Origin of the sequence: Ignavibacterium sp. (genome assembly GCA_032027145.1) — a bacterium.
Lineage (GTDB): Bacteria > Bacteroidota > Ignavibacteria > Ignavibacteriales > Ignavibacteriaceae > IGN3.
Window position 1 is genome coordinate 2512486 of the sequence record JAVSMP010000001.1, and the last position, 57671, is coordinate 2570156.

38 protein-coding genes (1 of these 38 running past the window's edge) are annotated in these 57671 nt (G+C 33.9%); 34 read left to right on the forward strand and 4 right to left on the reverse strand.

The window, feature by feature from the left end:
• The first annotated feature begins 24 nt into the window (after positions 1-24).
• On the forward strand, positions 25-867 hold the full coding sequence (locus ROY99_10580; protein ID MDT3696824.1) for an EamA family transporter: 843 nt from the start codon (positions 25-27) through the stop codon (positions 865-867).
• Positions 868-1247: 380 nt separating this feature from the next.
• Here ROY99_10580 and ROY99_10585 read toward each other — a convergent pair whose 3' ends face one another.
• Positions 1248-2750, reverse strand: a complete 1503-nt coding sequence (locus tag ROY99_10585; GenBank protein MDT3696825.1) for an MFS transporter — start codon at positions 2748-2750, stop codon at positions 1248-1250.
• 174 nt (positions 2751-2924) lie between these two features.
• Between ROY99_10585 and fni the strand changes: the two genes are divergently transcribed.
• The 19 genes from fni to ROY99_10680 all read left to right on the forward strand — a co-directional run bounded on the left by fni (position 2925) and on the right by ROY99_10680 (position 29541).
• Complete coding sequence (gene fni / locus ROY99_10590) at positions 2925-3968, forward strand: type 2 isopentenyl-diphosphate Delta-isomerase (GenBank protein MDT3696826.1); 1044 nt, start codon at positions 2925-2927, stop codon at positions 3966-3968.
• The gene (locus tag ROY99_10595; GenBank protein MDT3696827.1) at positions 3965-4960 is read left to right on the forward strand and encodes a polyprenyl synthetase family protein; all 996 of its coding nucleotides are present in this window, start codon (positions 3965-3967) and stop codon (positions 4958-4960) included. Before fni ends, ROY99_10595 begins: the two co-directional genes overlap by 4 nt.
• Entirely contained in the window at positions 4960-5226 is a 267-nt protein-coding gene (locus tag ROY99_10600) for an HPr family phosphocarrier protein (protein MDT3696828.1), read from the forward strand. Before ROY99_10595 ends, ROY99_10600 begins: the two co-directional genes overlap by 1 nt.
• Complete coding sequence (gene ptsP / locus ROY99_10605) at positions 5223-6989, forward strand: phosphoenolpyruvate--protein phosphotransferase (protein MDT3696829.1); 1767 nt, start codon at positions 5223-5225, stop codon at positions 6987-6989. Before ROY99_10600 ends, ptsP begins: the two co-directional genes overlap by 4 nt.
• 2 nt (positions 6990-6991) lie before the next feature.
• On the forward strand, positions 6992-8026 hold the full coding sequence (locus tag ROY99_10610) for a bifunctional phosphoglucose/phosphomannose isomerase (GenBank protein ID MDT3696830.1): 1035 nt from the start codon (positions 6992-6994) through the stop codon (positions 8024-8026).
• 59 nt (positions 8027-8085) lie between these two features.
• The gene (locus ROY99_10615; protein ID MDT3696831.1) at positions 8086-10860 is read left to right on the forward strand and encodes a hypothetical protein; all 2775 of its coding nucleotides are present in this window, start codon (positions 8086-8088) and stop codon (positions 10858-10860) included.
• Entirely contained in the window at positions 10860-12002 is a 1143-nt protein-coding gene (locus ROY99_10620) for a PQQ-binding-like beta-propeller repeat protein (protein ID MDT3696832.1), read from the forward strand. Before ROY99_10615 ends, ROY99_10620 begins: the two co-directional genes overlap by 1 nt.
• Positions 11986-12708 (forward strand): hypothetical protein, encoded by a 723-nt coding sequence (locus ROY99_10625; GenBank protein MDT3696833.1) that lies wholly within the window; start codon positions 11986-11988, stop codon positions 12706-12708. Before ROY99_10620 ends, ROY99_10625 begins: the two co-directional genes overlap by 17 nt.
• Positions 12709-12748: 40 nt before the next feature.
• Positions 12749-13603, forward strand: a complete 855-nt coding sequence (gene prmC / locus ROY99_10630; protein MDT3696834.1) for a peptide chain release factor N(5)-glutamine methyltransferase — start codon at positions 12749-12751, stop codon at positions 13601-13603.
• A complete protein-coding gene (dtd, locus tag ROY99_10635) occupies positions 13600-14064 on the forward strand; it encodes a D-aminoacyl-tRNA deacylase (GenBank protein ID MDT3696835.1) in 465 nt (154 codons plus the stop codon). The genes prmC and dtd overlap by 4 nt, the downstream gene beginning before the upstream one ends.
• Entirely contained in the window at positions 14061-14966 is a 906-nt protein-coding gene (locus tag ROY99_10640; GenBank protein MDT3696836.1) for a metalloenzyme, read from the forward strand. Before dtd ends, ROY99_10640 begins: the two co-directional genes overlap by 4 nt.
• Positions 14963-17356 carry a DNA internalization-related competence protein ComEC/Rec2 gene (locus ROY99_10645; GenBank protein ID MDT3696837.1) on the forward strand — a complete coding sequence of 798 codons (2394 nt, stop codon included), beginning with the start codon at positions 14963-14965 and terminating at the stop codon, positions 17354-17356. The genes ROY99_10640 and ROY99_10645 overlap by 4 nt, the downstream gene beginning before the upstream one ends.
• 12 nt (positions 17357-17368) lie before the next feature.
• Positions 17369-17860: a 5-(carboxyamino)imidazole ribonucleotide mutase gene (purE, locus tag ROY99_10650; protein ID MDT3696838.1), complete on the forward strand. Its 492-nt coding sequence runs from the start codon at positions 17369-17371 to the stop codon at positions 17858-17860.
• A gap of 273 nt (positions 17861-18133) precedes the next feature.
• Positions 18134-20113: a T9SS type A sorting domain-containing protein gene (locus ROY99_10655; protein MDT3696839.1), complete on the forward strand. Its 1980-nt coding sequence runs from the start codon at positions 18134-18136 to the stop codon at positions 20111-20113.
• A 291-nt stretch (positions 20114-20404) separates the two neighbouring features.
• The gene (locus ROY99_10660; GenBank protein ID MDT3696840.1) at positions 20405-22639 is read left to right on the forward strand and encodes a T9SS type A sorting domain-containing protein; all 2235 of its coding nucleotides are present in this window, start codon (positions 20405-20407) and stop codon (positions 22637-22639) included.
• Between the two features lie 291 nt (positions 22640-22930).
• On the forward strand, positions 22931-25165 hold the full coding sequence (locus tag ROY99_10665) for a T9SS type A sorting domain-containing protein (GenBank protein ID MDT3696841.1): 2235 nt from the start codon (positions 22931-22933) through the stop codon (positions 25163-25165).
• A 690-nt stretch (positions 25166-25855) separates the two neighbouring features.
• On the forward strand, positions 25856-27994 hold the full coding sequence (locus tag ROY99_10670) for a T9SS type A sorting domain-containing protein (protein ID MDT3696842.1): 2139 nt from the start codon (positions 25856-25858) through the stop codon (positions 27992-27994).
• A gap of 141 nt (positions 27995-28135) precedes the next feature.
• Positions 28136-28636 (forward strand): tetratricopeptide repeat protein, encoded by a 501-nt coding sequence (locus ROY99_10675; protein MDT3696843.1) that lies wholly within the window; start codon positions 28136-28138, stop codon positions 28634-28636.
• Complete coding sequence (locus tag ROY99_10680; protein ID MDT3696844.1) at positions 28633-29541, forward strand: DUF58 domain-containing protein; 909 nt, start codon at positions 28633-28635, stop codon at positions 29539-29541. The genes ROY99_10675 and ROY99_10680 overlap by 4 nt, the downstream gene beginning before the upstream one ends.
• Here the strand turns inward: ROY99_10680 and glmM are convergent.
• Entirely contained in the window at positions 29527-30882 is a 1356-nt protein-coding gene (glmM, locus tag ROY99_10685; GenBank protein ID MDT3696845.1) for a phosphoglucosamine mutase, read from the reverse strand. The genes ROY99_10680 and glmM overlap by 15 nt on opposite strands.
• Positions 30883-30949: 67 nt before the next feature.
• Here glmM and nth point away from each other — a divergent pair, with 67 nt between their 5' ends.
• Positions 30950-31660, forward strand: coding sequence for an endonuclease III (gene nth, locus ROY99_10690; GenBank protein MDT3696846.1), 711 nt, complete (start codon positions 30950-30952; stop codon positions 31658-31660).
• Between the two features lie 110 nt (positions 31661-31770).
• Positions 31771-32268: a ferritin-like domain-containing protein gene (locus tag ROY99_10695; GenBank protein ID MDT3696847.1), complete on the forward strand. Its 498-nt coding sequence runs from the start codon at positions 31771-31773 to the stop codon at positions 32266-32268.
• A gap of 86 nt (positions 32269-32354) precedes the next feature.
• On the opposite strand, the gene ROY99_10700 is transcribed toward ROY99_10695, so the two are convergent.
• Positions 32355-33353 carry a rhodanese-like domain-containing protein gene (locus tag ROY99_10700; GenBank protein MDT3696848.1) on the reverse strand — a complete coding sequence of 333 codons (999 nt, stop codon included), beginning with the start codon at positions 33351-33353 and terminating at the stop codon, positions 32355-32357.
• 42 nt (positions 33354-33395) lie between these two features.
• Positions 33396-34781 (reverse strand): hypothetical protein, encoded by a 1386-nt coding sequence (locus ROY99_10705; protein MDT3696849.1) that lies wholly within the window; start codon positions 34779-34781, stop codon positions 33396-33398.
• 604 nt (positions 34782-35385) lie between these two features.
• Between ROY99_10705 and lpdA the strand changes: the two genes are divergently transcribed.
• The 12 genes from lpdA to ROY99_10765 form a co-directional block, all read left to right on the forward strand.
• Positions 35386-36789 carry a dihydrolipoyl dehydrogenase gene (gene lpdA, locus ROY99_10710; protein MDT3696850.1) on the forward strand — a complete coding sequence of 468 codons (1404 nt, stop codon included), beginning with the start codon at positions 35386-35388 and terminating at the stop codon, positions 36787-36789.
• A 43-nt stretch (positions 36790-36832) separates the two neighbouring features.
• Positions 36833-38938 (forward strand): dehydrogenase E1 component subunit alpha/beta, encoded by a 2106-nt coding sequence (locus ROY99_10715; GenBank protein ID MDT3696851.1) that lies wholly within the window; start codon positions 36833-36835, stop codon positions 38936-38938.
• 61 nt (positions 38939-38999) lie between these two features.
• Positions 39000-40664: a 2-oxoglutarate dehydrogenase, E2 component, dihydrolipoamide succinyltransferase gene (gene sucB, locus ROY99_10720; GenBank protein ID MDT3696852.1), complete on the forward strand. Its 1665-nt coding sequence runs from the start codon at positions 39000-39002 to the stop codon at positions 40662-40664.
• A gap of 503 nt (positions 40665-41167) precedes the next feature.
• A complete protein-coding gene (locus tag ROY99_10725) occupies positions 41168-43282 on the forward strand; it encodes a hypothetical protein (GenBank protein MDT3696853.1) in 2115 nt (704 codons plus the stop codon).
• Positions 43283-43302: 20 nt separating this feature from the next.
• The gene (locus ROY99_10730) at positions 43303-45552 is read left to right on the forward strand and encodes a T9SS type A sorting domain-containing protein (GenBank protein ID MDT3696854.1); all 2250 of its coding nucleotides are present in this window, start codon (positions 43303-43305) and stop codon (positions 45550-45552) included.
• 53 nt (positions 45553-45605) lie between these two features.
• Complete coding sequence (locus ROY99_10735; protein MDT3696855.1) at positions 45606-47183, forward strand: hypothetical protein; 1578 nt, start codon at positions 45606-45608, stop codon at positions 47181-47183.
• Positions 47180-50053: a TonB-dependent receptor gene (locus ROY99_10740; protein ID MDT3696856.1), complete on the forward strand. Its 2874-nt coding sequence runs from the start codon at positions 47180-47182 to the stop codon at positions 50051-50053. Before ROY99_10735 ends, ROY99_10740 begins: the two co-directional genes overlap by 4 nt.
• 21 nt (positions 50054-50074) lie before the next feature.
• Positions 50075-51055, forward strand: a complete 981-nt coding sequence (locus ROY99_10745) for a PorV/PorQ family protein (GenBank protein ID MDT3696857.1) — start codon at positions 50075-50077, stop codon at positions 51053-51055.
• Positions 51056-51088: 33 nt separating this feature from the next.
• A complete protein-coding gene (locus ROY99_10750; protein MDT3696858.1) occupies positions 51089-52198 on the forward strand; it encodes a hypothetical protein in 1110 nt (369 codons plus the stop codon).
• Positions 52195-55458 carry a phospholipase D-like domain-containing protein gene (locus ROY99_10755; protein MDT3696859.1) on the forward strand — a complete coding sequence of 1088 codons (3264 nt, stop codon included), beginning with the start codon at positions 52195-52197 and terminating at the stop codon, positions 55456-55458. The genes ROY99_10750 and ROY99_10755 overlap by 4 nt, the downstream gene beginning before the upstream one ends.
• 530 nt (positions 55459-55988) lie before the next feature.
• Positions 55989-56819 carry a prolyl oligopeptidase family serine peptidase gene (locus tag ROY99_10760; protein ID MDT3696860.1) on the forward strand — a complete coding sequence of 277 codons (831 nt, stop codon included), beginning with the start codon at positions 55989-55991 and terminating at the stop codon, positions 56817-56819.
• 24 nt (positions 56820-56843) lie between these two features.
• A protein-coding gene (locus ROY99_10765; protein ID MDT3696861.1) for a (Fe-S)-binding protein crosses the window boundary here: on the forward strand, positions 56844-57671 show its 5' portion. 1173 nt of this gene lie beyond the right edge of the window; the window shows 828 of its 2001 coding nt (coding positions 1-828); it begins with the start codon at positions 56844-56846; its stop codon lies beyond the right edge, outside the window.

Below are 57671 nucleotides of genomic sequence, written 5' to 3' on the forward strand. Positions count from 1 at the left end.
TTCGTTCCCTACGATGGATTTAAAATGATATATTTAATTTTAACAATTATCTGCTCATCAAGTTTAGCTCTTATCCTTAAATACGGAAGCGTAAGAAAAACAAATACAATGCTATTAATAAATGGTAATTATCTTACTGCTTCTGTTTTTGCTTTAGGTATTATAATATTTAAAGGCGGATTTAATTTTTCATTAAATACTGCATTGTTTGCAGCAATCTTAGGGGTAATATTTGCAGAAACTTTTGTGATATATTCAAAAGCGATCAGTTTTGCAGGAACAGCACTTGCTACTGTTAGTGCGAGATTATCTATAATCATTCCGGTTATTTTTTCAATCGTATTGTTTGATGAAAAACCAAATCAAAATATGATTGCAGGATTTATTCTGGTTCTGTTGACACTCTTTCTGTTTTATTTATCACTTAAAAATCACGATAGTGTTGCAAACTCCGTAAAAAAATATTTTTATCTTTTCTTGTTGTTAATTGGAATTGGTGTTGTTGATTTTTCAATGAAAATATTTGAAAGGACTTTTGATATTGCTGAGAAAGAAACATTTGTCTTCCTGATCTTTTTCTTTGCATTCCTTTATACTTTAACAAGAATATTATCAGCGAAAGTAAAATTTGATAAACAAACCTATACGATTGGTTTAGTTCTTGGTCTTCCAAATGTTTTAACAATACATTTTCTATTAGCCGCATTATTAACTTTACCAGCTATTATTGTTTTTCCTGTTCAAAACATTGGCGTAATACTGCTGACAGCAATCGGAGCATATATTTTCTGGAAAGAAAAAATTAACCTGTTTGGCAAAATTGCTTTAATAGTTGGTATTGCCGCGATAATATTGTTGAAGTTGTGAAGAGTAGAAGAAGAGTTACTTTTTCAAATAAACGAAAGAGCAAAGACAAGGAAGCATAGCAGTTCACCGTCATTTTGATGATGCTGATTTGCCTTCATTTATTAATATAAGATTTCTCAGAGAAGAACAAATATCATTATGAAAATTCTTCGAGATATTAATACTAAAGATCTTATTTGTAATTTAAATAAGATCCGCTATCATCAATCGATACAAGTAGGAAGTAATATTGCCTATCTATAAAGATAAAAGAAAGAAAATCAATTTTACATTACTATTCCAAAATATAATCTTATCAAGATTGAAACTCTCAATAATATTTTAAAGGAGATTATTAATCAATTATCAATTACAAAAGATGAACTGATTCAGAAATTATTCTAATCAACATCATCGACAAACAATGTAAAGATTCCGGCAAATATCATTGAGACGCCGCCAAGTAAAAGTGCATAAATTGCTTCACCATTAAAAATTGATCTGACGAAAAATCCCAGTATCGCCGCTGCAGTTATTTGCGGAATTACAATAAAAAAATTAAAGATCCCCATGTAAACTCCCATCTTTTCAGCAGGAAGTGAGCCGGCAAGAATGGCATAAGGCATTGCAAGTATTGATGCCCAGGCTAATCCGATTCCAAGTTCTGAAATTAAGAGTAGGTTTGGATCTTTAATTACATAAAAAGAAGCAAATGAAATTCCTCCGATAATTAACGATATCATATGCACAGTTTTACGATTTGTAAATTTTGCGATCCACATAATTGCAAAAGCCATAATGGCGGCAAAGCCATTATATACTGCCATTAACACACCAACCCAATCTGCTCCCTGATTATATAATTCCGAAGCAGGATCAGTTGCACCATAAATATGATGAGTTACTGCCGGCGTTGTGTAAATCCACATTGCAAATAAAGCGAACCAAGTAAAAAACTGAACTACAGCAAGCTGTTTCATTGTTTTAGGCATTTTGTAAAGATCATTTAGAATAGAAACTAAGCCAGATGAAGTTTTATTTTGATTAGTGATAACCCCCGCAATCAATTGCAGTAAACCAAAAATTACAGAACCCATAAATAGAACATAAAGTCCGTAATCATTTTCTTTAAGAATAAAATATAGAATTGCTGAACCTATTAGTCCGGTTATAATCCAAATCAATCCGTATTTATTAAATGCTGATGCAGAGATTGGTTTATCGGAAACAGGTTTTCTTATATCTGATTTATTTTCATGCTCACTGAAATTTTTTAATTCTTCGGGTGAATATTCTTTAGTTGAGAAAACAGTGTAAAGGACTGCGAGTAAAAAAACAGCACCGCCGATATAGAATGAGAATTTTACAGAATCCGGAATTTCACCGGAAGCAGCAGTGTTAGAAATACCGAACCAATTTGTCATCATATATGGCAATGCAGATGCAACAATTGCTCCGATACCGATAAAAAAACTCTGCATAGAAAAACCAACTGTTCGCTGTTCAGAAGGCAGCATATCGCCTACAAATGCTCTGAATGGTTCCATAGAAATATTTATTGAAGCATCCATAATCCACAGCATTCCGGCAGCAACCCATAACACAGGTGAGTTAGGCATAATAACAATAGCAGCCGATGCAAGTAGTGCGCCTGCTAAAAAGAAAGGTCTTCGTCTTCCAAGTTTATTCCAGGTTTTATCGCTTATATGACCAATAATCGGCTGAACTATTAATCCGGTTACAGGTGCGGCAATCCATAAAACCGGGATTGCATCTATATTAGCTCCAAGCGTTTCAAAGATTCTGCTGACGTTTGCATTCTGCAGAGCAAAACCAAACTGGATTCCAAGAAACCCAAAAGACATATTCCAGATTTGCCAGAAAGATAGACGCGGTTTATTCATTATTATTCCTTAGAATGATTAATTTATCAACAATGAAAAATAAAGAATGAATTTTAATTTAGATAACAGGTTTCAGGAAAAACAAATATTCAAAATCATTCATATCTTTTAAGTGCAACTGCAACTTTATTTTATTTTATATATTTTGCACCTAAAGTTTATAGCAATTCATAAATGACAGAATCCATAACAGATATATCTAAAAGAAAAAAGGAGCACATTGATCTTTGTCTGACTGATGATGTTTCATTCAAAACCAAAACAAATGGATTTGAAAAATATGAGTTTATCCATAATGCAATAACTGAAGTTGATCTTTCCAAAATTTCTTTTAGAACTAAATTATTTTCTTACCACATCGAGTATCCGTTTATAATTTCTTGTATGACTGGCGGTACCAGTGAAGCAGAGCTTATAAATGAAAGACTTGCTAATGTTGCACAGTACCTAAAAATTCCTATTGGAGTCGGAAGCCAAAGACAAGCGTTAGAAGATGAAAAATTTCATAATAGCTATAAGATAATAAGGAAGAATTCTTCTGCTGTTCCTGTTTTTGGTAATATTGGCGCAGCTCAATTAGTGCAATCAAAAGATTTAAAATCAGTTCTTAAACTTATTGATATGCTTGAGGCAGATGCTTTCTATATTCATTTAAATCCATTGCAGGAATTGCTTCAGAAGGAAGGTGAACCAAATTTTACCGGATTGTTAAAAAAACTTGAAAGGTTAATAAGTAAATCAAAAGTTCCAATCTTTATTAAAGAAGTTGGTGCAGGTATAAGTAAAAATGCTGCAATTAAACTGCTTGAAACGGGAGTAAAAGGGATTGATGTGGCTGGTGCCGGTGGAACAAGCTGGGCAGGTGTTGAAATTTTGAGAAACAAAAAAAATGAAAATACTTTTTGGGACTGGGGATTACCGACTGCTTATTGTTTGAAAGAAATTTATCCTCTTAAAAAGAAATTTGATTTTCATCTTATCGGCTCAGGCGGTATAAATTCTGCATACGATCTTGCTGCTGCATTTGCACTTGGTTCTGATTTAGCTGCTTCCGCAAGAATAATACTGCAGACACTTATAAATAATGGTGAAGAAAGTGTTAATACTCTTATAATCAGCTGGTTTGATTATCTTAAAAATGTAATGTTTTTAACTGGTTCTAAAAATCTAAGCGAATTAAAAAAAGATAAAATCATCAGGAAGGAATTTTTGTTTTGAAAGATTCTGATTATAATAAATTCAATAAGTTTTACGGGCAGCAGAGAGCTGTAATTGACAAAAAACTTGCGAATGCTTTAAAGAAAAGGAAACCTGAATCTTTATATGGTCCATCATCTTATATTTTGGAAAGCTGCGGAAAGAGATTAAGACCTCTGCTGGTTATCTTATCTGCAATGGCTGTTGGCGCTAAACCACAGAAGGTTTACAATGCTTCTTTGTCTGTTGAGATGCTGCATAATTTTACTTTAGTTCATGATGATATAATGGATAATGCCGACCTTAGAAGAGGTAATCTGACATTACATAAAAAATATAATTTAAACACTGCTATTCTTGCTGGTGATTCTCTTTTAGCAGTTGCGTACGAGTATTTGTTAAAAGACTGCGATATAAATGCCCAACAGGTAATTAGTTCTTTTACAAATGGATTAGTTAAAGTTTGCGAGGGACAAAGTCTTGATACTGAATTTGAAAGAAAAGCAAATGTTACACTTGATGAATACATTGATATGATATCCAAGAAAACCGCTGCTTTGCTTCAAACCTGCTGCGAAATCGGTGCTTATCTTGGAAACGGAAATTATGATGACATAAAATCATTGGCTGATTACGGAAACCATTTAGGAATTGCTTTTCAGATTCAGGATGATCTGCTTGATATCACCGCAGATAAAGCTGAATTTGGGAAAAGAATCGGCGGAGATCTGCTTGAAGGGAAAAAAACATTTTTGTTCATTGTTGCTTTAGATAGAGCAGTTGGTAAAGATAAAGAAGACTTATTGAAAGTTATTAAGAATAAAGGTATTCGCTCAAATCAGATTGAAAAATATAAAAGACTTTATGAAAGATTAGGTGTATTGGATGAAGCTAAGAAAGCTATAAAAAAGCGTACTGAAAATGCTTTAAGATCAATTGATAATTTATCAGATAAATTAAGTATAGATATTTTCTATTGGCTTGCAGATTTATTAATCAAAAGAAATAAATAATGATTGAAAAAATAGTAAAAATTGTTAATAAAGCCGGGCTGCATACAAGACCTGCAGCAACTATCGTTAAGCTTGCTGCTAAATACAAAAGTGATTTTTTTATTTACAGAGATGGAATGAACATTAATGGTAAAAGCATTATTGGCGTAATGACTTTAGCTGCTGATATAGGTTCAGAGCTAAAACTGACTTTTGACGGACCTGATGAACAACAAGCTTGTGAAGAAATTTCAGCTTACTTTGAAAGGGGATTTGATGAATTATGAAATCTTTTAGAGAAATTTATAAAAGCTCAGATAATAAAATAATTGGTATTGCCGCTGCTCCTGGAATTGTAATTGGAAAAGCTTTTTTATTTTCCAAAGAAAAGCTTGAAATAAGTAAAACCCCGATTACAAATGCTGATGAAGCAATTAATAATTTTCAGGAAGCGATAAAACATTCAAAAAAAGAACTGAACAAAATATTTGGGTTTGCCCGAGAAAAAATGGATGGAGTGCGTGCTGCAATATTCGAAGCTCAGTTAATGATTCTTGATGATCCGATTCTTTTGGAACATATTAAGAAAAGAATCCAGAATGAAATGGTGCAGCCAGAGTTTGTTGTAGCTGATGAGATTTCTAAATATCAGGAGTTGATGATTATTTCACACGAATCCTATATGAAAGAGCGCGCACATGATATTGAAGATATAAAACAAAGAATAATCCGTAATCTGCAGAAGAAACGATGGCAGTCAAAAATTGAAAAAAACCTTATTGTTGTTAGTGAATCATTAACTCCTGCTGATACTTTATTATTCTCACGGAGAGAAGCATTAGCATTTGTTACTGATCACGGCGGATTAACTTCGCACGCTGCCATTATTTCCAGATCACTTAATCTGCCGGCAGTTGTAGGAACACAAAAAGCAACTCAGCTTATAAAAGATGGTGAGCAGATCGTGGTTGATGGTTTTCATGGCTATGTAATTATCAATCCAACCGAAGTGCAGTTAGAGTTTTTCCGTGAGAAACAAGAAAGACTTTTGATACTTCAAAAAGGTTTGGAAGAATTAAAAAATTTGCCGGCTAAAACTTTAGATGGAAAGGAAATTAATATTGAAGCTAATGTTGATGTTACCGGCGAAATTGATCTGGTGCTTACAACTGGTGCAAATGGAATCGGGCTTTACCGTACAGAACAAATCTTAAATGAGCTTGGCTCATTTCCAGATGAAAAAGAGCAGACTGATATTTATTCTAAACTTGCTTCAAGAATGTATCCGAAAATTTTAACTATCCGGGCTTATGATATTGGCGGTGATAAATTCAGAATAAACGAATACAAAGAACCTAATCCTTTTCTTGGTTTACGGGGAATAAGATTTCTGCTGGAAAATGAAAATTTATTTAAAGCTCAGATCCGTGCAGTTTTAAAAGCAAGCGAAAATAAAAATGTTAAATTCATGATTCCGATGATTACAACACTTGAAGAGATTTGGCAGTCTATAAAACTGATTCAGGAATGTAAAAGCGAACTTAGAAAAGAAAAAATTAAATTCGATAATCAGATGAAAATCGGTATAATGGTAGAGGTGCCGTCTGCTGCGGTTATGGCTAAAGAATTTTCAGATGAAATTGATTTCGTTAGCATTGGAACAAATGATTTAATTCAATATTTAATGGCAGTTGACAGAGGTAATGATCTGGTTTCAAATCTGTATCAGGAATTCAGCCCTGTTGTAATTAGAACGATTGCACATATTGTAAGAGAAGCAAAAAAAGGTAAAGTTCCGGTGAGCATTTGCGGTGAAATGGCAGCCGATACACTTGCAATTCCTTTATTAGTCGGGCTGGGCTTAGATTCTTTAAGTATGAGCCCTGCTACAATTCTAAATGCTAAGAGGATTATCAGAAGTTTTGAATTTAAAAAAGCAAAAGTTCTTGCTAATGAATGTTTACAATGTAAAACTGAAATAGATATCCAAAAGAAAGTGCAGAAATTTTTTGAAGAGAATGAAATTTCAAGAACAAGGAATATTATATAATTATGAAAATTAAAGAATATGTTCAAAAGTACGATCCCCAAAATCAATTTGATGTTTTAATTAATTCTTATCAGCAAATTGAATATGCATGGAAGAATGAATTAAGCATAACCGGAATTGATATAAAAGATATAAACAATATTATCGTAAGCGGTTTAGGAGGCTCAGCAATAAGTGCAGATCTTTTAAGAAATTTTATTGCTGATGAATTGACTGTACCTTATGCGGTTAACAGAAATTATAATCTGCCAAAATATGCTGATGAGAAAACACTGTTTATTGCTTCTTCTTATTCAGGGAATACTGAGGAGACTATCTCAGCCTTGAACGAAGCAATAAAATCCAATTGTAAAATTATTTGTATTTCTACAGGCGGAAAAATTACAGAGATTGCTGAAGCTAACAGCATTTATAATATAAAACTGCTAAAAGGTTTTCAGCCAAGATATGCACTTGGATTAAGTTTCTTTTCACTTCTCAAATTATTTCAGCATTTAAAACTAATCAGCGATCAGTCAGATTTAGTAGAAAAAATCAGACTAATCTGGCAGCAAAAAGGATTACTATACTCAGCTGAAGATAATCATGCTGTTGCAATTTCTAAATCACTTATCGGATTTATTCCGGTTATCTATTCTGTATCAGATTCTACAAACTCAGTTGGCTACAGGTTTAAATGTCAGCTTAACGAGAATTCTAAACTGCATGCTTTTCATCACGAAGTGCCTGAAATGAATCACAACGAAATCATTGGTTGGGAGTCTTATCAGGAAAAGATATTTCATGCAAAGGTTATCAACATAAAAGATGATAGTTATCATCCTCAGACCAAAAAAAGATTTTCCATCCTTAAAGAGTTATTTGAAAAAGCCGGTGTAGAAATCATTGATCTGAAAAGCAATGAAGATAATTTTAAGGTCAGGCTATTGGATTTGATTTATCTTTCGGATTGGATAAGTTATTACACAGGCGTATTAAGAGGATATGATCCAAGTGAAATTGATAATATCCACACGCTTAAAGAAAAACTAAGCTGACAAAAACAAATTATTTTTTTTTGAAAAGCACACTGAAATATTCACTGCTGCTGTGTCTGATGTTTTATCAGATTTCAAATGCGCAGTTTTATTACTTCGGCAGAAATAAAGTTCAATACGAAGATTTTGACTGGAAGATTCTGCGGACTGAACATTTTAATGTTTACTACTATGGAGAAAATGTAGGCATTGCAGAGATTGGTGCAGGTATTGCAGAAGAAATATTTGATGAGCTGAAAGTTAAAACAAACAATATAATTACCAGGAAAATTCCGCTTATATTTTACAACACTTCAAATCATTTTCAGCAAACCAATGTTACACCGGGTTTTATACCTGAGGGTGTTGGTGGATTTTTTGAGTTTATGAAAGGAAGGGTTGTTATACCATCAACCGGTTCTTTGACAGATTTCAGACATGTAATCAGACATGAACTTGTTCATGTTTTTATGACAAATAAAATATTCAGAGTGCTGCGTGACCATAGATTATCAACAGACCGGATGCCGCCTCTATGGTTTGTAGAAGGTCTTGCCGAGTATTATTCCACAAAACCCGATGCTCAAGCAGAGATGGTTATGCGTGATGCTGTATTAAATAACTATCATTTCGGAATTGAAAATATCTGGAGAATTTCCGGAACTTATCTGATGTATAAAGAAGGACAGAGTTTTCTTGAGTTTGTAGGTGAACAATATGGAACTGATAAAATCGAATTGATGTTAGAAAATTTCTGGATGTATTCATCTTTTAATGATGTAATAGAAAATATACTGGGAATGAAGATAGAGCAAATTGATATTGAATGGCAGTATTATCTCAGAAAAAAATATTTTCCGCTTTATCAATCAGAAATGCCGATTAATGTCGGAGCAAAGCAATTAACTGATTTTGGTTTCAATTTTTCACCTGTTCATTATAAACAGGATAAAAAAGATTTTATTTACTTTGTTGCAAACAGAACGGGATACTCTTCAATCTACAGGATTGAGCTAAATGAAGATATGGTTCCTGCTGAAGATCCGGAATTAGTTATTTCTGCTGAGCAGACATCTGAACTTGAAGCATTTCATTTACTTCAATCTGCAATAGATATTTCCAGAGATGGATTGCTGGTATTTGCAGCAAAAAGTGATGCAACTGATGCAATTCATTTTTTTTCAGTTAAAGAAAACAAGATTATTAATTCCCTGCAAAAAGATTATCTCATTTATATAACATCACCAAAGTTTTCACCAAATGGAAACAGAATTGTTTTTCAGGCTGTTGATCAAAAAGGTTATAGCGATATTTATGTTTACGATATTATTCAGGATTCTTTATCAAGATTGACTAATGATTATTATGACGACAGAGATCCAAGCTTCGGTTTGAATGAAGAAGTTTATTTTTCATCTGACAGAACTTCCGGCGCTTTTGAAAAAAATTATAATATATTCAGCTACAACCTTACAACAAATGAAATTAAATATCTGACATACAACCAATTCAATAATTATAATCCGGTTTTATCTGATAACAAGCAGGAATTATTTATTACTTCGGATGCTGATGGAATAAGGAATGTGTGGAGTATGAAACTTGCACAGGATTCTGATTTAAAAGTGATGAATAAAGTAACTTACTTTTTGACCAGTGCCTTTGATCCGCGTTTGATGAATGATTCTATCTTAATTTTTGCAGGCTTTCAGAATTTTTCATTCCATCTTTACAGTATGTATTTAAATAATGAAAATATTGACTCAACAGAATTTTTAACGATGGACCTAAGTAAAGCGTATGGTAAATGGACAGCAGGTTTTGATGGGAATACTTATGATATTAAAAGGGTTGAATATGAAAATGAATACTCACTTGATATTGCAACAGGGGTTGTTTCAACAAATCCTGTTTTTGGGACGAGCGGCGGAGCTATACTAGGTCTTAGTGATATGCTTGGCGATGATAAATATTTATTCCTGCTTTATAACACAGCAACAATTCAAAGTGATATATTAAAGAGTTTTAATGTTGCACTGCAGAAAATCAATCTCTCCAAAAGAGTTAATTACGGATTCGGTGTTTTTAATTTCAGCGGTAACAGATATGATATAAGGGAATCAGATGAGTTCTTTTTTGAAAGAAGTTTTGGCGGATCAGTATTTCTTGCCTATCCTATATCTAAGTTTAACAGACTTGAGTACACAGTAACACTTATAAATTCTGATCGCGGAATTATCGAAGGCATAACATCACGAAAATCCCTGATGCTAAGTAATTCCGTTGCTTATATTCAAGACAATTCATTGTGGGGTCCTAGCGGTCCGATTGACGGTTCAAGAGTAATGCTGCTTCTCGGATATACAAGCGATATAAAATACAGTAATATTAATTATTTCAGTATAATAGCTGATTACAGGATTTATCAGAGATTAAGTTATCAAACAGCATTAGCATTAAGATTAGGTTTATTTTATAACGAAGGAAAAGAAGCACGCAGATATTTTATGGGCGGAAGCTGGGATTTAAGAGGCTGGCCTCGCTGGTCTATCAGAGGTGAAAAAATGTGGTTGTCTTCACTGGAATTCAGATTTCCACTTATTGATCAGATAGTTATTAAGTTCCCGATTCTTGATATAGGTTTTTTCGGAATACGCGGTGCGGCATTCTTTGATATGGGAAGTGCGTGGGATACAGAATATAAAACTACTTATGGAAGTATAGGCGCAGGTATAAGATTTAACCTGTTTAATGTTTTAGTTTTGAGATATGATATCGGAAAGAAAATTGAAAAAGATTTTACTCAGTTTCAGCCGGGTCTGTTCTATCAGTTTTTCTTCGGATGGGATTTCTGATGAGACAGCCTTTATATTTAATAATACTGATTTCAATTATCTTCTTTTATGGATGCGCTAAATCATTGATAAAAATTTCCTTTGATAAAGATGAAAACCAGCATTTAATGTTTGGAGGCAGCTCCGGCAGAAATTTCTATAATCCGGTCGAAGTATCCGATTCATTGATCGAGGTATGGAATCAGGATGTTTATGGCGGTTTCAATAATTCATCGGTTGTGGTTAAAGATTCATTAATTTTTACAAGCGATCTTGGCGGAAGAATTTTTTGTTTTGATGTTTATTCAGGCAGACAAATTGGAGTTCTAAGATCAAAAGGTTCAGTCTTTTCTGCTCCGCTTATAAGAAATTACAATCTGGTTTATGCACTTGTAATTGATAACGAAAATAAAACAGAGCTGATAATTTATGATTTATTCAGGGGTTTGGAGTTGTTTAATATAGAGATTAAAGGCAGAGTTCTTTCAGAAATGATTTTGGAAAATGATAATATTATTCTTTGCACTGAAAGAGGTGAAGTTCAAAAAATTACTATCGCTGCTAAAGAAATCTGGAGCACCAAAACAAACTCAAAGAATTATTCTAATCCTGCATTAGCAGATAATAAAATACTTCTTTCGGATATAAATGGTAACTTTATCGCACTTGATTATCAGACTGGAAAAATAATTTATAAAAATAAAATTGCCGGTCCGGTTTTTTCAGGAATCACAACTAAAGATGACAAAGCATTTTTTGCTGATAATAATGGGGTTGTGTATTGTGTGGATATATTGTCAGGAAAGTTAATTTGGAATTATGATACTGGTGATAGGATAATATCAAATCCTGCTTTGGATGATAATAATCTTTATATAGGAAATCTGAGAGGAAACTTGTATTCAATTAATCAAAATAACGGCTCGTTAAACTGGGTAACAAAACTTGATGGTTTAATTCAAAGTACACCGTTGATTACAAGTAGTAAAATAATCGCAGTAAACCTGAACAGATCATTCAGTATTTTAAATAAGTTAGATGGAAGTATCAGAAAAACAATCGAGTTAAATGGAAGAGGCAAGCTTTCACCCGTGCTGTATGATAATATTTTAATAATTGGTTATGATGATGGAAAGTTATCAGCGTATGAATTTATTTATTAAGATTATTTTCCTGTCTCTGATTATAATTCCTGAAATAATTTCTCAGGATTGTAAATCAAGATTGATAATCGAAACAGATTTAGATTCTGCAAATATTTTTGTTAATGATTCTCTCGTTTCTGTATCAAATAAATTTGACTCGGAATTTGAGGATGGCTGGTATAAGATCTTAGTTGTAAAAAATAGCAATAACTGGGACAAAACATTTTTTAAAGATTCAGTATTTCTGTCAGGATGTATAACTAAAAATCTCAGTTTCAAAACTGAAGAAAAAGTTTATCTTAACACATCTCCGCAGGACGCATACGTTTTATATGGTGATTCACTGCTTGGTAATACTCCTTTATTTATTGAACGCAGCAAAAAAATATTAACAATAACCAAGCCCGGCTATTCAGTTGAAAGTTTAATAGCTGATGATCTTGCAAAACAAAACATAGTTACACTTAATTCTTTACAGCTTCCAAAAGAGGAATCATTCTTTTATTCATCTGGATTTCATATTCTGGCAGCTACTGCAGTAGTACTTGGGGCAGTAAGCGCTTATTATAAATTAAAAGCAGATAATACTTATGATAAATATCAATCTAATGGTGATCCGAATTTGCTCAATGAAACAAACAGATATGATGTTGTAAGCGGAATTACATTTACTGCTCTCCAGATTAATTTTGGATACATTCTTTACAGGTTTTTATCAGAATAATTGATTGACTGTAGCGATTCTTTTTTTTTCAAATAAAAATATGTTAACCGTTTTAGAAGCAATTAAACTTTCAACAGCATACCTCGAACAAAAGGGAGTTGAATCAGCAAGAATTAATGCTGAATTATTATTAGCTGAAATCCTTAAATGCAAAAGACTTGAGCTATACTTAGCGTTTGATAAACCATTGAGTGAGAATGAAGTAAAAACTTATCGTGAATTTTTAAAAAAGAGAGGAATGAGAATTCCTCTTCAATACATTCTGGGTTATGTTGATTTTTACGGGTATAAATTATTTGTTGACCAAAGTGTATTAATACCAAGACCTGAAACAGAATTATTGGTTGAACAAATTATTAAAAATAATTCAGGCGCAGGCAAATTAAGAATTCTTGATATCGGCAGCGGGTGCGGAAATATTTCAATTGTTATTGCTGACAAATTGCCTGACTCGGATGTAACTGGAATTGATATCAGTGAAGAAGCAATTGCTATTTCCGAGAAAAACAGAAATACATTACTTAAGAAAAACAATCTTAATTTTTTAAAGTTCGATATACTGAATGATAACATTGAAACTCTTGGCAGGTTTGATTTGGCTGTTTCAAATCCGCCATATATTTCTCTGGAAGATTATAATGAACTTGAACCGGAATTAAAAAATTATGAACCGAAAATATCTTTAACCGATAATTCAGATGGTTTGACATTTTATAAAAAGATTATTTTCATTTCAAAACATTTATTAAACTCAGGCGGACAGATTTATTTTGAAATCGGAAAAGGGCAGCATAAGTTTATTACTGAAATGATGATCGAAAATGGATTTTCAAATCTGCAGATAATAAAAGACTATTCAGGTATTGAGAGAATAATTAAAGGAGAACTTTTATGAGAGCAGTGATTCAAAGGGTTTCAGAAGGCGGAGTTTATATCCAAAAAGAAAATTATAGTGCCGAAATTTCAAAAGGTATGGTTATACTGCTGGGGATTAAATCAGATGACAACTTAGCCGATACAGAATTTGTTGCTGATAAATGTTCATCACTTAGGATATTTGAAGATGAAAACGAAAAGATGAATTTGTCAATAAAAGATATTGGTGGTGAAGCTCTGATTATTTCACAATTCACACTCTATGGAGATGCTCAAAAAGGAAACAGACCAAGCTTTATTGATGCAGCCCGACCTGAAGCTGCAATTCCTCTTTACGAAAAATTTATTGAACGGATGAAAAATAATATAGGTGAAGAAAAAGTTAAGGCTGGTGTGTTTGGTGCGATGATGAATGTGAAAATATTAAACGATGGACCTGTTACAATAATTATTGAATCAAAAAATAACAGAGCAAAATGAATCCTGTCTTAATGATATTTATTGATGGCGTTGGTATTGGAAAGAAAGATTATCAACACAATCCTTTTTTTAAATATGGATTTAAATCATTTGAACAAATATTCGGTGAGATACCTTCTCTTGAAAATAAAAAATTAAATAAGAATGGTTGCTGCTTATTTCCAATTGATGCAAATCTTGGTGTTGATGGATTGCCGCAAAGCGGTACCGGACAGGTTTCAATATTTTGCGGAATGAATGCTCCAAAGTTTGTTGGAAAACATTTTGGTCCGTTTCCGTATTCGACAACAATACCAATAATAGAAAGTTCAAATATTTTTAAAGATTATATTGAAACACATAAAAAAGCCTTTTTTGCTAATGCATATCCGCAGGTATTTTTTGATTACCTGAATTCAGGTAAAACGAGACTAAATGTAACTGCACTTTCTGCTAAGTCGAGCGGACTAAAATTAAATGATGTAAATGATGTAATTGATGGAAGAGCACTAACAGCTGAAATTACTAATGAAAGATGGAATAAAAATTTAAATTATAAACTTGATGTGATTTCTCCTGAAAGTGCTGCTGAGAGATTGATCAACATTGCATTAAAAAATGATTTTACACTGTATGAGTTTTTCCTAACTGATCATTTAGGGCATGGCAGAATTCAGGATGAGTTTAATCAGATATATTATAACCTTGATATTTTTCTCTTTACACTTTTGAATAAAATTAGGAATTCAGATTTATCTTTAATTATTTGTTCTGATCATGGAAACTTTGAAGACTTTTCAGTTAAAACTCATACCAATAATCCTGCATTAGGAATATCATCCGGTAAGTATGCTGAAAAATTTGCCGGAGAGATAATTGATCTGACTGATATCAAACCAACAATTCTTAAGCATTGCTTGTGAAAGATTATCCAATAATAAAGTTTACTATTGGTTTTATTGTTGGAATTATATTACATCAGTTTATAAACGCTGAAAGCTGGCTTTTAATCATAGTAATAATATCGTTCACTCTGATTTATTTTTTTAACAAAAAACTTTTAAGCTCGTCTTATAATTTTATCCCCTTAATTTTTCTTTATTTATCTTATATCGTTACAGGATTACTAATTGCTGAGTTACAATCAAATGAATTTACATCAGTATTTGAAAAATATTACAAAGAAAAAAACTCAAAATTATACGGTGAAGTAATTTCTGTTGAATTAGCAAAAGACTATGAAATTGAGTTTAAAGTCAGAATTGATTCTTTGACGCTTGCTGATTCACTTTACAGAAATCAGGAGCTGCTGATTTGTAAACTAAGAAATGATTCGTCAGATAGAAAAAACTTTTACGAAAGTATAAATCCCGGTAATAAAGTTTTTCTCACTGGTAACTATCAAAAGGGCAGGGAAGACAGAAATCCTGGCGAGTTTAATTATCATAAATATTTAAAGATAAAAAGTATATCGGGGATATTTACAATATATGATACCGATAGTGCAAAGATTGTTAATGATTCGCGGAATATTTTTAAGTCATTATTATTTTCTGTCAGAAAAAGTATTGATACAAAAATTAAGGAGTTACATAATCAGGAAACAGCTGCTCTTCTCAGGGGTTTGATACTTGCTGATCGGAGTGAGATAAGCTTTGAAACAAAAACTGAATTTATTAATACGGGTGTAATTCATGTCTTAGCTGTTTCAGGTTTGCATGTTGGCTACATATTGATAATATTAGTTTTTGCTTTCGGCAGATTTGGAATTTATACAAGAGCTACTTTAACTGTTCTTGCTTTATTATTTTTTATGATGCTTACCGGTGCATCACCTTCGGTAACCCGTGCAACTATAATGTCAATTGTTATTATTATTGCTTTCATTACCAACAGAAGCACTAATCTTTTGAATTCTGTTTCATTAGCTGCGATTGTAATCTTGCTTATTAAACCTGATGAAATTTATAATCCTGGATTTCAATTATCATTTTCAGCAGTGATATCAATTGGAGTCATTTATCCTGTTTTTCAAAAGTCTGTTAATAGCTTTAGAATAAAATCAAAATTGATAAAGAATATTTTTTTATTTGCTGCTGTTTCTTTAAGTGCTCAGATCGGAACTTTGCCTTTTACACTTGCCTATTTCAGCAAGCTGTCTGTTATTGCTTTATTAGCTAATCTTATAGTCATTCCTGCAGTCGGTATCATTCTTGCGATAGGCATTATAACAATTATAACCGGATACTTTTTCAATTTTGCTGCAGTATATTTTGCAGTTGCCAACGATCTTTTAACATTTGTTTTAACAAAGATAATCACTTTTGCGGGTAAGCTTGACTTTTCATTTTTATGGATAAGAAATTATTCATTGTTTGACTCTCTGATCTATTATGGTTTCTTAAGTATTGTTCTGCTTGCTTATTATAATTCAAAAAAGTTTTTGTTTAAACTCAGCATAACATTAATTGCTTTTGCTTCAATCATAATTTATTCTTCCTTTGATGATTCAGATTTTTTTGCAAAAAATAAATTAAGTGTTTTAATGATTGATGTTGGACAGGGTGATTCTTTTTTAATAAAATTTCCAAACGGTAAAACAGCTTTAATTGATGCAGGTGAAGCAAATCCATTTTTAGATAACGGTGAACGGGTTATAATGCCTTTATTAGATTATCTGGGCATAGATAAAATTGACTATGGATTTATTTCACATTTGGATTTAGATCATTACGGCGGTTTTATCTCTTTAATTTACTCTGGCAGAATTAAAGAAGTTTATAGACCTCTGCCTGATTCTACAAAAAAATCTTTAAGGTTAGAAAAATTTCTTAAAGATATGAGATTGAAAACAAATCATTATGATAAAAGTGTTTTAGAAATAGGTAACACAAAAGTTTACATTCTCAACGATCCGTATTCAACTCAATATAAATACCTTTCAAGTAATGATAAAAGTGGAATCCTGAAAGTTGTTTATGGAAATAATTCTTTTTTATTTGTCGGGGATTGTGAATATCAGGGAGAATACTATCTTGCAGCTAATTTTTCACGGATTCTTGATTCAGATGTATTGAAAGTCGGGCATCACGGTAGTGAGACTGGTTCATCAGAGAATTTCTTAAAACTTGTTTTGCCCAAGATTGCATTGATAAGTGCCGGGATAAAAAATAAATTTGATCATCCTTCAGAAAAGGTAATTGACAACTTAAATAGGATTAATTCAAAAATATTAAGGACTGATCATTCTGGTGCAGTCTTATTACAATCAGATGGAAATGAAATTAAAATAATTAATTGGAGAAACAACTAAGGAAATAATAGAATGGAAAATAATGTTATAGTTGGAATAATAATGGGCAGTGATTCCGATTTACCAATTATGGAAGAAGCAATTAAAATTCTTAAAGAATTCAGCATTGGTTATGAAGTAAAAATTTTATCTGCACACCGGACTCCTGAACAACACGCGGAATATTCAAAATCTGCTGTTGACAGGGGATTGAAAGTTATTATCGCTGCTGCTGGAGGTGCAGCTCATTTGCCGGGAGTAACCGCAGCCCATACAACTCTGCCTGTAATCGGTGTGCCGATTAAAGGTAAATCTTTAGAAGGAATGGATTCACTATTATCAATCGTTCAAATGCCTCCGGGAGTTCCGGTTGCAACAGTTTCAATCAATGGAGCAAAGAATGCAGCGATACTTGCCGTTGAAATAATTGCACTTTATGATAGTACTGTTTTATCTCAATTAAAAGATTACAAGAAAAAAATTGAAATTGAATCACTTGCAAAAAACGATAAATTAAAATTTTAAATATTAAAGGACTGACAATTTTTTTTATTGAAACTGTTTTTGGATTTCAAAAAAATATGTTTGTGAAAAATCATTGCCAAATGTCCTGTTTTTTTACAGGAGAAATAGTTCATCATTAAATTCATACAGACCTTGAATTAAAAAGAAAAAAAACATATTATTGTTTAAGTTGTTTGCATCACATTTATGTTTAACTAATATCCGCTTACACTTAAACTTTGAAAAGATACTCTAATTAATTATTTCTTCAACACATTTATTGAGAGGTTCATTATGCTTAAATATTTTCGTTTTGCTCTATTGTGGAGTTTGGTTCTTTTCTTATCGGTTGCCGTCTTTGCACAAAAGAAAACTATATTAGACGGTAATACATTTACTGCTGCTAATAAACATAACAACTCCTATAGTCCTAATAATACTGAAGCAACTACACTAAGATGGGACAGCGGGGTAAATGATGATGCGATTGGTCTTACCAATGGAGGTACATTTGAAGTATCTGCAAGTTTTCCTGCAAGTATGATGGCGGCATACGCAGGGCAGTCATTAACACAGGTAATAATTTATATAAATGATGTTCCAAGTCCTTGCGTGTTAAAAATTTATGACCAAGGTACACCTACTACTCCCGGAACATTATTGTATTCTGAAACTTTAAGTGTTACAGGTACTAGTTGGAATACAATTACTTTAGCTACACCTGTTCCTATTACCGGGAATGATATTTGGGTTGGTTATGAAGTTACTCATACTGCTTCTACCTATCCAGCCGGTTGTGATGCGGGTCCTGCAGTTATTAATGGTGATTGGATTGCCCTGAGTGGAGCTTGGCAAAGACTTTATGATGCAACCGGAGGAAGTATTAATGTTAATTGGAATATCGCCGCAGTTGTTGAACAGCTTGGTCCTCCATGTCCAGTTCAAACACCTGATAATCCAACCCCTGCAAATAACTCTGTTGATCTTCCGATTACCGGTGTAAATTTAAGCTGGTCAAATGGCGGACCCGGATCAGTTCCACCAACAAGTGTTGAAGTATTTTTCGGTCCTACTGGTAATATGGTATCAGTTTATTCAGGTGCACCAGTAACAAACTGGGCAGTACCGGGTACATTAAATTATTTTACAAATTATCAGTGGAGAGTCGTTAATAAGATAGATACTTGTAATATCTCTTCTTCAACCTGGGCATTCAGAACAATTCAGGATCCAAATTTAGTTGAACATTGCGAACCATTTGCTAATCTAAGCAACTGGACAATTGTTGGACCATTGGGATTAACAAACTGGTCAGCAAATCCTTCAGCAAATGCTGGCGGCACTGCTCCTGAACTTAGAATGAGCTGGACTCCATCATTTACAGGTGTATCTTTAATTAGATCAAATGCTATTTCTTTAGTAAATAATACAGCATCAACATTTTCATTTAATTTCTTCCTTGATTATTATGCTGCCCCAAGCGGAACAGTAACAGTAGGTATCACTTATGATGGCGGCACAACTGAAGAAGTATTATATCAGGTAGTTGACCCAACAGCAAATGTTGGTCCGGCATTGATTGAAGGTACATTTACAACACCTGCAACAGGTTCAGAGAATGCACAACTTCAGATAACTTACAACGGTTACACATTCAACATAGATTATATCTATTGGGATAACTTATGTATCAGACAGGTAATACCAGTAGAGTTGACATCATTTACAGCCAAATCAGATAATAATTCAGTAACCTTAAACTGGACAACTGCAACCGAATTGAATAACAGTGGTTTCCAGATTGAAAGAAGCAATGGCAGTGACTATCAGTCAGTAGGTTTTGTAGCAGGTCACGGAACTTCAACAAGTGCACACAGCTATGTATTTGTAGATCAGAATTTAGAGACAGGTACCTATACATACAGACTAAAACAAGTAGATTTAGATGGAACATTTGAATACTCAAAAGCAGTAGAAGTGGAAGTATTAGGATTACGTGAATATACATTAGATCAAAACTATCCAAACCCATTTAACCCAAGTACAACAATAAACTTCAGTTTAGCAGTAGATAGCAAAGTAAGTCTGAAGGTATTCAACGTATTGGGTCAGGAAGTAGCCAGCTTGTTAAATGGACAGATGTCAGCCGGCAGCCAGAAGGTTTCCTTTGATGCAAGTTCATTGAACAGCGGTGTATATTTCTACAGATTAGAAGCCAATGGTATAGACGGACAGAAATTCAGTTCCACAAAGAAGATGATATTAACCAAGTAATAATTGGTTTAATAGAACAGATCATTAACAAAAGCCGGCTCTGAAATATGAGTCGGCTTTTTTTATTTTTAAGCTTTATTATTATTAGGATAATTCCTTAAATGATGATTATCTATAATAAGAGTCAACGATACTTAAACTAATAATAAATTAAGTTATTATATCAGAAATTTAGTTCAGCACAAAAATTTATTAGGTTTATCTTGACTTATATGAAAAAAATAGTTAAAATCTAACTGTTCTTCTAGTCAACTTAAATTTAATTAATCATTTTTGTTAAACGGAGGTACTATGCACAAAAGGCTATTTACATTTTCTACTCTCTTTGTTTTGTTTATTGGGGGTACGATATTTTCTCAACAGTCTCTGCAAAACAGAGAAATAGCTCCAAATCTTTCGGGAGTAAAGATAGAATCACCAATACCTGTTACCGAAGCTACCTGGGATGTTGAATTCGATTATGATGCTACTGTAGTTACAGGTGCGGCAGGTAATGCAGGGGCAATTTATATTCCAACTTTAGGCAAATTTTGGACAACTCGTTGGGCAACTGCTGTTGCTCATCAGTGGAATTCTGACGGTACACTTGATGTTCAATTTAACCTTCCATTTACTGGCACAAGAGGCATGGCTTTTGACGGGCAGTTTATTTATTGTTCAATAAATACTTCAACTGTTCAGATAGTTGATCCTGTTACAAAGTCACTTATAGGCACTATTCCAGTAAATGCAGCACCAAATGGTGCAAGATCTATTGCTTACAATCCTGATGGTGATGGCGGCTTAGGAAGCATTATAGTAGGAAACTGGACATCACCAAATCTTAACTTTTATGAATTTAGTATGTCTGGTGCATTATTGAGAACTATCGCTAGTACAGTAACAGGTGTATATGGTATAGCTTATGATAACTGGTCAGTTGGGGGTCCATTTTTATGGGTATGGTCTCAGGGTGCAGGAGCAGGTACTGCTCAAAACATAATGCAAATGGATTATACTACAGGAACTTACACTGGTGTTCAGCACGATGTTATTTCTGATGTTGGTCTTGGTAATGCACAGGGTATTGCAGGCGGATTATTTGTTACTGATGACTTAGTACCAGGTAAAGCAATCCTTGGAGGTCTTTTACAAGGCACACCAGATAAATTATTCGGTTATGAGTTGGCTTTAACCGGACCTCCTTGTCCAGTTCAAACACCTGATAATCCAACCCCTGCAAATAACTCTGTTGATCTTCCGATTACCGGTGTAAATTTAAGCTGGTCAAATGGCGGACCCGGATCAGTTCCACCAACAAGTGTTGAAGTATTTTTCGGTCCTACTGGTAATATGGTGTCAGTTTATTCAGGTGCACCAGTAACAAACTGGGCAGTACCAGGTACATTAAATTATTTTACAAGTTATCAGTGGAAAGTAGTTAATAAGATTGATACTTGTAATATTTCTTCTTCAACCTGGGCATTCAGAACAATGCAAGATCCAAATTTAGTTGAACATTGCGAACCATTTGATAATTTAAGCAACTGGACAATTGTAGGACCATTGGGATTAACAAACTGGTCAGCAAATCCTTCAGCAAATGCTGGCGGCACTGCTCCTGAACTTAGAATGAGCTGGACTCCATCATTTACAGGTGTATCTTTAATTAGATCAAATGCTATTTCTTTAGTAAATAATACAGCATCAACATTTTCATTTAATTTCTTCCTTGATTATTATGCTGCCCCAAGCGGAACAGTAACAGTAGGTATCACTTATGATGGCGGCACAACTGAAGAAGTATTATATCAGGTAGTTGACCCAACAGCAAATGTTGGTCCGGCATTGATTGAAGGTACATTTACAACACCTGCAACAGGTTCAGAGAATGCACAACTTCAGATAACTTACAACGGTTACACATTCAACATAGATTATATCTATTGGGATAACTTATGTATCAGACAGGTAATACCAGTAGAGTTGACATCATTTACAGCCAAATCAGATAATAATTCAGTAACCTTAAACTGGACAACTGCAACCGAAACAAATAATCAGGGGTTTGAAGTTCAAAGAAATACTGATGGAGAATTCCTTACTATTGCATTTGTTCAGGGACAAGGTACATCAACAAAAATCAATAATTATTCATTTATTGATAAAGATCTAAAAGCCGGTCACTACAGCTACAGATTAAAACAAGTAGATTACAATGGCAACATTGATTATTCTAATGTTGTGGAAGCAGATGTAACTGCACCTGAAGTATTTGCTTTAGATCAGAACTATCCAAACCCATTTAACCCAAGTACAACAATAAACTTCAGTTTAGCAGTAGATAGCAAAGTAAGTCTGAAGGTATTCAACGTATTGGGTCAGGAAGTAGCCAGCTTGTTAAATGGACAGATGTCAGCCGGCAGCCAGAAGGTTTCCTTTGATGCAAGTTCATTGAACAGCGGTGTATATTTCTACAGATTAGAAGCCAATGGTATAGACGGACAGAAATTCAGTTCCACAAAGAAGATGATATTAACCAAGTAATAATTGGTTTAATAGAACAGATCATTAACAAAAGCCGGCTCTGAAATATGAGTCGGCTTTTTTTATTTTTAAGCTTTATTATTATTAGGATAATTCCTTAAATGATGATTATCTATAATAAGAGTCAACGATACTTAAACTAATAATAAATTAAGTTATTATATCAGAAATTTAGTTCAGCACAAAAATTTATTAGGTTTATCTTGACTTATATGAAAAAAATAGTTAAAATCTAACTGTTCTTCTAGTCAACTTAAATTTAATTAATCATTTTTGTTAAACGGAGGTACTATGCACAAAAGGCTATTTACATTTTCTACTCTCTTTGTTTTGTTTATTGGGGGTACGATATTTTCTCAACAGTCTCTGCAAAACAGAGAAATAGCTCCAAATCTTTCGGGAGTAAAGATAGAATCACCAATACCTGTTACCGAAGCTACCTGGGATGTTGAATTCGATTATGATGCTACTGTAGTTACAGGTGCGGCAGGTAATGCAGGGGCAATTTATATTCCAACTTTAGGCAAATTTTGGACAACTCGTTGGGCAACTGCTGTTGCTCATCAGTGGAATTCTGACGGTACACTTGATGTTCAATTTAACCTTCCATTTACTGGCACAAGAGGCATGGCTTTTGACGGGCAGTTTATTTATTGTTCAATAAATACTTCAACTGTTCAGATAGTTGATCCTGTTACAAAGTCACTTATAGGCACTATTCCAGTAAATGCAGCACCAAATGGTGCAAGATCTATTGCTTACAATCCTGATGGTGATGGCGGCTTAGGAAGCATTATAGTAGGAAACTGGACATCACCAAATCTTAACTTTTATGAATTTAGTATGTCTGGTGCATTATTGAGAACTATCGCTAGTACAGTAACAGGTGTATATGGTATAGCTTATGATAACTGGTCAGTTGGGGGTCCATTTTTATGGGTATGGTCTCAGGGTGCAGGAGCAGGTACTGCTCAAAACATAATGCAAATGGATTATACTACAGGAACTTACACTGGTGTTCAGCACGATGTTATTTCTGATGTTGGTCTTGGTAATGCACAGGGTATTGCAGGCGGATTATTTGTTACTGATGACTTAGTACCAGGTAAAGCAATCCTTGGAGGTCTTTTACAAGGCACACCAGATAAATTATTCGGTTATGAGTTGGCTTTAACCGGACCTCCTTGTCCAGTTCAAACACCTGATAATCCAACCCCTGCAAATAACTCTGTTGATCTTCCGATTACCGGTGTAAATTTAAGCTGGTCAAATGGCGGACCCGGATCAGTTCCACCAACAAGTGTTGAAGTATTTTTCGGTCCTACTGGTAATATGGTATCAGTTTATTCAGGTGCACCAGTAACAAACTGGGCAGTACCAGGTACATTAAATTATTTTACAAGTTATCAGTGGAAAGTAGTTAATAAGATTGATACTTGTAATATTTCTTCTTCAACCTGGGCATTCAGAACAATGCAAGATCCAAATTTAGTTGAACATTGCGAACCATTTGATAATTTAAGCAACTGGACAATTGTAGGACCATTGGGATTAACAAACTGGTCAGCAAATCCTTCAGCAAATGCTGGCGGCACTGCTCCTGAACTTAGAATGAGCTGGACTCCATCATTTACAGGTGTATCTTTAATTAGATCAAATGCTATTTCTTTAGTAAATAATACAGCATCAACATTTTCATTTAATTTCTTCCTTGATTATTATGCTGCCCCAAGCGGAACAGTAACAGTAGGTATCACTTATGATGGCGGCACAACTGAAGAAGTATTATATCAGGTAGTTGACCCAACAGCAAATGTTGGTCCGGCATTGATTGAAGGTACATTTACAACACCTGCAACAGGTTCAGAGAATGCACAACTTCAGATAACTTACAACGGTTACACATTCAACATAGATTATATCTATTGGGATAACTTATGTATCAGACAGGTAATACCAGTAGAGTTGACATCATTTACAGCCAAATCAGATAATAATACAGTAACCTTAAACTGGACAACTGCAACCGAATTGAATAACAGTGGTTTCCAGATTGAAAGAAGCAATGGCAGTGACTATCAGTCAGTAGGTTTTGTAGCAGGTCACGGAACTTCAACAAGTGCACACAGCTATGTATTTGTAGATCAGAATTTAGAGACAGGTACCTATACATACAGACTAAAACAAGTAGATTTAGATGGAACATTTGAATACTCAAAAGCAGTAGAAGTGGAAGTATTAGGATTACGTGAATATACATTAGATCAAAACTATCCAAACCCATTTAACCCAAGTACAACAATAAACTTCAGTTTAGCAGTAGATAGCAAAGTAAGTCTGAAGGTATTCAACGTATTGGGTCAGGAAGTAGCCAGCTTGTTAAATGGACAGATGTCAGCCGGCAGCCAGAAGGTTTCCTTTGATGCAAGTTCATTGAACAGCGGTGTATATTTCTACAGATTAGAAGCCAATGGTATAGACGGACAGAAATTCAGTTCCACAAAGAAGATGATATTAACCAAGTAATAATTGGCTTAATAGCACAGATCATTAATAAAAGCCGGCTCTGAAATATGAGTCGGCTTTTTTTATTACATAGAATTAGCGAGTATAAAACTTATTAATAAATCATCATTTACACTATACTAGAAATTTTATATAAAAAGTAAAAGAATCTCGTTTCTGTAATGAGTGGCAAGCTCCTGAAAATAACTTAAAGAATTTTAAATGTTTAAATAATTTATTTTAACTGTATAGCTCTTCAATCATTTTTTCTTATTCAGTTTTTATTTTTCAACAATCTGTCAAAATTTGTTTTGTCTCGAAATTAAATTAGAAGAAATAAAATATCCCAACCTGTTTTAGTTTATTTGAACTCATTCCAGCCCTTCCTTGCAAAGAGAAAGGTTAATGATATTTATAGCCTAATGTAAATCTTCTATCAGAATATTCTCATAAATCGTTTTACAATTAGAAAGTTTCTCATTTTGAAAGAGAGAGTAGAGAAAGTTCTTCTTATTTGGGATAGATATGTTTTTCAATACGTCGAAAAAAAATAAAATATATTTGACTTAAATTATGAAAATTTGTATTGTAGTCCGTGCTTAAATAAATCAATTTAAGATATTATCTTATACATATCTTTAAGATAAATATTTAAATGTTTTGAGGTTTTTATCTAATTAACTTTCTTTCAACATCATTTTAGGAGGTCTTATGCTAAAAAAAATCTGTACAATTTCTTTAACACTTCTTATTGCTCTGATATTTACTGGCTCAATAGCAGCTCAATCATCATCAATCAGCAATGTTAAAGATGTTTATACCGGGCCGCAAACAAAAGTTCAAACGCCTGTTGGTCATAATATTCCAATACCTTATGATGGTACATTGGCTTTATTATTTGACAACGGTCCGCTTGTAACAAACCCCGGTGGGGGATCTGGTGGTGCTGATTTGAGTGCACTTCAATCAGCAATTGGATTAGGTACATACGGCTTTGGAGCACAAATAAGCGCAGGAAATTCTGTAGCTGACGATTTTACAATCAATGGTTCTTCTTGGAATATTGAAGAATTGCAATTCTTTACATACCAAACCGGTTCCAGTACAACTTCTACTATTAATGATGCCCGCGTCCGTATTTGGAATGGTGCACCAAATGCTGGTGGAACAATAATTTTTGGAGACCTTACTACTAACCGTTTAAGTTCAACAAGTTGGACAAATATTTATAGAGCACTAGATACTTCTCCTTCAGCAAGTGACAGACCAATTATGAGGGTTGTTGTTCAGTTTTCTCCTGCTTTAGTATTAGGACCAGGAACGTATTGGGTAGAAGTAAGTCTTGGCGGCACTTTAGCATCAGGTCCTTGGGCTCCTCCTGTTTCAATTGTTGGTCAAACAACTACTGGTGACGCTTTGCAATTAACCAGCACAGGATGGGCTGCTGCTGTTGATGGTACTTATCCACAGGGCATTCCATTTATTGTTCTAGGAAATAGCGGACCTCCATGTCCAGTTCAAACACCTGATAATCCAACCCCTGCAAATAACTCTGTTGATCTTCCGATTACCGGTGTAAATTTAAGCTGGTCAAATGGCGGACCCGGATCAGTTCCACCAACAAGTGTTGAAGTATTTTTCGGTCCTACTGGTAATATGGTGTCAGTTTATTCAGGTGCACCAGTAACAAACTGGGCAGTACCAGGTACATTAAATTATTTTACAAGTTATCAGTGGAAAGTAGTTAATAAGATTGATACTTGTAATATTTCTTCTTCAACCTGGGCATTCAGAACAATGCAAGATCCAAATTTAGTTGAACATTGCGAACCATTTGATAATTTAAGCAACTGGACAATTGTAGGACCATTGGGATTAACAAACTGGTCAGCAAATCCTTCAGCAAATGCTGGCGGCACTGCTCCTGAACTTAGAATGAGCTGGACTCCATCATTTACAGGTGTATCTTTAATTAGATCAAATGCTATTTCTTTAGTAAATAATACAGCATCAACATTTTCATTTAATTTCTTCCTTGATTATTATGCTGCCCCAAGCGGAACAGTAACAGTAGGTATCACTTATGATGGCGGCACAACTGAAGAAGTATTATATCAGGTAGTTGACCCAACAGCAAATGTTGGTCCGGCATTGATTGAAGGTACATTTACAACACCTGCAACAGGTTCAGAGAATGCACAACTTCAGATAACTTACAACGGTTACACATTCAACATAGATTATATCTATTGGGATAACTTATGTATCAGACAGGTAATACCAGTAGAGTTGACATCATTTACAGCCAAATCAGATAATAATACAGTAACCTTAAACTGGACAACTGCAACCGAATTGAATAACAGTGGTTTCCAGATTGAAAGAAGCAATGGCAGTGACTATCAGTCAGTAGGTTTTGTAGCAGGTCACGGAACTTCAACAAGTGCACACAGCTATGTATTTGTAGATCAGAATTTAGAGACAGGTACCTATACATACAGACTAAAACAAGTAGATTTAGATGGAACATTTGAATACTCAAAAGCAGTAGAAGTGGAAGTATTAGGATTACGTGAATATACATTAGATCAAAACTATCCAAACCCATTTAACCCAAGTACAACAATAAACTTCAGTTTAGCAGTAGATAGCAAAGTAAGTCTGAAGGTATTCAACGTATTGGGTCAGGAAGTAGCCAGCTTGTTAAATGGACAGATGTCAGCCGGCAGCCAGAAGGTTTCCTTTGATGCAAGTTCATTGAACAGCGGTGTATATTTCTACAGATTAGAAGCCAATGGTATAGACGGACAGAAATTCAGTTCCACAAAGAAGATGATATTAACCAAGTAATAATTGGTTTAATAGAACAGATCATTAACAAAAGCCGGCTCTGAAATATGAGTCGGCTTTTTTTATTTACTTATACTTGCATTGTTTGTTCAATCAGCATTTAATAACTTTGACCGGAATAATTTATAAATAAGGACCAAAATGAAATTATTATCGCTTTTTTTTCTGATTATTATTTTAATTGCCTGTTCCAAAACAAGTGAACAAGAATATTTTAACAAAGCAGATACACTATTAAAGGAAAAGAAATACACTGAAGCGATAAAAGAATTTGAGAATTTAATTAACGAATTTCCTGACAGCAAGACAGCTCCAGAATCAATAATGCGAATAGCATCTTTGTATGAGCAGCATCTTATAAAAGGAATTAGTTTTAAAGCATCATTTATTAAGGCTGCAGAAACTTATTATACTGTTTATGAAAAATATCCTGATAGTGAAGAAGCACCACTATCATTGTTTCAGAGCGGGTTTTTATATGATAATGAACTTAAAGATTATGATAAAGCTACAAGGATCTACAATCTTTTTTTGGAAAAATATCCTGATCATAAATACTCACAGGTGGTTCAGCAATCGCTTGATATAATGGGTATAGACCCAAATGAAATAATAAATAAAAATCAGTCAGCAAATAATTGATTAAATCATCAACCGAATATCTCGAGTTCTTAAATCCGCAAATAATTTCTAAAATTAAAAATCTTGACCTGAGAGCAAGATTAGTTGTAGAAGGATTTATGGTCGGATTGCATAAAAGTCCTTATCACGGTTTTAGTGTGGAGTTTTCTCAGCACCGCCCATATATGCAGGGTGATAATCTTAGGAATGTTGACTGGCGGGTATTTGGCAAAACCGACAGATATTTTATTAAACAATACGAAGAAGAAACAAATCTAAGATGTCATATAATACTGGATAACAGCAAGTCAATGAGTTATGCTTCAGATAAACAAGTATCAAAACTTAATTATGCTGCTACATTGGCTGCTGCTTTAACTTATCTGATGATAACTCAACAAGATGCAGTAAGCCTGGCAGTTTACTCAGATAAGCTAAATACATTCCTGCCTGCAAAGTCATCATACAGTTATCTGCATTTAATCCTGAAAGAGCTTGCAGCAATTAACTCATCATCGGGCACAAATACTGCCTCAGCATTAACCCAAGTTGCAGAAAAAATAAAACGGCGCGGATTGATAATTATTATCTCGGATTTTTTTGATGATATTGACAGTGTAATTAAAGCACTTAAGCATTTTTCTCATCAAAAAAACGAAGTGATTATTTTTCAGATATTAGACCCAATGGAAAGAACTTTTGGATTTGGTAAAGATGCAGTATTTAAGGATTTGGAGACCAGCGAAGAACTAATAACCCAGCCATTTCATATTCAGAAAGCGTATCAGGAAGCAATGAATGAATTTATTAAAAAGATTAAGCGGGAATGTCTGAATTCAAATTTTGATTATAATCTGATTGATACTTCAACTGCTTTCGATAAGGCATTATTCAGCTACATCCAAAAAAGATCAAAGCTTCATTAAATTTCCAATTTCATCAAAATAGTTTTTAGATAACTCCTCTGAATAGACTTGAGATTTTGCTTCAGTTATTATTCTGATTATTGGTTCAGTATTCGATTTTCTGAAATGAACCCAGTGATCAGCAAAGTCTATCCGCAGTCCATCTTCGATATTTATTTTTTGAGATGAATATTTCTCGGCTAATTTATTTAATACAGAATCAGGTGAAGCCTTACATAAATCAATTTTCTTTTTTGAAATATAATACTGGGGTAAAATATCTTTGATCTCAGATAATTTTTTGTTTGAATCGGTAAGATATTGAAGTACTATTGCGATACCAACTAAGGCATCCCGTCCATAATGTAATACAGGATAAATAACCCCGCCGCTTCCTTCACCCCCTATTACTGCATTAACTTCTTTCATCTTTTTTACAACATTTGCTTCGCCAACCGGAGACCGGAAACAACTTGTATTATATTTTTTTGCAATATCATCAACAGATCTGCTGGTAGAAAGATTAACTGCTACATTACCACTTGTTTTACTCAGCACAAAATCAACTGCAATTGTAATTGTGTTTTCTTCACTAAAGGGTTCTCCTTTATCTGTGATTAAAACAAGTCTATCAACATCTGGATCAACAACAACAGCAAAATCTGCATTATGTTTTTTTACTGCTTTCATAGTTTCAGTTAAATTTTCCGGTAACGGCTCAGGTAAACGCGGGAAGATACCTGTCTTCTCACAATTAAGTTCAATTACTTCACATCCAAATGACTTTAATAAATCAGGTATGCAATATGCTCCAGCACCATTTACACAATCAGCAACTACTTTAAATTTTTTCTTTTTGATTTTATCAACTTCAATAACCGGCAGTTTGAGAATTTCATTAACATGATTTTTTATTGCATCGAATAAAACAACCCTATTCCCGATTTTATCCCAGCTTTTGTAAGAAGGATTAGAATTAAGGTAAGTTTTCATTTTTTCGTGTTCATCGGGGGACATAAACTGTCCGGTATTATTCAGCAATTTTAAAGCATTCCATTCATTTGGATTGTGGCTTGCAGAAATAGCAATTCCGCCATTAGCGTTTAATGATTTAACAGTAAATTGAACAGTTGGTGTCGGACAAATTCCAATATCAACTACATTGATACCGTTTGACAACAGTGTACCGGTTACAATCTGATTAACCATTTCACCCGTAATTCGTGCATCTCTTCCAACAATAACTTTACCGCTGCCAATAAATTTTGAATATGCATTTACGTAATCAACTATCACTTCAGGATCAAGTCCATCACCAATAATTCCCCTGATGCCCGAAATGCTTACCATAAGTGTTGACATTAAAACTCCAAAATTAATTTTTACTAAAATAACAATTAAAATGAATATCTTTGCAGTTAGATTTACAATGACGAAGAAAATAGAAATAATAAACAAGCTTTTAATAGAGCATTTTGGGGTGCCTTCAAAAGCGAAAAAACTTCCTGATCCGCTTGATACAATTATCGGAACCATACTTTCGCAAAATACAAATGACAATAATTCGTATAAAGCATACAGAAATCTTAAAGATAATTTTAAGACGTGGGATGAACTTACCATTCTTAAGCCATCGCAAATTGAAAAGTATATCAAAGTTGCCGGTCTCGGTAAACAAAAATCAAAAGCTATATATGAATTGCTGAAGAACTTAAAGAAAACTCAAGGTAAAGTTTCTTTAAGACATATTATAAATGCATCAAACGAAGATATTCTTAATGAACTGACATCTCATAAAGGAATTGGTGTAAAAACTGCAAGCTGTGTTCTGCTTTTTTCACTAGACCGAAATGTATGTCCTGTTGATACACATGTACATAGAACATTGAATCGTATAGGGCTGGTTAAAACAAGCAGTCCGGAAAAAACATTTTTTAAGCTTTTAAATAAATTGCCCGATGGAACGGCACATTCGTTTCATACAAATTTGATAAGGCTGGGCAGAGAAATTTGCAAAGCTCAGAAACCTATATGTTCAGTTTGCCCTTTAGTTAAAGTATGTAAATATGAGCATAAAAATTTTGAAATGGTAAAATCAAAAAGACCAAATAACTTTATGCTGCTTGATAATCTCAGCTAATACAATATATCACAATTTGTGTGATACGATATGCAATTCAAATTAGAAATCCAGAATTAATTTTGTAAATTTCAATCAGACAATTAAAAAATATTAAGGAGTAAAATATTATGTTCGAAAAAAGTATTGAACTGTTAAATAAAGCAGTTGCAGACGAGCTTTATGCTGTTCACCAATATATGTATTTCCACTTTTTATTGGATGATCAGGGATATGATTTACTGGCAGGTTTATTTAAAAAAACTGCAATTGAAGAGATGATACATGTTGAAAAACTTGCCGAAAGAATTTTATTTCTAAAAGGTGAAGTTGAGATGAAAGTCGGTGGTAAAGTAGAACAGATTAAAGATCCTGAAAAGATGCTTGCCAAGGCTGCACAGATGGAGCAGGAGAGTGCACATGAATATAATCTTTGGGCAAATGAAGCTTCTGCCAATGCAGATTCGATGACCAAACAGCTATTCGAAAGTCTTGTGGCTGATGAAGAAAGACATTATGATCAATATGATGTTGAAACAGATAATCTTAAGAAATTTGGCGATAGATATCTTGCATTGCAATCTATTGAAAGAAGCAAAAACATATCACAGGGAAAAACTGTTGATTAGTCAGAAGCAATAATGTTAAGATATGATTTGATAAAAATGAAAAAGCCTGAAGAATCTCTTCAGGCTTTTAAGTTTTGTAATGAAATTTATTGAACTACCGGATAATTCATACATTCAGTAGCTTCATCCCATTTTGAACCCGGCATAGTGTCATAAAACAATCTGTTCGCACCAAACTGAAGCGATTTTGCATCATATCCAAGTATTCTTAAGAATGAAGCAATTTGAGCTGAAGTTTGACCAGTATAACAATAAACAACAATAGTTTTGTTTGTTGGAAGAGTTTTTAAGAACTGAGCTAATTTTAAATCATTCTTTGGAGTATATTGGATAGCACCTTCAATATGTCCCTGATCGTACTCAGCAACAGGCCAATAATTTATAATGTAATAATTGCTAAGATTAGCGAAGATAGTTTCGCGGGTAATGCCAATTACAGAATATCCTTCGTTCAAAACTGTAGATAATCTGCTTTCAAATATTTCTGCACCCGTATTTTTGCCAGTTGATAAAGTCGGAAGGTTACCAGCAGCATTTTTTGCATTTGCAGTTGTTTGTTTTGTAATTGGATTTGTTTGACCATAGGTTTTTGCATTATTCCAGCTTGTTGGATAAGCCCAGCTGCACATTCCCCATTTTAAGCTGTACACATTAGAATATCCTGATAATCTTAAAGCTGCAACAGCTAAACCCGCTGACTGACCAGTGTAGCAGGTGATAATAACTTTAGCTTTTGTTGACAGGTTATTATTTTTATAATAAGTAACAATATCTTTTATTTCAACATTTACTGCACCCTGAATATGACCGGCAGCATAATCACTAGCGCCTCTAACATCAATAATAGTGATATTTGCACTAGCTAAAATATCTGTGTTAACTGTAGAAGCAGAAATAATAGCAGGTATTGCATTATTTATATAACCGCCGTCAGAACCTTCAAGGTATTTTACAAGTTCTTCGCTTTCAATGATTGTCGGCGGGATTACCGGATCATCTTTATCATCACTACAACTGATGTTAATGAATGCAAATGTTAGTGCGATAAAAAAGTAAAACATTAAATTGAGTTTTCTTTCTTTCATTTTTTGATCTCCAGATTATTTTTTGATAATTATTTTTATTTTCTAATTAACTTGCCAGCTTGCTGGTAGTTTTCCATCTACTATTATATGTCCATTAGAATTTTTTTCCCAAGTTTCAATATTATCCGAATCGAATAAGTAAAGTTCTTTATTCTTAAATGTGCCGTCATTTTGTTTTATAATATGACAGCCTTCATAACAGGTTGAGTTTGTTTGCCACTGACCATTTGTATCTTTATAACCTGTCCGGCTAGTGATCTTAATAATATTATGAGGTGTAGTATATTTATAAGTAGGAGCAACACTAAAGTTTGATAATAGTGATATTCCGTAATTCTGCCAGCTATCAGGTGCCATCAAAGATCTTCTTAACAGCGAAAATTTATACTGTGATTTTGTCTGTGGAATTGGGTTCATTCCAATCTTATAACCCTGATAAGAGTGAATTCTTGCACCTTCAAGACTTCCTACGTGACAGCTGCCGCAATTATTATAATCTTGTGAATGACAGGTATAGCAGCTAAATGTGTTTATATGAGCAGTGTGATACGCATTTGAATTCTTTACACCTGAATGACATTTAGTACATTTTGGTAACTCAGGATATTTATATCGCATATCATACATTACTCCATCACCATGAATTTCGTGTTTTGTATGACAACTCATACAATTATAACCTGCCTTTGTTAAGTGAACATCAGGAACTGTTCCTGCAGCAACACCAAAATAAGCGTGACCACCACGGCTTACATGACAAGTAGTACAATGATCTACCATATTCGGGGTTTTGAAAAAACTATGTGAAGCATATAAACCGCCGCCGCCAGCTTTTGGTCTGTTTATATGACAATCACCACAAGTTGCATGACATTTTCCGCAGTTTTCTTTATATCCATCTTTCATAGTCTGAGTTAACAAATCAAATCCGCCAGGTACATTTCCCAAACCAGCTCTTTGGCAGACCATACTTTTTTGTCCCCATCCCTGATGTATATTATTAACTGATTTACTTGCTATATCAGCATGACAACTTCCGCACTTCTTAACTGCATCTAAAGAAGGTTTTACTAAAAAATCTCCGGAGTGAGCAAGATTTTTATCAGCAGTATTATCTACTCCATTGTGGCAGGCTGTGCAAGGAATTTTTCCGTGTGGATCACTCTTAAAATCTGCATAACCTGAACCACCCATAAATACTCTATCATAAGGTTCATAGTGTGGAGCTTCACCGCCGCAGCCACCACCACCTGAAGATGGAGGATCGGGAGTATAGACTTCCTTTAAATGTGCATAGTTTGTATGGCAACCTTCACACGATGCCACTGATTTAAGTGAAATATCAATAGGTTGTTCTTCCTTATCTTCTGAACAACCAAAAAACAAAGAAATTGTTGGGATTAAAAGTAGTAATAGTGATTTTCTCATTTTTGTTACCTTAGTGGTTACTATAAATTAGATTTACTCAATATTCAAGCTTTATGCCATTGATAATTTGAAATAACAAGCATTATTTTTGACAATTATAAAGGGTTGCTACATTTGTTTTTATCAAAATTAGGAACTATGAATAATCTTCTCCATTTATGGGAATCAATAATTGTCTGTGTTAAGTATAGGTTTTTGAAGTAGATAAATGGGGAATAAATTCAAGCAAAATTATTTCTATGTCAACATTCTGGTTTTATTAAAATCTGATTCTTAAAAATGAGATTAAGCAATAGTTATTCATCACTCTTGTGTTATAAACTTATCTGATAATGTAGCCGAAATAATTAGATTGATCTAAATTAAACTGTAAAGAAAAATTTCCGCGATCACTTGTTAATGAAATCTTAATCTTTACTATTTTAAAAAGCTGTTAAATATAGTTCTACATCTCAATCGAAAAAATATTTTGCAGCAAGAACAACTTGAGTGATACTTTTGCTTCTTAAACTGTAAAACGGAAAAGTGACCTATTACTTTTTATTTTCTAATCGTACTGCCTATATTTGGATTACAGATATCAACTAATCAAGGTTAAAAAAAAATGTCAGATAATTATCAGATTGCTATTCTTGGTGGAGGTCCCGGAGGGTATGTTGCGGCAATCAGAGCAGCACAATTGGGATTCAAGTCGGTGATAATAGATAAAGATAACCTAGGTGGAATTTGTTTGAATTGGGGTTGTATTCCTACCAAGTCGCTTTTAAAAAATGCTGAGATTTACGATAGCATTAAAAATCATGGTAAAGATTTCGGTTTGTACACAAAGGAGCTTTCATTTAATTTTAATGAAATTATTAAAAGAAGCCGTGACATCTCGGATAGGATTACAAAAAACGTTGAGCTATTAATCAAGAAAAACAAGATTGATTGGGTTCGTGGATTTGGTAAACTGATCAGTCAGAATCAGATACAGATATTAGATACAGAGGGAAAAAATTCTAATACTATTACTGCTGATAATATTATAATTGCAACAGGTGCCCGCCCAAAAACTCTTCCGAATATCCCAATTGATAGAAAAAAAATTATCACAAGTACTGAAGCAATGAATCTTGATGAACAGCCAAAAGAGCTGATAATTATCGGTGCCGGTGCAATTGGAATTGAGTTTGCATTTTTTTACTCTGTTCTAGGAACAAAAGTAACAGTAATTGAAATGCTCGAAAATATTCTTCCCATTGAGGATAAAGAAGTATCTCAGGCACTTGAAAAAAGTTTTAAGAAGAGAGGTATTGAAATTTATACCAAAACAACAGTTGAGAAGGCAGAAGTTAAAGGTCAGAAAGTTAATGTTACTATAAATCAAAACGGACTGAAAAAAGAATTATCTGCTGATAAAGTTTTAAGTGCAATTGGCGTTACAGGTAATGTTGAAGGCTTTGGTTTAGAAGAGTTAGGAATTGAATTATATAGAAATCATATAAAAGTTGATAAACGAAATTACCGGACAAATATTCCAAATATTTATGCTATTGGAGATGTAATTGGTCCGCCTTGGTTAGCTCACGTAGCTTCTGCTGAGGGAATACATTGTGTAGAGATGTTAAAAGGAATTAATAAACCTGAAATTGATTATGATAACATTCCAGGTTGTACCTACTGCCAGCCGCAGGTTGCAAGTGTAGGATTAACCGAAACAAAGGCAAAGGAACTTGGTTATGAATTAAAGATTGGTAAATTTCCATTTATGGCAAGCGGAAAAGCTTTTGCAGTAGGTGAGCGGGAAGGTTTTGTAAAATTAATTTTTGATGCAAAGTATGGTGAATTGCTTGGCGGTCATATTATTGGGAGTGAGGCAACGGAACTTATTGCTGAAGTTGCCTTAGCGCGTGCTATGGAAGTTACAGGACATTCTATTATAAATACAATTCATGCTCATCCAACACTTTCGGAATCAATAATGGAAGCAGCAGCTAATGCTTATGGTGAGGCAATTCATATTTAAATTATTAAATATCAAATTTTAATATCTTAAACAAAAGGATATAATGTCAAAAAATATTACTTCAACACAGGCTAAATCGAAAGATAAAACTTCAATGAAACCAACAAACGGTAAGAATGATTTTATTAAAATCGGTAAAAAAGATTTTGATAAAGAAAAATTGCTATATGTTTTAAGAACCATGTTAAATGCCCGTAATGTTAATAACAAAGCAATGAATTTATTAAGACAGGGAAAAACTTTTTTTCATATTTCCAGTTCAGGGCACGAAGCAATTCAATTAGCAATCGGCTTATCTCTTGATCCAAAAAAAGATTGGATGTTTCCATACTACAGAGACCTGGCTGCAATAATAACTGCAGGAATATCTGTTAAAGAAGTCTTCCTTGGCAGTTTTGCAAAAATTGATGATCCTTCAAGTGGCGGAAGACAAATGCCAACACATTGGGGTGCAAGAAATTTTAATATGCCTTCCCAATCTTCACCAACAGGTACACAATTTTTACAGGCGGTTGGTGCTGCTTTGTCTATTGTAAAGCGGGGAGAAAAAAACGTTGCTTATGTAAGCAGCGGCGAAGGAACTACTTCACAAGGCGAGTTTCACGAAGCAGTCAATTGGGCAAGCAGGGAAAAACTACCTGTGCTTTTTGTTATTCAGAATAACAAGTATGCAATTTCTGTTAAAGTTTCAGATCAAAGCGGCGGTAAAGATAATTCTATTGCAGAGATGATGGCTGGATATCATAATCTTTTCAGAGCCAGAATTGATGGAACAGAATTTATTACTTCTTATGAGAAAGTTCAGGAGGCAATTGAATATATAAAATCTGGGAAAGGTCCTGCGTTGATTGAAGCAGATGTTGTCAGATTGGATTCACATTCTTCATCAGACGATCATAGAAAATACAGAGATAAGAAAGAACTTGAAGAAGACTTGAAACAATGCCCGATTGAGAAATTTGCTCGACTATTAATTTCAAAAAATATTATTACACAAACTGAATACGAAACTGTAAAACAGAATTCTATTGATGAAATTAATGAAGAAGCAGATAAAGCAATAATAGCTGCTGATCCAAAACCGGCAGATGCAGAAACTTTTGTGTTTGATGAAAGCGGATTTAAAGAAACACTTAATTATGAATCCTCAGTTCCATCAGGTGATAAGATTGTAATGGTTGATGCAATAAATCATGCGTTGCATGAAGAGATGGAAAAAAATCCTGATATGTACATTTTTGGTGAAGATATTGAAGATGCAAAAGGCGGAGTATTTACTGCTACAAAAGGATTATCAGCACGATTTACCAGAAAAAGAGTATTTAATTCCCCGCTTGCAGAAGCAAGTATAATGGGTGTTGCTGTTGGGATGGCTTTGACAGGAATGAAACCTGTTGTTGAAATTCAATTTGGAGATTATATCTGGCCTGCTTTTATGCAAATGCGAAATGAGTTGGCATCAATTAGATACAGATCAAATAATGCTTGGTCTGCACCGGTAGTTACAAGGGTTGCTGTTGGCGGATATATTCACGGCGGATTGTGCCATTCACAAAGTATCGAAAGTTTTTTTGCACATATTCCTGGAATATTAATTGCTTTTCCGAGCAATGCTGCTGATGCAAAAGGATTATTGAAAACTGCCTGCAGAATTAAAGACCCAGTTTTGTTTTGTGAGCATAAAGGTTTGTACAGACAAAGCTACGCTATCACTCCTGAACCTGATGAAAATTATTTGTTACCGTTTGGTAAAGCCAAAGTAGTAAAAGAAGGAACAGATGTTACCGTTGTATCCTGGGGAGTTTCTCTTTGGGATTCTATGCTGGCTGCAAAAAAACTTGAGGATGAAAATTACTCTGTTGAAGTAATAGATTTGAGAACTATTGTTCCGTTGGATGAAGAGACAATTTTTAACTCAGTAAAGAAAACTAATAAAGTTATTATCATCCACGAAGACACTTTGTTTGCTGGATTTGGAGCTGAAATTGCTGCAAAGATTGCTGACAATTGTTTCCAATACTTAGATGCTCCTGTAAAACGTATTGGTGCAAAGGATTCGCATATCCCTTATTCACCTATACTTGAAAATGAAATTCTCCCGAATCGTGAAGAAATTTTTAACGGAATAAAAAGTTTATTGAAGTATTAATTTGAATTTTAAATCTTTGATAATATTTACTTAGAATATAAAATCTTATAAGAGGAATTATATGGACGTAATTATGCCCAAAATGGGTGAGAGCGTAAATGAAGGAACAATAATCAAATGGCATAAAAAAGTTGGAGAACTGGTAAAACGAGATGAAATTATTTTTGAAATAAGTACTGATAAAGTTGATACTGAGATTCCTGCTGCAGAATCAGGTGTGCTGTCTGAAATATTGGTAAAAGAAGGGGAAACGGTTGAAGTGGGAAGTGTAGTTGCAAGAATTCAGACTTCTGAAGAACCGGAAAAAGATATTCCGTCTCAGGAAGTTAAATTACAAAGTATAACAAAACCAGCTGCTGAATCTGTTGAAAAAAGTGAAGATGTAGTTAAAGAAATTCCCAAATCGTCAACAGACAGTATGATCGAAATAGCAATGCCAAAAATGGGTGAATCAATTGTTGAGGGAACAATAATTAAATGGCATAAGAAAACCGGTGATGCTGTAAAGAAAGATGAAACAATTTTTGAAATAAGTACTGATAAAGTTGATACTGAAATTCCATCTCCGGAAAGCGGAGTATTGGTTGAAATTTTAGTAGGCGAACAAGAAACTGTTGCAGTTGGAACTGTTGTTGCAAAGTTAGCTGTTGGCTCAGCTGTTAAAACTGCACCAGCAGTGCAGCAGGAAGTTATAAAGGAAAAACCTTTTATTGAAAAACCAGTTTCTTTACAGAATAATATTTCTGAAACTGTTAAAAAATCTTCTGAAGAAAAGGGAAGCAGCGCTGACTTTTATTCACCGCTGGTACTAAGCGTTGCCCAAAAAGAAAATATAAGTTTAGATGAACTTAAATCAATTGATGGAACCGGTTTGGAGGGAAGAGTAACTAAAAAAGATATTTTAAATTATGTAGAGAAAAGAAAAACTACTAAGGCTCAGCTTCAGTTTAAAAAAGAAATTAAAACTGCTTCACCTGCACCAGAATTTATTCCTGCATTATCACCGGTTGTGTACAGCGATGCAGATGTTGACAGAATTCCAATGGATAACATACGTCAGCGGATAATGGATCATATGGTGCTCAGCAGGGATACTTCTGTTCATGTAACTGGGCTGGTTGAAGTTGATATGACAAGAATTCATAATTTTATAAATTCTAAAAAAGATGAATTATTAAAAAATGAAAATGCTAAACTGACATACATGGCTTTTATTGCTGATGCTGTTGTTAAATCATTAAAAAAATATCCATTAGTAAATTCTTCTATTGACGGCAATGTAATACTTCAGAAGAAATTTATTAATCTTGGTATTGCAGTAGCAATCGAACCAACCGGATTAATTGTCCCGAATATTAAAGGAGCAGGCGATAGAAATATAATTGGACTTGCAAGAGCAATTACAGATTTAGCTAACAGATCCCGTACAAAAAGATTGACTCCGGATGATATTTCAAACGGAACATTTACAATTACAAATTACGGAGTCTTTGGAACTGTATTCGGAACACCAATTATCAATCAACCTGAAGTTGCAATACTTGGAGTTGGTGCTGTCCAGAAAAAACCTGTTGTTATAGAAGTGAATGATTCAGATACAATTGCGATAAGACATATTATGGCTTTGACATTGTCCCACGATCATCGGTTAGTTGATGGTATGTTAGGCGGATTGTTCCTGAAGAATGTTAAAGAAATATTAGAAAATTTTGACGGCAGCTTATAATTTTTTACAGTGCTTAACAAAAAGATATACTGTTTCCTGTGCTGTAAAATTGTTTATCAACTTAAAATTATTTTGAAGAAATAAAATATTTAACCTGCTTGTTTTTTTTTTGAGAGCATTCCATCTCTACTCCTTTGGAAGATAAAATTAGAGAGAGTCGCTTTATTTGATCAAAGATTGATATTTATGTTATTTATCTGCTATAGTTTTAGTGGATTAGCTGATTAATGATAAGATTCCCAATTTTAGATGTAAGGCGACTATTGAAAACTATTTTTTCAGAAATTTCAATTACCTCCTTTTTCATTCCATTGAAAAATGCTGATTGTTCAGGCATAAAAAACGAGATACTGAAATAATCTGCATTTGGCAGACAGAATAATATTCCAAAAGCTGGATGCTCAAATAATTTCTTCTAACTTTTAATTTTTTATTACTGCTTAACATGTTATTTTTAAGCCCTTAATATTTATTAGTTAACTAAAAATAAAGTAATCTTGTTAATGAAGTTTTTTTATAAAGTAATTTATTTAATTTTGTTCTGCACTGCATTAGTAACCGCTCAGCAAACCCTTCAAACTCTATCAAAAACATTATATGATGATTCAAAATTTACGAATTCAGGAAATATCGGATTATCTGTTACAAATTTTGGAATGTATGGCAGCGGCTGGGTTGGATGGCCAAATACACCATCCTGCGAGTATCCCATTGGCAGCGGGATAGAACATCTTTTTGCAGGCGGACTTTGGGTTGGCGGTTTTAAAAAAGACAGTGTAAATAGTACTTCCTATACCGGTCCTTTTGTTTCCACAGCAGTTATTGATGTTTCAACAATAAGTTCAAACCGAGGCGGTGGATTTGAATATACAAATTCACAGTCAGATAAAATTACAGAGCGATCAAACTTGCTTGATTCAAGATTCTATAATCCGGATGCTATCTCTCATCAGGATTTTCTGATGGATTTTGCTGATACAAATAAAAGATATTTGAATGGACAGATTATTCCCGAGCATATCCCTTACGGTATTTCTGTTCATCAGGAAACTTATACCTGGAATTTCCCATTTGCTGATTTTTTTGTAATTCTGAATTATTCAATTAAAAATGTAACCAATAAATATCTTGATAGTTTTTATGTCGGTTTATGGACTGATGCCGTAGTACGAAATACAAAACTTACTGGACGACCAAGTGGAACTGCATTTTATTCGCATGGCGGTGACGGTTTTATTGATTCGCTTAATATGGCTTATGAGTTTGATGTTGATGGTGACCCCGGTTTTACTGATAGTTATATAGGAGTAATATTTTTAGGTTCTTCGCCAACAATAGAAGATAGTTTTGTGATCCCCGCAGGAGATACATTAACAGGAACAAGTTTCAACTCGTGGACTCATGGTAATACATCTGATCCTGATTTTTTTGCTCCTCAAGATGATGATGATCGGTACAGAAAAATGCAGGGATATTTTGGAGGTAATAAAAGATATAATCATGGAATTTCTCCCGGTGTATTAAAGTTAGCATCTAACCGATCAGTTATGATAACCAGAGGATATTTTAGAAACTTAGCACCAGGCGATTCTATTAATGTTGTCTTTGCAATTGTCTGTGCTAAAAAATATGGCAACGATCCTGCATCGCTTGATTTACCTGAACAAAGAAGTATTTTAACAAATAATGCAGACTGGGCATTAAGAGCTTATTTTGGCAATGATCGAAATAGAAACGGCATTATTGAACCCGAAGAAGATATTTATGGCGATGGTAAGATTCACAGATATATTTTACCTGCACCGCCAAATTCTCCAATCGTAAAAGTAATTCCTGAAAGTAATAAAACTACAATTTATTGGGATAAAAGAGCTGAGAGCTCTGTTGATCCAATTTCAGGTTTGAAAGATTTTGCCGGATACAGAATATACAGAACGCAGGCTGGATTTGATCTTACTGAAAAACAGGATATCTTAAAATCATTAATTTTACTGCTGCAAGTAGATAGTGCCGGATCAACAGGTTTTAATACAGGTTTTTCGGCAGTTGAATTAACAGAACCAGTTACCTTTCCAAACGATACAACCAGATATTTTTACAAAATGGAAATAACTAATTTGTTAAATGGCTGGCAGTATTTATTCTCTGTTACAGCATTTGATAAAGGTGATCTTGTTAATAATCTTGAACCGCTTGAATCGAGTTTATTAGTTAATCTTAAAAGGGTATTGCCCGGTACTCCTGCAGTAGAAGATGAAAATGTTGAAGTTGGTGTTTATCCGAATCCATATTATGGTAATGCAATATGGGATGGAAGTTCTGAGCGATTGAGAAAAATTTATTTTTATAATTTGCCTGCTGAGTGTGATATTACAATTTATACTCTTTCAGGTGATATTGTTAAAAGAATGGAGCATTCTTCTACACAAAACGGAAGTAATATAAGATGGTTTGAACAGTACGCAAGCGATAATAAGCAGCAGTTTGCAGGCGGTGAACATAGCTGGGATTTAATTACTGATGATGATCAGGCAATTGCATCCGGCTTGTATCTATTTACTGTTAAGAACAGAAATAATGGAAATATTAAAACAGGAAAATTTTTAGTAATTAAATAATCATTTAATCGGAGAGCAAAATGAAAAAAAGATTTAAAAACCTGATTTCAATGTTTGGGATGCTGACATTGTTGTTGTTTGTTTTTAATACTACAGGATTAAGTCAAAGCTATCCATTGGTAACATTGTATGACATTAATTATATCGCAGATTCAACTCTATATCCAAATTTTCCTTTTTCACCATTAGCTGGTGATACTGTTAGAGTAAGAGGAGTTGCTATGGTAAGAACTGTAGTTGGTTCTGATGAACCTGGTGTAGGTGATAGAAGACCGGTGATTTGGGCTGGTCCAAGATGGTCTTGTTATATTCAGGATAAAGATAATCCTGAATGGAGAGGATTAGTGGTTTTGCAGGAAGACACATCAAGTGCTAATGCGCAGCAGACTCTTTTTGATTTAGCTGATACCGCAACAGTATATGAATTTACTGGAGTAGTAAAACCATATTTTCAAACAACACAGCTGTTGTTGATAACCAGTCCGGTTCCAATTCCAATTGAAGAAATTGAAGTTTTACCTGAGCGACCTGCACCAACTCAAATTACAATAGAAGATTTATATACAGGTACATCCGGCAATTACTCTATGAGAAAATATATGAATACTTATGTTGAGTTAGTTGCAGATGCAAATCATAATCTTATTACTTCTGACAGAGTTACAGGTACAGGTTCTACATCAGGAAATTTTAAAATCAATGATGGACAGGGCAGATATATTATAGTATATGCCCAATCTACATATTTTAAGATGAATTCAGACGGTATCAGACCGGATTATGAATCACCTGTAAACGGAACCTATCTATCTTATATACGCGGTATCCTTACAATGAGGTCAAATGCTAATATAGGCGTTGATTATTGGTTAGTTCCTTTATATCCGGAAGATTTAGGTGATCCTTTAATTTTACCGCCGTCAGTAACTAATGTTACAAGAAATTTGGTATTAGTTGCACCAAATCAGTCGGTTGATGTAAGCTGTATCGCTAAAGGAGTTCAGGCAGATCTTCAGAGTGTTAAAATATTTTATAGAGTAAACAATGGTACACTTGATTCAGTAGATATGGCAGCAACATCTGGCGATACTTTGTTTACCGGTACAATACCAGGGGTTTCTGCTGATTCTGCTTTTGTTGATTTTTATATTAGAGCAACTGATCTTAATGGAACTTCAATGACCAATCCATTTAATCCTAATACTTCAAGATATTTTTATTTTGTATTAAACAGACCTTTAACAATAAGAGAAGTTCAGTATTCTCCGTTTGGCAATGGATTAAGCGGATATTACAATTATCCTGTTACTGTTTCCGGAATTGTAACCGCTGATACTGTTGGCAGATTTACTAGTACAGGTTTTGGTGCACCAAGCAGCGCAAATAGAATAATAATTCAAGATGGAACCGGAACCTGGAGCGGAATATGGCTGAATGCTGCTAATACAACTAAAGATGTTTTTGGATTAAAGATGGGTGACTTTGTTACAGTAACAGGTGTTGTTAAAGAAGACTATGATGTTACACGTCTTGACAATATCTCCGTGCTGGATATTAACTCAAATAACAATCCGCTGCCGGAGGCAACCGTAGTAACAACTGGAAGCATCGGTACATTACCCTCAAATAATGTAGCAGCAGAACAATGGGAATCTGTATTAATTAAATTTGAAAATGTTAGTATTACAGATGTTAATGCAGATGGAAATCCGGGACCCGACCCGGGAAGCGGCAGCAGCAGAAATTTTGGTGAGATTGTTATTAATGACGGTACCGGTAATGTCAGATGTGAATTACAGGATGGCAATCATAAATATCATAATGATTGGAATGCTAACTTAGGTAATAATCCTAATTTCGTTTCTGTTGATAGCGGAGCAACATTAACAAGTCTTACAGGATATTTATACTTTTCACACAGTTATTACAAATTAGTACCAAGAATTACTGATGATTTTAATAATTACACTGTAGTTAGTGTTGATGATCAGAGTAATTTAATTCCAGGCAGCTTTACAGTTAATCAAAATTATCCTAATCCATTTAATCCTTCAACGGTGATTTCATACTCTATTCCGAATGAAGCATTTGTTACGGTTAAAGTATATAATGTGTTAGGTCAGGAAGTAGCAACACTGTTGAATGATATTCAGTCTGCCGGTGTTCATAAAATAAATTTCAACGCTTCTAAACTTTCATCAGGAATTTATTTTTATAGCGTAAAAGCTGATAATCATTCAGATGTTAAGAAAATGATTCTTATGAAATAAAGATCGTAAGAAAAATGTGATATAATTGATAAATCAGTTTAGGTAGAATTATTTTGGAAGTAAAACCAGGATTCAAATTTAACTATTCAAGAGCTTCTTTTTTACGGCGGGCTTATAATCTAAAAATAGTTTTAGGTTTAAGCCTTGCTGTATTATTAATGTTAAGTTCTTGTTATGATGAAATGCCAAATAACCCAATTACAAATAAGGCACCGGTTACCAGAGTTTTTTTATATCCTGATTCGAGTATTTCTAATCAGCCAAGTAAAATTAATCTGCATTGGTCAGGTGATGATCCGGATGGATTGATAATTGGTTATTATTTCTCTTTTGATGGTGTTAACTGGACTTTTACAACTAAAAGCGATAGTTCGTTTGAATTAAAAATCGGTGCAGTTGATACTACTTTTATTTTTCTGGTTGCTGCAGTAGATAACTCGGGCAATGAAAAATATGATTCACAGGTTTTTCAGAATAATATAAATTTTGGTGCTGAACCATTTGCAGATAAAAATGGAAATGGAATCTGGGATATTGGCGAAGATTATACAGATATCGGTATCATTGATCCTAATCCTGCAAGAATTGTTTTGCCAATTGTGAATTCTGCACCAGTCATATCCTGGAATGTATTAAGTACTATTCCGGATGTGTCTTATCCTGCAATGACTTTTGGCTGGGATATTTTCGACCTTGATGGAAATGAAACTATAACCAATATTAAAATTGCACTTAATGATACCACTAATGCTGTTTTATTAAATGGGGGAGTAAGAAAAATAACAGTCAGAACAAAGGATTTTTCCAATTCCAATCCTTTGATGGATATTTACATCGATGGTAATCCAAATAATATTGCCCCTGTTAAACTGCCTGGTCTTATCTTCGATTCAAATAACAGATTTTATGTTCAGGCAGAAGACATTTCAGGAGCGAAATCTGAATGGATATCACTTCCTGATACATCAAGAAACTGGCATGTAAAAAAGCCTAAAGGTAAAGTTTTAATAGTTGATGACTATATCTTGCTTGATGATGCTGCACAGTTTTACTCAAATATGATGGATAGTCTTGGATTAACTAACAAATTTGATATTCTTGACCTGAATATAAATATACTGCCATACCTGAATACTACATTTTTAGAAACTATTAAATTATATGATGGAATTATTTGGTACACAGATAATGATCCTTCATTAGATGTAGCAAATGTAACGGTTCAGAATTATTTAGACGATGGCGGTAAAATATTTTTCTCAATGCAGTTTCCCAATGATATTGATCTGCAAATGATTGAAGGATTTTTACCAATTGAATCAGATACAAGTTACTACAAATCTTCTATCGGAATAAATACAAGTATTGCTTCGCACGATTCACTTAATTATCCACACCTGCTTACTTACCGGTCATTCTCGCGGGTAAGATCATTTAAGTTAAAAGATGTTGGTGTTAAACCGTTGTATTATTTTCCGAGTGGTGTATTAAACGGACATATCGGATTTGAAACTAGCAGCAAGAACTTGTTTTTTATTGGTGGTCCATTACAACGACTTGATGGTAAACCGGGCAGTATTAAAAAATTATTATTTCAAGTACTATTTCAGGATTTTAATTTAACATTATGAAATTTTATTTACTGAAAAAAAGACTGTCATTTAAGTTTTGTGCTTCTTCTGCAAAAAATATTAAAACATTATTCCTGATTTTAATATTGTTTTCTGTAAGCCAATTGGAGTTGAAGGCACAAACTGCTGCACTCACTGGAAAGATAACAGACAAAGAAACCGGAGAGGCTCTGCCAGGTGTAAATATTATTTTAAAAGGTACCTACTATGGCGCCGCTACTGATGTTAATGGTAAATTCAGTATTCTATCAATAAATCCCGGTACTTATAATGTAGAAGTTTCTCTGATTGGATATAAGTCAGTTCAGTTTACCGGTTATCAGTTTAGTGCAGGACAAACAAAAAAGCTTGATGTTGAACTTGAAGAAACCGTTCTTACACTTGGGCAGGATGTTGTAGTTGTTGGTGAAAAACCACTTATGGATGTTGAAGAAACACAAAGTAAAAGAACTATTTCCAAAGATGAAATCGAGCTTTCTGCAGTTGAAAACATTACAGACCTTGTTAGTATGCAGGCAGGTGTAATAAAATCTGATAATGAAATTCATATCAGAGGCGGACGCTCATACGAAAATGCTTTTCTGCTGGATGGTGTTTCTGTTCAGGATCCGCTTGCAGGTACCGGATTTGGGCTGCAGTTAAGTGCTAATTCAATTGAAGAAGTTGAGATCATTACCGGAGGTTATAACGCTGAGTATGGACAGGCTACTTCGGGTGTTGTGAATGTTAGAACCAGAGAAGGCGGCGAAAAATATCATGGCGCAATTTCTTACAAAACTGATCATCTTGGAAGTTCACAATCTAATTTTGTTTTTAATACTGATATTCTGGAAGCAAACCTTAACGGACCAGAGCCGATTACTTCGTTTTTATTGCCAGCACTTGGATTAAAACTACCAGGCGAATTAACATTCTTTGGAAATTTTTACGGCGGTTTAACTGACGGAATTGCTCAGGGTTATATTAAAAAGAAAGCAAATAAAGTTTACTCTTCTATATTCAAAGGCTCTGATTTTGCACCAAGAGCAGAAAACAATTGGTTTTGGATGGGTAAATTTACTTATAAATATTCACCGACTTTAAAGTTTAATTATTCAATAAATCAATCTGTAAATATTAATCAGAACTCTCAATCATTACAGTCAAATCTTGAATATGTTGAGCCGAGCCCCGGTTACCAATTTACATATCAAAATATTTTAGATAGTGCCAATACATATACTCATAATAATATTTATCAAACCTTCAGTTTAACACATACACTTAATAATAAAACATTTTATGAGTTGAAGATAAATTACTTCTTTACTCATTTAAGAGCTGATGCAAATGGAAAGAAATGGTATCAATATAACGAACCGAAGGATATTCCTAATTTTCCTATCCAATACTATAATACAAACAGAGATACACTTGGAATAATACCTGGAGATGGGTTTTGGGATTTAGGAAATCCATCTACCTGGCATGACCATTATGTTGAAGAGTTTTCTATCAGAGGTGATCTCACAAGCTTTTTTGATGAAAAGAACAAATTTAAAGCAGGCTTCGATTTTCACTTTCAGGAAATGCAGTCAATTGATATCTATCAGCCTTGGGTCGGTGAACTTGGATTTAACAATGATATTTATAAAGTGCATCCGGCTATGGGCTCATTCTATGCTCAGGATAATATTAATTTCAGCGGGATGATACTTAATTTTGGTCTGAGATTAGATTATTGGTTCCCCGGTAAATATGTTGATGATGCAATTGATAACCCGGATGTAATTACTATTCCAGATCAGATAAGAGATTCTTATAAAGAAAACTCATTCAGTTGGTTTGGGAACCGAAGATTTAAAGCGAGATTAAGCCCACGTTTAGGAATATCACATCCTGTTTCTGATAATCAAACATTGTTTTTCTCTTATGGACATTTTAGTAAATGGCCAAAACCACAGTTTGTCTATGCAAAGTTAAATCCTGTAAGTGCTCAATCGTCTTATCAAAAGTTTGGCAATCCCAATTTAAATCCTGAAACCACCGTTGCTTATGAACTTGGACTTAAAACCCAGTTTACTAATGATGATGTTCTTACAATTACCGCTTATTACAAAGATATATTTGAATATGTAAGCACACGCTCTGCTAAAATCAATTCTATCAGATTATCATCACAAAGTTTTACAACTTATGTTAATTCGGATTATGCACGTTCAAGAGGAGTTGAGATCGAATATAAAAAGCGAATTGGAAGATGGTTTACCGGTTCGGCAGATTTCACTTATTCGATTGTAACAGGTAAAAGCACAACTCCTGATGAGGGTGTTTTAGTGTTGAAAGGCGATATTAATGAATCAGTAAAAGAACTTTATATGTCCTGGGACCGGCCAGTTAGCTTTTCTATATTTGCAAATTTTTATGTTGAAAGGGATAATGCACTATTCGGTTTTGGCAATGGAATACTTGATGATTACAATATAAGCGTTCGTTCTCAGTTTCGGTCCGGTAAAAGATATACACCGGTAGTCTTTACTGGCTATGATGCACAAACCGGCAGACCTGAATATGAATCCAGCAGATATGACAGATATAGCAAAATAGGAAATGATTGGTTCTGGATAGATCTTAATTTTGAAAAATATTTTTCAATAGGTCAATTCAAGTTTTCAATTATTCTGGAAATAAATAATCTTCTGGACACAAAAAACTCAGCTATAATTAATCCTGTAACAGGCAAAGCTTATGAATATGGCGATCCTACTCCGATTTCGTGGAATGATCCTTTATACCCTGATTTACAGGCACCAATTTCTGCGTATCCTTTTAATCCGGCAAGATATTTAACAAGAAGGAATATCAAGTTTGGTGTGAGCTTAAAATTTTAAAAGTAGAATTATAACCAAGTGATGAAAAAAATATTTGCAATAACTATTATCAGTTTTCTATTAACTTCAACTGGATTTAGTCAGCTTTTTCCTGTACTTGGCGGTCAGCGCGCCGGTATATCAGCAGCTCAGTTTCTTAAAATCGGAGTAGGCGGCAGAGCAACCGCAATGGGTGATGCTTTTGTAGCTGTTGCGAATGATGCTTCTTCGCTTTACTGGAACCCCGCCGGTTTAACACAATTTGCTGAGAATCAGATAATGTTCTCACATAACAATTGGGTAGTTGATATTAATCATGACTTTTTGGGTGCTGTTTATCATCTTGATGAAACTAATGCCTTTGGTGTTTCTTTCGTTGCGCTTACAATGCAGGATATGCCGGTAACAACCGAATTTGCTCCGTTTGGAACTGGAGAATATTTTGGATTTAGTGATATCTCTATTGCTGTAACGTATTCAAGAAAAATGACTGACAAATTTAGTTTTGGAGGAACAGTAAGATATATTGAAGAAACTCTTGATAAGTTGAAAATGCGTGGCTTTATGATAGACCTTGGCACTTATTATTGGACAGGACTTGGATCTTCAAGATTTGCAGTTGCTGTTTCAAATTTTGGCAGCAATTTAGCACCTGATGGCGAAATTATTTTAATTGGAAAAAGGAAGAAATCTGAATGGCAGGATTTTGCACCGCCAACTATATTCAGAATTGGATTTGCGATTGAACCTTATGAGGATGAAGAACACGCAGTTACAACTTCAATACAACTTAATCATCCTAACGATAATAGTGAAAATATAGTTACCGGTGTTGAGTATAACTGGAAAAAAACTTTTTACCTTAGAGCCGGATATAAGTTTAATGTCGATGAACAAAACATTTCAATTGGCGCTGGTGTAAATGTTCCTGTTAGTATAGCAAATGTTAGTTTGGATTATGCGTATTCAAATTTTGTAAGATTAGGTTCAGCTCACAGATTTTCAATTCTGTTGGGATTGTAGAATAATCGAATTAATTATTTTATGGTTGGAAATTTGAAAAACAAAATTTATAAAATGAAGAAATATTTACTTTCACTTTTTGGAATTCTCGTTTTTATTAGCTGCTCTGATAAGTTTGATATTACACAATTCGATCAATATACTGGTAATATTAATATCGGAGGAGATACTTTATATATTCAAAATGGAGAACCCTGGGGCGGATTTAATAATCCGCGTGCAATACTGATGGGTAAAGAGCCGTTTATTTATGTTTGCGATACTGATAATAACAGGATTGTTATGCTTGATGTTGCCGGACAATGGCATGGTTCTTTGTCTATTAAAAAGCCAGTTGCCATTGCTCAGGATTATCATCTTAATCTTTATGTGTGTGCTGATTTTGATACTGCAAATGTTACCTACAGTGCGCTTTACAAAATAAACTTATTTGCTGCGGGTCATCAAATAGAAAATGCGCCGGTAGTCAGGATACTTCCCTTACGTGATTCTGATTTTAACCTTCAAAGAAAATATACTGCAGTTACAGTTTTTTATGACAATTCATTATATGTTGCCAGAACCGGTCCGAATAACTCAAGTATTTCCAATCCTGATAATTCAATTTTCAAGATAGCGCCTAAGAAACTTAATGCCGGCGGTGATTTATTAGTGCCAAAAGATAAAGATACACTTACGATTGGAAGAGTTCCGTTTATTGATCCGTTAAACCGCGGTTTAATTTCTGCCAACGGAATTAATTCAATGACTTCTTTTAATAAAAGAAATATAGATTTTATTGCTACATTAGCGGGTGAATCAAGTTTTAAGGCACAATGGTTTTATTTTTATTCTTCGGGAATTGAAGAAAGATATTACAGTAAATTTGATCCTGTTATTGATGGAGTTGCTTTTGTTAAACCAAACAGATTTCAGGCACCAACCGGCTCTTGTATTGATCCTTCAGGAAATATTTTTATCGCAGATGCCGGCAAAGACAGTGTGTTAAAGTTTAATTCGAGCGGCGTTGAAATGCATTCCTTTGGAGGATCGGAATTTTTTATTGAACCAGCCGGTGTGGCTTTTTTTGATAAAGTACTATTTGTACTTGATGCTGGTAAAAATCAGATTCTAAGATTTAAATTATCAACAGATACACAATGAAACTTCTTAATATTTTTTTATTTGCATTTCTGTTAGTCAGCAGTGCTTTTTCACAGCCGATAATAATTAATGAAATTTATAATTCAAGTACAACTGATGAATGGATTGAATTATTAGTAGTTCAGGATAGTCTTGATTTGAGGAACTGGGATATAAGAGATTTTAGCAGTACTGGCAATCCACAGGCGCCGCTTAGTTTTTCTTCAAATACTTTATGGAGTAATTTGAGAAAAGGCACAATTATTATTATTGCCCGCGCCGAAAATACTTTTTCAGAAGATCTTGATCCCAGTGATTATTTACTGATTGTTAAATCCAGTAATGCAATTTATTTATCAGGTACTCCGTTTTCATTTGCCGGAACTTCTGATGCGTTGCAGATTAGAAATTCTTCTCAAGTCCATCAGTTTGGTGTATCCTGGGGAACAAATAATGCTAATAGTATTCCTAATCCTAAAGTTCATTTTACAAGTGCATCTTCCAGCGGAACTTCAATAATATTTATTCAAGATGATGTATCTAAGTTAACAAACACAGCTAACTGGACGATTAATGCAGGTTCGTCAATGGGGTTGGGTAATTCTGCAGCAAATATTGCCTGGATAAATTCATTAAGAACAAAGTTGGAAGGATCAGGCACTGCAACACTTTTACCCCAGATTGTTGTTGGTGATTCGATAATTGATTTAAATTTTACCTATAAAAAAAATCCGCTGTACAATATCAATTCTTTGCGGATTATTATACCTGAAGATTTTTTGTGGTCTCAATCTCAATCTGAAATTAATTATTCAAACTTCACTTCCAACTTGAGTGTCAATGGAGATACAATATTTTTTAGTAATATAAATTTTATCAGTGATACTGTAGCTATAACAGTAAATGAAGTTACTGCACCTCATTATACAGGCAGATATAAGATTAAATTTCAGTCAGGGGTAAACTTAGTCCTTGCAGATGTTAGTCCGCTGCCGTCACTATTGGTTTATGGTGCTCCGATTCCTATTGCAGATGCTAAAATTAATGATAACACAGGAATAGGTTTAAGATTAGGCGATCTTGTTACTTTAAGAGGTATTGTAACTGTCAGTAATCAATTTGGAGGACCAAGTTACATTCAGGATAATACGGGAGGCATTTCTGTTTTTGGTTCAGCTTTTTCAAATGCTGTGCAAATAGGTGATGAAGTACTGGTTACCGGTACTGTTGCTCAGTTTAACGGACTTAATCAGATAGAAAACCCAACACTCCATTCAATCATCAGTTCAGGCAACACTGTTGAACCCCTTATTACTACTCCGGCAGCTTTAAGCGGTGATGGTATAAATGGAGTTGAAAACTTTGAAGGAAAATTGGTAAGAGTTAACGGAGTTGTTGTATCTGAATTAAATGGAAATTCAGTAAGTAACTGGGCTTATAAAAATTATAAACTTACAGGCTCAAATCCTTCAGATACTGTACAGATTAGGATTGATAACGATACACAGATTATCGGTCTCGTTGCTCCTGCAGCAAAGTTCGATGTTATTGGAGTCCTTAGTCAATACAAACCTTCTTTACCTTTTATCGGTGGATATCAAATAATGCCGCGGGTACCTGCAGATATTCTGTCTAACGGACCAATAATAGAAAAATATCCTGAAGAAGTTAATCTTACAAGCAATTCTATTTCCTTGGAATGGACAACTATAAATCCAGGTACTTCAAGAATACGATATGGCGTAACAACTAATTATGAACTTGGCGTGGTTGAACTTGATAATGTATTAAGAACAAATCATTACCTTACTGTTGATGAACTTGAAGCAGCAACAATCTATCATCTTCAGGTCTTTTCTGTTGCAAATGGAGATACAAGTTTTTCCAGTGATATAGTTTCAAGTACTGCTTCAGCATTTCCAACCACAGGCGAAATCCTGGTCTATTTTAACAAATCAATTAATACTTCTGTATCATCCGGAATTAATGCAAATGGAAATGCCAATTTTCAAAATATTCTTATTGATAGAATTAATAATGCAAAACGATCTATTGATGCCGCACTTTACAGCTTAAGCGGAACAGTGGGTGCAAATATTGCAGCTGCTCTTCTAAGTGCTAAAAACCGAGGGGTTAAAATCCGAGTAATCGGTGAGTATGATAACAGAACTACTGCACCATGGAATACTTTAATCAATAACGGAATACCTTATATAAATGATAGATTCGGCAATAACGACGGAAGCGGAATTCATCATAATAAGTTTTTCATCATAGATTATCGCGGCGGTATGCCTGATAGTGTTTGGGTTATCACCGGAAGTTGGAATCCAACTGACCCAGGAACAAATGATGACAGACAAAATCTTATACTTATTCAGGATGTTGCTCTAGCCGGTGCTTATACATTGGAATTTAATGAGGAGTGGGGTAGTGATACTGATTCTCCAAATGCTGCAAATTCAAGATTTGGACCAAGAAAACTTAACAACACACCGCATAATTTTGTAATTGCCGGTAATAAAGTTCAATTATATTTTAGCCCGAGTGACGGAACAACTGCAAAGATAGGAAGAACACTTGGCAAAGCTGAGAAATCCATAAATGTGGCATTACTTTCGTTTACAAGACGTGATCTTGCAGATACTATTATTACAGTAAAAAACAAAGGTTCTAAAACAAGGGTGATATTAAGTAATAATACCGATACAGGCAGTCAATTTTTTTATATGCAATCTGCTGGAGTAGATATAAGATTAAAAGGATTTACTACTGGTTTATTGCATCATAAATATGCTGTGGTTGATGCCGAACCATTTGGATATAATGCTTCAGTTATTACCGGATCTCATAACTGGTCATCTTCTGCAGAAAATGTTAATGATGAAAACACATTGATTATTCAAGATGCGCAAACTGCTAATTTTTATTTGCAGGAATTTGCCGCAAGATATTATGAAGCAGGCGGACAGGATTCTTTAGTAACAAGTATTGAGGAAATTACTGAGACAATTCCTGTTCAATTTAATTTGTACCAGAACTATCCGAACCCGTTTAATCCTGTTACAAATATTAGATTTGACGTGCCGTTTACTCAAAAAATCGAACTCTCCGTTTTCGATCTGCTTGGACAAAAAATTAAAGAGTTATATAACGATGTTATAAATGCAGGTTCATATACGGTTGAGTTTAATGCAGGTGATCTTGCAAGCGGAGTTTATTTTTATAAAATTCAGTCAGAATCATTTACTGATGCTAAGAAGCTTTTATTACTGAAGTAGTATTAAAAAAATCTGCTGATGCTTTTGCCGTTAATATCAGCCAGATATTTTTGTAATCAGGTTTAGTAAGTCAGGAACTCTTATAAGAAAAGGTTCTGAATAATATTATTTGGTTTTTATCCAGCCGCATTAAAGACAATACCTTTTATATTTGATAAAATCATTCTACTGCTTGAGATTAAGTTTCAAATTAAACCAAATATTGAAAAATCTGAGTACATCTAAATCTTATAAACTTATTGATTTTTCATTATTTACCATTTAGTTTTATATAAATGCCTGCTTTCGGAAAACAAAAGTAATCTACGTTCAATTTTTTACAGAGATAATTCTTGATAAAACTAAAATTATTTTCAGTGAATTTTAGCACTATGAATGAAAAAGTTCGTTTTAAGTCTTGAAATCACACTTTTTGAAGAAAGAACAAATACTAAAGCAAAGTTCTGTATGCAAACACCATAAGAATTATTTTTATTCAAAATTTTAAAAATTATTGACTTTTCAGTGTTTATTACTCATATTTCAAAGTAATGAACAGAGAATTTAGACTGAAAACAAATGAGGGTAATGTTCTTGATATTTCTGTCAATGGATTAGAAAACATTAATAAAGCTCATTGTTTGATTTTAGTGCACGGTTTTAAAGGATTTAAGGATTGGGGCTTTTTTCCGTTTACATCTGAGCAGCTATCTAAATGTGGATACTTTGTTGTTTCTTTCAATTTTTCGCATAATGGGGTTGACAAAACAGGTTCGGATTTATTTGATGTTGAGAGTTTTGCAAAAAACACAGTATCTCTGGAAGTATCTGAACTTGTTCAAATTATCAAAGCTTGTAAATCGGGATTTTTTGGAAATACTGTTGCTCAAAAGATTGGATTGATTGGTCATAGCCGGGGCGGCGGAACAGCAATTCTAAGTAGTCTGATTGAAGAAGCTGATGTATATGTTGTTTGGGCGTCGATTGCAAAATTTGATAGATATACCGAAAGGCAAAAAGTTGAATGGAGAAACAAAGGAACAATGCATATTGTAAATTCACGCACAAAGCAAACGTTACTGATGAATGTTGAAATGCTGGAAGATATAGAGAAAAATAAAGAAAATTCATTAAGTATTAAAAAAGCAGTAAACAATCTGAACAAACCCTTATTAATTATTCATGGAACTGAAGATCTTACAGTTCCTGTTACTGAAGGTGAACAAATTTATAACTGGAGTAACAAATCAATTACAGAGTTTAAAAAGATTCCCGCTTGCGGACATACTTTTGATATTGTGCATCCTTTTACCGGCAGTAATAAGAAATTTGATCTGGTCATTCAGACAACAAAAGAGTTCCTGAATGTAAATTTTATTTAATCCTGATTTTTTAGATTTAATTTAATGGAATTAAAAAACATAATATTCATACTGATTTTTATTATAACCTTTGCTTTTTTCGGTTATAGTGTTAATAATCTCATAAAATATCTTAAGGTTGCAAAAAAGAAGGACGATAGATTTGATGATATTCCGACAAGATTGAAAAGAGTATGGAATATTGCCTTTGCTCAAACAAAACTATTGCGTGAACCACTTGCCGGTCTGCTCCATCTTTTAATTTTTTGGGGATTTGTTCTGTTTATTTTTGCTGTACTAGAAAGTATTATACAAGGATTCTATTCATCATTTTCACTTTCCTTTCTCGGAGCGTTTTATTCTTTAATTACTGTGGTTCAGGATATTTTTGGATTACTGGTGATTGGTTCAGTTCTGCTTTCACTTTACAGAAGATATATCCAAAAAGTACCTAGATTGCAGGTTGATAAACATGGGATGAAAGATGCTGCTTTTATTCTTATCCTTATTATGTTTATTGTAATATCAATGTATGGTCAAAATGCTTCCGGGTTTGCCAATAATGGAATGATGTATCATCCGCACGAATTAAGACCGATCTCTTCATTTATAGCTGGAATATTTTTTAACGGTCAAACTGCAAATACACTAGTTCTTTATGAAATATTTTGGTGGATGCATGTTTTAATGATATTTGGATTCTTAAACTATCTTCCATACTCTAAACACTTACATATTTTAACCTCAATTCCTAATGTGTTCTTCGCTAATCTTGATCCGGTCAGGAATACACTTAAGAAAATTGATCTCGAAGATGAAAATATTGAAACATTTGGAGTTGCAGATATTGATCAGTTTAGCTGGAAGCAAATA

Coding starts and splice junctions, on each gene's coding strand:
- ROY99_10620 (MDT3696832.1), top strand. CDS start 10,860: ATGAGACAGCCTTTATATTTAATAATACTGATTTCAATTATCTTCTTT.
- ROY99_10730 (MDT3696854.1), top strand. CDS start 43,303: ATGAAAAAAAGATTTAAAAACCTGATTTCAATGTTTGGGATGCTGACA.
- ROY99_10670 (MDT3696842.1), top strand. CDS start 25,856: ATGCTAAAAAAAATCTGTACAATTTCTTTAACACTTCTTATTGCTCTG.
- ROY99_10655 (MDT3696839.1), top strand. CDS start 18,134: ATGCTTAAATATTTTCGTTTTGCTCTATTGTGGAGTTTGGTTCTTTTC.
- ROY99_10640 (MDT3696836.1), top strand. CDS start 14,061: ATGAATCCTGTCTTAATGATATTTATTGATGGCGTTGGTATTGGAAAG.
- ROY99_10745 (MDT3696857.1), top strand. CDS start 50,075: ATGAAAAAAATATTTGCAATAACTATTATCAGTTTTCTATTAACTTCA.
- fni (MDT3696826.1), top strand. CDS start 2,925: ATGACAGAATCCATAACAGATATATCTAAAAGAAAAAAGGAGCACATT.
- lpdA (MDT3696850.1), top strand. CDS start 35,386: ATGTCAGATAATTATCAGATTGCTATTCTTGGTGGAGGTCCCGGAGGG.
- sucB (MDT3696852.1), top strand. CDS start 39,000: ATGGACGTAATTATGCCCAAAATGGGTGAGAGCGTAAATGAAGGAACA.
- ROY99_10615 (MDT3696831.1), top strand. CDS start 8,086: ATGTTTTATCAGATTTCAAATGCGCAGTTTTATTACTTCGGCAGAAAT.
- ROY99_10715 (MDT3696851.1), top strand. CDS start 36,833: ATGTCAAAAAATATTACTTCAACACAGGCTAAATCGAAAGATAAAACT.
- ROY99_10580 (MDT3696824.1), top strand. CDS start 25: ATGATATATTTAATTTTAACAATTATCTGCTCATCAAGTTTAGCTCTT.
- ROY99_10585 (MDT3696825.1), bottom strand. CDS start 2,750: ATGAATAAACCGCGTCTATCTTTCTGGCAAATCTGGAATATGTCTTTT.
- glmM (MDT3696845.1), bottom strand. CDS start 30,882: ATGTCAACACTTATGGTAAGCATTTCGGGCATCAGGGGAATTATTGGT.
- ROY99_10675 (MDT3696843.1), top strand. CDS start 28,136: ATGAAATTATTATCGCTTTTTTTTCTGATTATTATTTTAATTGCCTGT.
- ROY99_10725 (MDT3696853.1), top strand. CDS start 41,168: ATGAAGTTTTTTTATAAAGTAATTTATTTAATTTTGTTCTGCACTGCA.
- ROY99_10660 (MDT3696840.1), top strand. CDS start 20,405: ATGCACAAAAGGCTATTTACATTTTCTACTCTCTTTGTTTTGTTTATT.
- ROY99_10740 (MDT3696856.1), top strand. CDS start 47,180: ATGAAATTTTATTTACTGAAAAAAAGACTGTCATTTAAGTTTTGTGCT.
- ROY99_10705 (MDT3696849.1), bottom strand. CDS start 34,781: ATGAGAAAATCACTATTACTACTTTTAATCCCAACAATTTCTTTGTTT.
- ROY99_10600 (MDT3696828.1), top strand. CDS start 4,960: ATGATTGAAAAAATAGTAAAAATTGTTAATAAAGCCGGGCTGCATACA.
- ROY99_10760 (MDT3696860.1), top strand. CDS start 55,989: ATGAACAGAGAATTTAGACTGAAAACAAATGAGGGTAATGTTCTTGAT.
- dtd (MDT3696835.1), top strand. CDS start 13,600: ATGAGAGCAGTGATTCAAAGGGTTTCAGAAGGCGGAGTTTATATCCAA.
- ROY99_10700 (MDT3696848.1), bottom strand. CDS start 33,353: ATGAAAGAAAGAAAACTCAATTTAATGTTTTACTTTTTTATCGCACTA.
- ROY99_10695 (MDT3696847.1), top strand. CDS start 31,771: ATGTTCGAAAAAAGTATTGAACTGTTAAATAAAGCAGTTGCAGACGAG.
- ROY99_10625 (MDT3696833.1), top strand. CDS start 11,986: ATGAATTTATTTATTAAGATTATTTTCCTGTCTCTGATTATAATTCCT.
- nth (MDT3696846.1), top strand. CDS start 30,950: ATGACGAAGAAAATAGAAATAATAAACAAGCTTTTAATAGAGCATTTT.
- ptsP (MDT3696829.1), top strand. CDS start 5,223: ATGAAATCTTTTAGAGAAATTTATAAAAGCTCAGATAATAAAATAATT.
- ROY99_10755 (MDT3696859.1), top strand. CDS start 52,195: ATGAAACTTCTTAATATTTTTTTATTTGCATTTCTGTTAGTCAGCAGT.
- ROY99_10610 (MDT3696830.1), top strand. CDS start 6,992: ATGAAAATTAAAGAATATGTTCAAAAGTACGATCCCCAAAATCAATTT.
- prmC (MDT3696834.1), top strand. CDS start 12,749: ATGTTAACCGTTTTAGAAGCAATTAAACTTTCAACAGCATACCTCGAA.
- ROY99_10665 (MDT3696841.1), top strand. CDS start 22,931: ATGCACAAAAGGCTATTTACATTTTCTACTCTCTTTGTTTTGTTTATT.
- purE (MDT3696838.1), top strand. CDS start 17,369: ATGGAAAATAATGTTATAGTTGGAATAATAATGGGCAGTGATTCCGAT.